We start from the raw sequence: 56,119 nt of genomic DNA on the forward strand, positions 1-56,119 counted from the left end.
CACGTCGACCGTTTCGGCCCCGGGCACCTGCACGATACGCCCGCGGCGACCACACACGGTCACCAACAGGCTGGATCTCCCGGAGAACTGGCGACAGTTGATTAGGCGAGCCCACCAGTATGGGACCCCGTCATGCGGCATCACGTCCATCCCGAAGTACTTCCGCGGGACGCCATCGCGGGCGTGCCGACCGACTACACGCCTGCGATGATCCGCAACACGCTCGCGCTGGTGGCCACCATCACCGCGACCGACGAGGTGCTGGCCTGCTGGAAGCGGCCGCGCCGGAGGCGCTGACGGCGGACGCCTCCACCGTCGCCCGCGGCCTGGTCGTAGGGCCCGGCCGCCCAGTCGGGCCGGGCCGCCCAGTCGGGCCGGGCCGCCCAGTCGGGCCGGGCCGTGCCGACCCGCTCCTCAGCCCATCATGATGGAGTCGCCCTGCACGGTGACCTTCGCGTCGGGCAGCGCCTGCGTCGCGGGACCGGCCTTGACGCTCCCGTCCGCGATGCTGAACTTGCTGTTGTGACAGGGGCAGTTGATGGTGCCGCCGCTGACGTCCCCGACGCTGCAGCCCTGATGCGTGCACACGGCCGAGAAGGCCTTGAACTCCCCGGCCTTCGGTTGCGTCACCACGACTTTCTGGGCCTTGAACACCTTGCCGCCGCCCTGCGGAATGTCGGCGGTCTTGGCGAGTTCCTTGCCGCCCGCGGCGTCGCCGCCACCCTGCCCGGACTCAGCGGCGCCCCCGCCGGTGTCCCCGCCCGTGCTGCCGCCGGTGCTGCCTGCGGCCTGGTCCTGCCCGGAGGAACCGGTGTCCCCGCTGGAGTCGCTGCTGCACGCGGCGAGCGCAGCTGTGAGCCCGGCCGCCCCGGCCGCCGCTACCACGGCGCGGCGGCTCGCGGTCCGCCCGGTCCCCTGAGATGCCGTCATGGTGATATGTCCCTTTCGCTGGGGGCGTCTGGCGGGACCGGCTCTGGCGAGGACCGGTCCCGTCGCTGAGTACGGATCGCGGCCCACCGCAGTTCAGCTCCCAAGCGCCTTCTTCAAGAAATCGATCTGGAACAGCAGCAGATTCTCGGCCACGTGCTCCTGCGCCGCCAGGTGCGACACCCCTGGCAGTGGAAGCACGGTGTGCGGCCGTCCCGCCGCCAGCAGCGCCGCTGACAGCCGTAGCGTATGAGCCACGACCACGTTGTCATCGGCCAGGCCGTGGATCAGCAGCAATGGGCGCCTCAGCCGGTGCGCGTCACCGATGAGGGAGGACCGGTCGTAGGCTTCCGGTTCCTCCTCCGGATGCCCGAGGAAGCGTTCTTTCCAGTGGGTGTCGTACAGCCGCTGATCAGCGGGGGCCGCTCCGGCGACCGCCGCGTGGAAGACCTCCGGGCGGCGCAGCACCGCGCCTGCCGCGAGACAGCCGCCGTAGGACCAGCCGCGGATCGCCACCCGGTCCAGATCCAGATCCGGGCAGCGGGCCGCTGCCGCGCGCAGGGCGTCTACCTGGTCCTCCAGCGCGGGCCCGAGAGCGTCTCCATGGACCGCCTTCTCCCAGGCCGGGCCGCGGCCGGGGGTGCCCCGCCCGTCGGCGACCAGCACGGCGAAGCCTTGCTCCGCGAACCACTGCGACACGCACCCGGGCCAGCGGCGGGCACGTACGACGAGCTGCAGGGCCGGGCCGCCGTACGGGTCGAGCAGCACCGGCAGCTTGCCCGTACCCGGTTCGTACCAGGACGGCAGGTAGAGAGCGCTGCGCAGGTCGCGCGTGCCCAGGCGAAGATACTCGGGCCGCGGAGTCACCGTCGGCTCCTCGACCAGGGAGGCGATGCTCCCCTGGGTCGTGCCGGAGGGACCCGCAGCCGGCCCGCTGAGGCGCAGTACGGTCACCCGGTGGCCGCCGGGCGTGGCGCTGTCGAGGACGACCGTGCCGCCGCCGGACGCCCCGGTGTGCACGCCCGGTTCCTCACTCAGCCGTACGCAGCCGGCCCCCGGTTCGTACGACCACACATGGGTCTCGGTCGGCTCGTCGCTGGCGGTGAACAGGACCCGCTCGCCGTCGGTCGCCAGCACCTCGCGCACGTGCAGCCCGGGCGGGGTGCGCCCCTCGGCGCCGATCCGCAGGCCCCGGGTGCCGTTGTGCTCGTACGGGTGGACGAGCGCGCCCGAGGCCGTACGCGCCGGGGTCCCGGGCACGAGCTGCACCCAGGCGGCGTCGTGCTGCTCGTGCACCACCTCGGTGGCGCCCGTGGCGGGGTCGGCGGACAGTACGCGCAGGGTGCGCTGATCACGGCTCTGGACGGTGACCAGCGGGCCGGTGGCGTCCCAGCGGGCGTCGACGACGTATTCGAAGGCCGCTTGGTCCCAGTCCATCGGTGTGCGGCGCCCGTCGAGGCCGAGGATGTGCAGTGAGACCTCGGCGTTGGCGGTGCCCGCGGATGGATACGGGACGGCGCGCGGCGGCAGTTGCGGGTTGGCCGGATCGGTGTGGTACCAGCGCTGGACGGGGGAGGTGTCGACGCGCGCCGCGAGCACGGCGCGGCCGTCCGGGGCCCACCAGTGGCCGCGCAGCCGGCCCATCGACTCGGCCGAGACGTGGTCCGACAGCCCGTATGTCACCTCGGGCCCCTCGGGCGCCGCGAGCAGCCGGTCGTCCGATCCGCCCACGTCCACGACGCGCAGCGCGCCCGCGGTGACGTAGGCGATGCGCCGGCCGTCCGGGCCGGGGCGCGGGTCGACCACCGGGCCGGCCGCGGGGACGGGGAACGGATCGCCGCCATCCGTGCGTACGGCCCACAGCGCGCCGCCCAGCGCGAACGCGGCGATGTGCGCCGCCTGATCCGTCGCGTACGCCACCACCCCGTCGGAGCGCTCGCCCGCCCGTTCCCGGCGGATCCGCTCGGCCTCCGGCACGCCGGCCCCACCGCAACCGACCAGGGCGCGCGGATCGGCGAGGATGCGCTCCGTACCGTCCTGGTACAGCCACAGCAGGCTCACCGGATCGCTTCCCGAGTGCGTGCGCACGAAGAGCACCCGCTGTCCGTCGGGTGAGACCGTGAAGTGCCGGGGCGCTCCGAGGGAGAAGCGGCGGGTGCGGGCGAACTGGCGGGGGAACTCGCGGCAGACGACGGCGGGGGCCGGTGCGGTCAGGGCAGTGGTGTCCATGGGGCACTGTGGCAGCTCGGCGGACACTGCGTGAACAGGGCGGATTAATCTGGGCCAATGCTTCCCGAAGTCACCCCCACTCGCTATGTCACGCCCTTGCGTGAGGGCGGATCGCTCCCCGGGCTCGTCGAGGCCGACGATCTGGGCACGTACGTAGTTCACCGGGGCCGGCCAGGTCCGCAAGATGCTTGTCGCCGAGGTGATCTGCGGCCGTCTGGCCCAGCACTGGTGCGCTGAGCGATTCGCTGAACCAACCGGGTAGGAGGTGTGACATGCGGCGCCGTCGGGTTACGTGCGCCGTTGACACGCGGTGCCCTTGCTTCTAGCTTGTCGATCGACCTACTAAGCGGTTGCTCACTCCTTGGAGATGGCAGCCGCGGGGTCCGACCCTCTCTCCTCGTCAAGGGGCACCAGTGACAGCGCTGGGGCTTCGGCGAGGAGGGCCCACGAGCGCGAGGAGAACCCGCATGTCCACCACCGAGCAGCGCGTAGCCATCGTGACGGGCGCAGCCCGCGGCATCGGCGCGGCCACCGCCGTACGCCTGGCCGAGGAAGGCCGTGCCGTTGCCGTACTCGACCTCGACGAGGCGGCCTGCAAGGACACCGTGGAGAAGATCACGGCGGTGGGCGGCAAGGCCATCGCCGTCGGCTGCGATGTGTCGGACGAGGCACAGGTGGAGGCGGCCGTCGCGCGGGTCGCCGAGGAGCTCGGAGCACCGACGATTCTCGTCAACAACGCGGGCGTGCTCCGCGACAACCTTCTGTTCAAGATGTCGGCGTCCGACTGGGACACGGTGATGAACGTGCATCTGCGGGGCGCGTTCCTGATGGCCCGCGCCTGCCAGAAGCACATGGTGGACGCGAAGTTCGGCCGGATCGTGAACCTCTCCAGCAGCTCGGCGCTCGGCAACCGGGGCCAGGCCAACTACTCCACCGCCAAGGCCGGCCTGCAGGGCCTCACCAAGACCCTGGCGATCGAGCTGGGCAAGTTCGGCGTCACCGCCAACGCCGTCGCCCCCGGATTCATCGTCACCGACATGACCGCCGCCACCGCGTCCCGTGTGGGCATGGACTTCGAGGAGTTCCAGAAGGCTGCCGCCGGCCAGATTCCGGTGCAGCGCGTCGGACAGCCGGACGACATCGCGAACGCCATCGCCTTCTTCACGGGCGAGCAGGCCGGGTTTGTCTCCGGCCAGGTCCTGTACGTGGCCGGCGGCCCGCTCAACTGACCAAGGAGATTTCCCTCATGACCTCACAGGTTCAGGACAGCGGAAGAGTCGCGCTCATCACCGGTGCGAGCCGCGGCATCGGCTACGGCATCGCCGAGGCGCTCGTGGCGCGCGGCGACCGCGTGGCCATCACCGGCCGCACCGAGGACACGCTGAAGGAGGCCGTCGAGCGGCTCGGCGCCGACCGTGTGATCGGCATCTCCGGCAAGGCCCACGACGAGGCGCACCAGGCCGCCGCCGTCGAGGCCACCATGGAGGCCTTCGGCCGCATCGACTACCTGGTCAACAACGCGGGCACCAACCCCGTCTACGCGCCGATCGCCGAGGTGGATCTCGGCGTGGCCCGGAAGGTCTTCGAGACCAACGTCATCTCGGCGCTGGGCTTCGCTCAGCAGACCTGGAAGGCCTGGCAGAAGGAGAACGGCGGGGCGATCCTCAACATCGCCTCCATCGCCGGTCTCGCCCCCTCGCCCTTCATCGGTGCGTACGGCGTCAGCAAGGCCGCCATGATCAACCTCACGCTGCAGCTCGCCCACGAGTTGGCGCCCGGGGTCCGGGTGAACGCCATCGCCCCGGCCGTGGTCAAGACCAAGTTCGCCCAGGCGCTGTACGAGGGGCGCGAGGAAGAGGCCGCGGCCTCCTACCGGCTCGGCCGGCTCGGCACGCCCGAAGACATCGGCGGCGCGGCGGAGTTCCTGCTCTCCGACCGGGCCGGCTGGATCACCGGCCAGACGCTCCTGGCGGACGGCGGACTCTTCCTCAGCGCCGGAGAGTGACACCCTGCCCTCCAGGCAGAGGCGACAGCACCGCTTCGCAACGCCCCCCGCGCCGTGGGGGGCGTTGTCAGTGGCCGCCGGTAGGTTCTGGCGCGACAACGGATCACATACCGGAGGTTGTTGACGTGACCGACACCCTGCCCGAGTCCTGGCGCGCGGTCCTCGGCGAGGAGCTGGAGAAGCCCTACTTCAAGGAGCTCACCGAGTTCGTCGAGAAGGAGCGCGCGAACGGCCCGGTGTACCCGCCGCGTGCCGAGGTGTTCGCGGCGCTGGAGGCCACGCCGTACGACCGGGTGAAGGTGCTCGTCCTCGGCCAGGACCCGTACCACGGTGAGGGGCAGGGGCACGGTCTGTGCTTCTCGGTGCGCCCGGGGGTGAAGATCCCGCCGTCGCTGCGGAACATCTACAAGGAGATGCACGAGGAGCTGGGGCACCCGGTGCCGGACAACGGCTGTCTGATGCCGTGGGCCGAGCAGGGCGTCCTGCTGCTCAACGCTGTGCTGACGGTCCGCGCCGGCGAGGCGAACTCGCACAAGGGGAAGGGCTGGGAGAAGTTCACGGACGCGGTGATCCGCGCGGTCGCCGCCCGCCCCGACCCGGCCGTCTTCGTGCTGTGGGGCAACTACGCCAAGAAGAAGCTCCCGCTGATCGACACCGAGCGCCACACCGTGGTCCAGGGCGCCCACCCGTCGCCGCTGTCCGCGAAGAAGTTCTTCGGCAGCCGTCCGTTCACCCAGATCGACGCGGCGATCGCGGCCCAGGGACACACGCCGGTCGACTGGCGGATCCCGAACCTCGCTGGGGCGCTCGGGTAGCGTCGGCCGGTCGGGAGCGTACGGCGGACAGCGGGAGGCCACCGATGGCGGAGCCGCAGCGGGAGGCGTCCGAGGACGCCGTGATGACCAGGATCGCTCAGGCGGTCATGCTGCACCGTGGCGGCGACCGTGAGGAGGCACGCAATCGGTTCGCCCGGCTGTGGGAGGAGATCGGGGAGGGCGGCGCCCCTCCCTCCTCGCCCGCCTCCGGCAAGCAGGGCGAGCTGTCCGTCCTGCGCTGCATCCTCGCGCACTACATGGCCGACACCCAGGACCACCCGGCTGACGAGCTGGCCTGGGACCAGCGGGCGCTCGCGGCCGTGGGCGGGCTCTGTGACGAGCGGCTGCGGGACCACCAGGCAGCCGTCGCCGTGCGCGCCTTCTACCCGTCGCTGCATCTCAGCCTGGCCGCGGACCATGTGAAGCTGGGTCAGAGCCAGGCGGCGCGGGTGCATCTCGAGCGGGCGCGTGCCGCCTGCGCCGCGCTGGCCGACGACGAGTACGGCGCGGGTATCCGCGCCGCGATCGGCCGGCTGGAGCTGCGGCTCGCCGGCGGAGCCGATCAGCTTCCGTAGACCTGCCGGCAGATCGGGGCCTCGTTGCCGTCCGGCTTCCAGTTCCCGTACATCTCACCGAGGGCGCACATCCCTCCCGGGTGCGGCGCGGGGGCCGGTCGCTGCTGGGACGGCTCGACGCACCGTACGGGCGGCCGTACGGGCCGAGGCCTGCCTTCGGGGGCGGGGGTGCCGGGCCTGCGGCCGGGCGTGGTCGCGGGACGGCGCGGCAGGTGCGGGGGCGGCGGGACGCGGCGGAGCGGCGTGCCGACGATGGGCACTGTGCCGCGGGGTCGGGGCGGGTGCTCTCCAGCGCCCCGCGGGCGGGCGACTGGCCGATCTGCGGCTCCACTGCCTCCGAGGCGGTCGGCGGGGCGGGCGCTTCCTCGGGTACGGCGGGGTGCCCGGAGACCGCGCCGCAGCCCGCGAGGGCCGGGGACGCGAGAAGGATCACTGTTGCTGTCAGGAGGCGGGGCCGCTTGCTGCGACGGCGGGTGGGCGGGAAGATCGCGCCGCAGGTACATGAACCAGGGACGGAGGAGACCCGTGAAGGTCGGCTGCATCGGGCTCGGAAAGATCGCCCAGAAGGCGTACCTTCCGGTCCTCACCACCCAACCCGACGTGGAACTGCATCTCCAGACCCGCAACCGGGACACCCTCGGCCAGGTGGCGGCCGCCCACCATATTCCCGCCGACCGGTGCCACGCCGACCTCGACTCGCTCCTCGCGGCCGGCCCGGACGCCGCCTTCGTGCACGCCGCCACCGCCGCCCACGCCGAGCTCGTCTCGCGGCTCCTCGAATCCGGTGTAGCGACGTACGTCGACAAGCCGATCGCGTACGACTACGCCGACTCCGAGCGGCTGGTACGGGTCGCCGCCGAGCGGGGGGTCAGCCTGGCCGTCGGCTTCAATCGCCGTTACGCACCCGGCTACGCCCAGTGCCTGGAGCACCCGCGGGACCTGATCATGATGCAGAAGAACCGCATAGGCCTCGCAGAAGACCCGCGTACCGCCGTCCTCGACGACTTCATCCACGTTGTCGACACCCTGCGCTTCCTCGTGCCCGGCACGATCGAGCACGTCGACGTGCGCGCCAAGGTCCGGGAAGGGCTGCTGCACCATGTCGTCCTGCGGCTCTCCGGCGAGGACTTCACGGCCGTCGGTACGATGAACCGGATGAGCGGCTCCGCGGAGGAGATCCTCGAGGTCTCCGGCCAGGACACCAAGCGGCAGGTCCTGAACCTCGCCGAGGTCATCGACCACAAGGGTCAGCCGACCGTGCGCCGCCGCGGCGACTGGGTCCCCGTCGCCCGGCAGCGGGGCATCGAGCAGATCACCCTGGCCTTCCTGGACGCCGTCCGGGCGGGCACACCGCTCACCGCCGAGGACGCGTTGCGGACCCATGAGCTGTGCGAGCGGGTCGTGACCGCGGTGCTGAACCAGGCCGCCGCCTGACCCGCGAGCCGAGGACCCGAAGGCCTTCGGCGGCTCCGAAGGCGACGAGGACGCCGATGGACCCGAACACCACCCAGTCGCCGTAGCGGACATACGGGCTGGTGCCGCCGCCCAGCGGCACGTCGTACACCCGGGCCGCACTGGCCGACGTTCCGATCCGGCCGTCGACCGCCTGACCGCGCGGACCGTACACCGCACTGACCCCCGTAAGCGTCGCGTGCACCATCGGCCGCCAGGTCTCCGCGGCCCGGAGGGCGGCGAGCGAGGCATGCTGCTCCGGTGCCCAGCTGTGCTGGAAGGACGAGGTCGCCGACTGGGCGACGAGCACCTCGGCGCCCATGCGCGCGAGACGGCGGCTCATGTCGGGGAACGCCGTCTCGAAGCAGACCAGCGGACCGATCCGCAACCCGCCCGCGGCAGGCAGCGTCATCACCACCGGCGCCGTGCCCCGCCGGCGGTCCTCCGCCGCGGCCTTGCCGACCGACGTCGCCCAGCCCAGCACCGGCCGGGCCGGGATGTACTCGCCGAACGGCACCAGCCGGATCTTGTCGTAGCGCTGCCCTCGCAGCCCGTCCGGGCCGATCAGCACCGAACTCTTGTAGATTCCGGGCCGGTCCGAGCGCCGCGCGTCCACGTTCACCAGCAGATCGGTGTGGACGTCCCGGGAGATGGCCGCCAGCCGATTCTCCAGGTCCGTATGGCTGCGCAGATCCGCGCCGATGCTGCTCTCGCCCCAGACGACGAGATCCATGGGCCGGCCCGCCAGAGTACGGGTCAGCTCCGCCTCGCGGGCGAACCGGTGTCCGGTGCTGCCCACACCGTCGATCAGCCCTGGCTGGACGACCGCGATGGGGGCTGTGCCCGTACGCGGCGGCAGCGGGGCCCACGCCCAACTCCCGGCGGCCACGGCCACGCAGGCGAGCCCACCGGCTACCGCGACCCGGCGGACAGCGGGCACGGCGATCAGCATGGCGACGGCCGTGTTCACCGCGACGAGCAGGAAGCTCACCAGCCACACGCCGCCGAGCGAGGCCAGCCGCAGGGCGGGCGGCACCTGCCACTGGCTCGCGCCCAGCAGGCCCCAGGGCCCGCCCAGGTACTGCCAGGACCGGACCAGCTCCACCATCAGCCACCCGGACGGCACCACGACCAGGGCCGCCGCCGCCCGGCCCGGCCGCGGCTCGCCGCCCAGCAACCGCCGTACCAGCCAGCTCCACGGCGCCCACAGCAGGCCCAGCAGCATGGCCAGCACCACGATGAAGACATGCAAGTAGGGCAGCAGCCAGTGGTGGACGGCCAGCACGAAGCCCATGCCGCCGAGCCAGCCGTCGTACGCCGCGCGGCGGCCGGTCGGCGCGGAGCGTACGAGCAGCAGCCAGGGCACCAGGACCACGTAGGCCAGCCACCACAGCGACGGCGCCGGGAAGGTCAGCGCGGGCAGGGCTCCCGCGGCGGCGGCGATGGCCCCGCGCTGCCACGGTGAGGCGAGCACTCGCCGCCACCGGTTGAGCGCTACCCGCATGTCGCTCCTTCCTCGTGCCGGCCTCTGGTCTGGGAGTACCCCCAGGTGACCCTTGGGGTACCCCCGGCTGCAGCGGTAGTCCCCCTGGGCCTGACGGCTCGGGTGGTTTGCCGCCAGGGCGGCGTATTCGACCAGTCTGCGCGAGCGCGACGATCAGTGACAGGCCACGCGCCGCCTGCGGTGCACGCACCCGTACTCTGGCGCCTGCGGCGGGCTTGTTCCCCCGACCCGGCCTCCGCTTGCGGGCACTCCCGCGCCGCCGGCCAGGGTTTGCCCCGCTCGCCGCCCTGGCACGGCCATCTGCTGCCTTGCCCGATCGACCGAGTAAGCCCACTACGAGGCCGATCCGGCGCCTTGCAGCTGACCGCACCAGGTCACCTCGCTACCGGGCAAACCCTGGCTGACGCGGCACTAGCCGCGGCGGATCACCGTGGAGAGGACACCCGGCAGCGGGTACCAGTCGCTGGTGGTGAAGCTGGCGTGCTGGGCCGCGAGGGCGGCGACCCGGGACCGCGCCTGTTCCTCGGTCGGGTTCACCGCGTCGATGGCCGGGGGCACGCTGTGGGCGTCGGTCATGACGACCAGGTAGTGCCGTTCGTCGTACCACGCCTTGTCGATCGCGCCGTCGGCAACATACGTGGAGGCGTCACCGTCGAAGACGACGAACCAGGCCCGGATGGCCGGATCGGTGTAGCGCGTACGGGGATCCCCCGCGCCGGCCTTGTGGACCGCGGGGAACGCGGTGGCGCTGCCGGGCTTTCCGGCCGCCGCCAGGTTCTTCAGATGGGTGGCGTACTCGCGGTCGGTCCACAAGTGGTCGAAGGGGTTTTTCTCCTCAACCGTGCCGGGGATCAGCTCGACGAGGAACTTGCCCGCGAGCACGGATCGCGCGGGCCAGCCGTCCGCCTGTACGGCCTCATCCAGCGTGGCGTGGCTGCCGAGGAGGTCGGCGGGCCGGAAGAGCGCGTCGCCGAGCTTGCCGCCGACGAGCGCGTCGAACTCGTCCGGGCCGAGCCCCTTGCGGTCGTTGAAGCCGTCCTTCATCTCGACCTTGAGCAGGATCGGACGGTGACCGGGGTGTGCGTCATGCCAGGCCCGGATGTCGGACAGACAGCCGTCGAGGGTCTGGTTGCGCGCCTTGGTCCGCAGCTCTGCCGCCGAGGCCGCGTTCTCGCAGTTGTTGTCGTTGGCCACGGGATTGTTGTGTGAGACGCGCCAGGTCTTGCTCAAGCCGTTGGTCCACACATCGAGTTCGAGCAGCGCCGCTCCGGAGTCCAGGGCGTCGGCGAAGTAGGGGTACTTGGCCTTCTCGTAGGCGTTGTGGACGCCGACGGAGGTGCTGGAGGAGTAGGACAGACCGGTGTCGTCCGCGGCTCCGGCGTCCGCCGGCAGGGCGGTGGTCGCGAGCGCCGTGGTCAGCAGGACCGCGGCCGCGCCGACGGTGCGATTGCTGTGCATGCATGCCACCTATCACTGTGGGGGGCGGTGAAAGTGGCAGCAGAGTACGGGAGTTGAGAACCGCGGACCCACATCGGGGTGGCGATTCGTCGCGGAGTCACCGCCTCCTGTTCGGTGGTTCACGCGGGCGTGGCTGACTGGCCATCAGCGATCTGGGTGATGCTCAGGACTCCAGCCTCCGCAGTCGCTCCGCGTCGCACGTCCGGGGGCAGGTGAGGCAGGCTTCGGCCGGACGGATCGTGTAGTACAGGCAGCAGCCGAGCTTGGTGCGGGTCGGGTACGACCGGCCGTCGCCACCCGCCAGCCGCCGGAAGCCGGCGCCGCCGGGGAACGGGGGGATGGCCGCGGGAAGCAATTCGGTGGCGGCCCGAACGGCGTACTCCTCCTGGCCGAGCACGCGGCCGAGATACCAGATGCCGGAGATCAGGTCGTCGGCCACCATGCCCCACGAGGCGCGCGGCCCACGCCGCAGTCGCGGGCCGATCGCGGTCAGGAGCGGGCGCAGATGATCGGCGACCGCGGCCCGTAGTTCGGCGCGCAGAGCCTCCTGGTGGGCGAGCACCCGCGCGCCGGGGAGCCTCGCCGCGCGGTCGTCCGGGAGACACGCCAACCACGAGCCGGGGACGACCTCGAGCGCACCCGTCGTCAGGTCCAGTCGTACGTCCTGCGGTCGGATCCACGGCACGCGCCGCTCCAGGTACCAGGGTCCGCTCATCAGCAGGCTGACGGACCATGCGTAGTCGTGGAGCGCGCGGGACGCGGCGACGTCGCGGCGGGCGATGTGACCGTGCCGGTCGTGGATACGGGCGGCCTCGGCATCGACGAATGTGTCGAGCGCCTCCGGGTTGTGGGCCAACTCCCATCCATCGAGCCACCCTTGACGGGCGGCCGAGTCCGGGTCCGCGACCCGTACGGTCAGTGCCTCGCAGAGGCCGGTGAGCCGCCGGTAGGTGCCGGCGAGGAGACCGCTGGCGCTCGCGGGGGAGCCGGTCACCGGGATCCCCGGGGCCACAGGCATGGGCACTCCTGCACACATCAATCGAACGGGCAATCAGAAAAGGTAAGGCTCACCTTACCTATGCTCGTGTTTCGGCGGTCAAGGGGGGGCCGATTGAGACACGGTGTAGATCGCGAGTGGAGTCAGGCATGCAGCCGGCGGTGGCCGGCGCGATCGTGAACTGGGCCGTGGACCTGGCCGAGCGGCACGGCGTACACCTGGGCGAGATGAACGTCGGCGGCGGTATGACTGTTGACTACGCCGACGCGGAGAGCCGTTTCGACTGGACGGCGTACGGCGCGGGACGTTCTGGCCCGCGACGTTGCGGCGCGGGTCCTGCGGGCGGGCGACCGGGTGGCCTTCGGTCTCGCCGGTGCGTATGCGTGGAACATCTCCCACCATGACTTCCTGGTGCGCCCCCGGCCCGGCTTCCACTACCTGAACGGCTGACCCTCCATAGGGGTGGGGCGCGAGTTCCGCCTGCGAGAGCGGGGATATGTGCAGCGTGGCCGTAACGGAATCGGTGGTCGGGCTGGTCAGGCGGAGCAAGGAGCCCGTCTTCGTACAGACCGTTCGCAGCACCCTGGGCGCGGTGCTCGCGTACATCGTCGCGCAGTGGCTGATCGGCGGCGCGCCGCTGCTCGCGCCGCTCACCGCTCTCCTCGTCATCCAGGTCAGCCTCTACGCCACGCTGACCACCGGCATCCGCCGGATCATCAGTGTGGTGGCGGGCGTCCTGATCGCGGCAGGCTTCAGCGCGCTCGTCGGGCTGAGCTGGTGGAGCCTTGGGCTGCTCATCCTCGCCTCGCTGGTCATCGGCCACATGATCCACGTCGATGAGTTCGTCCCGGAGGTGGCGATCAGCGCCATGCTCGTGCTGGGCGTCACCCATGTGGCCGCTACGGCCTGGGGACGGGTGGCCGAGACGCTGATCGGCGCCATCACCGGTGTTCTGCTGAACGCGGTGCTGGCCCCTCCGGTGTGGGTGGAGCCCGCCGGCGAGGAGATCCAGGCCCTGGCCGGCCGGATGCGGACGCTGCTGCTGCGTATCAGCCAGGGCCTGGGCAGCGGTGCGTCGGTCGAGCAAGCCGAGGCATGGCTGGAAGAGGCCCGCGCCATCGACAACGAGATCGCAAAAGTCGACGTCGCGCTGTCCCGCGCCGAGGAGAGCCTGCGGTTCAACCCCCGCGTACGGGAGGGACTGCTGCAGCGCCTGGTGCTGCGCAGCGGGCTCGACACGCTGGAGATCTGCTCCGTGGTGCTGCGGACCCTCTGCCGGTCGCTGGCGGACCTCTCCCAGCGGCGAGGGCCGCAGCAGTTCGTGTACTCGGGGGAGGTGGCCGCAGCCCTGGAGGAGATGCTCCGGCACGTGGGCGACGCGGTGGAGAGCTTCGGCCGTCTGATCACCGCTCAGGTCAGCGCGAACGCCGAGCGGGCGGAGGCGCAGCTGGGCGAGGCGCTCGCCGCCGGCCGGGAGTCCCGGCAGCGGATCGCCGAGCTGCTGAAGGGGGAGACCGAGCGGGAACCGGAGCGGTGGGAGCTGCACGGGGCCCTGCTCGCCAACGTCGACCGGCTGCTGAGCGAACTCGACGTCGAAAAGCGGTCGCAGTGGCTTGCGGAGGAACTGGACCGTCACCGCCAGCGGCCGCCGGGCCGACGCACGGCACTGGAGCGGCTGCGCCGGCAGGCGCGCCGCTACCAGAGCCGGCTGCGGCGCAGGAGGCGGGTGAGCAGCGGGAAACGGTGAGTGAAAGGTGGCCCGCCCCAACACGGAATCGCAGCCGAACGGTTGTTTTCAGCCCCTCCACAGGAGGTGTACCGGCAGGTAATGTCCCTGCATCCGCTCCCGCAGCGTCTTGCCCGCACAGCGCCAAGGGGACCGTTATGGCCACCGAGACGAATTCCGCGTACCCGGGTCCGGAAGGACCGGACACAGACCCGGACAAACGATGGCACCGTATGTGGAGCCACCGAGAGCAGTTGTTGAAGGTGGCGCGCCGAAGGTCGATGTGCGATGAGGACGCCGAGGACGCCGTGCACGAGGCGATGCTGCGCGCGGCCGAGGCGCCGCACCTTGATGACGAGCGGCTGGGCGCGTGGCTGACGACCGTGACCATGCGGCTGTGCGTCGACCGCTACCGGCAGGTCAACCGCGATGCCGAGGTGCGAAACCGGCGCACCATCGTGGCCCCTGGCCCGCTCCCCGTGGAGGAGGTCGTGTGCGACCGCGCGGAGGCCAAGTGGCTGGCATGCCGCAGCGGTGAACTGCCCGCCCGCCAGGCCGAGGCGCTCCGGCTCAAGTCGGAGGACCGCGATGTCGAGCAGGTGGCCCGGGAGATGGGTCTGAGCTACGAGGCGGTGGAGTCGCTGCTGGCCAGGGCCCGGCGGACGCTGCGCAAGTCACTCGCCGGAACACTGGGGGTCGCACTGTGTCTGTGCGGGCGCGGCAAGTCCGGTGCGGGCGGCGGCGCGCAGGCGGTGGCCATGGCGTCAACTGCCGCGACGCTCGCCGTCCTGGGTTTCTCCCTGCCTCATATAGATGACGAGGGAGACGGGTCCCGGCCGCCGCGGACCTCCACCTCCCGCGAGGCCGATTCTCCGTCCGAGCCTGGTGACGCGGCGACCGGTCCGATCCCGACGGATGACGCGGAACAGCGTTCCAAGGGCCCCGTGCTGCCCAGCCCGGTGGACCCGCCGCCCACCTCGCCGCGGGTGCCGATCCCGGAGCTGTCCACGATCTCCGAGGTGTCCGAGGTGCCGGAGGCACCGGACGCTCCGGGGGTTCCATCGCTGCCGACGCTGCTCAGCACCTCCTCTGTTCCCGGGGTCCCGGACGCTCCGGATACGCAGAAGGCCCCGGATGCCCCGGATGTTTCAAAGGCTCCGGACATCCCGTCTTCGGTCGAGTCAAAAGCCCCTCATTCGACGCCTACCGACCTGTCCAGCGGTCTGACGTCCGGCGACATTCAACCGTCCGGACACTGATCAGACACGTGGCCGAAAAAATCTGTCCTTTCCGCGACGGACGCGCCGCCCTGCGCCGTAGAGCAGACAACAGACCTGCTCCACGGGCGGGAGCAGCAGTTCAGCAGCCCGGTGTGCGGCCCTCCCATCACCCCGCGTAGTCCGCACACCGGGTGCCGGTCTCCCCGCCCGCTCGTCGCTGAAGGGTGTACCGGATGGGTGTCGAGATCGGTGTGGAAGGGTTGACCAAATCCTTCGGCCACCAGGTCATCTGGCAGGACGTATCGCTGACGCTGCCCACCGGGGAGATCTCGGTCATGCTCGGCCCCTCGGGCACGGGCAAGTCGGTGTTCCTGAAGACGCTGGTGGGCCTGCTGAAGCCGGACCGTGGCTCGGTGGTGATCGCGGGCCAGGACGTCACCAAGCTTCGCGAGCACGACCTGTACGAGGTACGCAAGCTGTTCGGAGTCCTCTTCCAGGACGGCGCACTGTTCGGCTCGATGAACCTCTACGACAACATCGCCTTCCCGCTGCGGGAGCACACCCGTAAGCCGGAGAGCGAGATCAGGCGGATCGTCCTCGAGAAGATGGAGATGGTCGGCCTCCTCGGGGCGGAGGAGAAGCTGCCCGGCGAGATCTCCGGCGGTATGCGCAAGCGTGCGGGCCTTGCGCGGGCGCTGGTCCTCGACCCGGAGATCATCCTGTTCGACGAGCCCGATTCCGGCCTGGACCCGGTGCGTGTCGCCTATCTGAACCAGCTGATCGTCGATCTGAACGCGCAGATCGACGCCACCTTCCTCATCGTCACCCACGACATCGCCTCGGCTCGCCTGGTGCCGGACAACATCGGGCTGCTGTTCCGCCGCGAGCTGGTGATGTTCGGCCCCCGCGAAGAGCTGCTGAACAGTGACGAGCCGGTCGTAGGCCAGTTCCTCAACGGCCGGATGCAGGGCCCGATCGGTATGGCGGAGGAGAAGGACGCGGCTCAGGTGGAGCAGGAGCTCGCCGAACTCCACGCCGGCAACCACCGTGGCCCGCAGGGCGGCAAGGGCGCATCGGGTGTGGGCGTGACTCCCCGTCTGCTGCCCACCCCCGGCATCCCCCGCCCGCCCCGGTGGCAGGCCATCGCCGAGCGGGAGGCGCGGCTGCACGGGCGTCTGGGGGTGGACGCGTGAGCCTGTCACCGACCGCGGGACTGCGGCACTCGGGCCGCCTGTTCTCGCTCGCCCTGGACACGCTGCGTACCCTGCCGCGCCGCCCCTTCCAGGTGCGGGAGTTCATCCAGCAGGCGTGGTTCATCGCGAGCGTCACCATCCTGCCGACGGCCCTGGTCTCCATCCCCTTCGGGGCCGTGATCGCGCTGCAGATCGGCAGCCTGACGCGGCAGCTCGGTGCTCAGTCGTTCTCCGGGGCCGCCTCGGTGCTGGCCGTGCTGCGGGAAGCGTCTCCGATCGTGACCGCGCTGCTGATCGCCGGGGCGGGCGGCTCCGCGATCTGCGCCGACCTCGGGGCGCGCAAGATCCGTGAGGAGATCGACGCCATGGAGGTGCTGGGCATCGACCCGATCCACCGGCTGGTCGTGCCCCGAGTGCTGGCGTCCATGGTCGTCGCGGTGCTGCTCAACGGCCTGGTCTCGGTGGTGGGTGTGGCCGGCGGCTACTTCTTCAATGTGATCCTGCAGAACGGCACCCCAGGCGCGTATCTGGCCTCCTTCACCACCCTCGCCCAGCTGCCGGACCTCTGGGCGGCCGAACTCAAGGCACTTGTCTTCGGAGCCATCGCCGCGATCGTCGCCGCGTACAAGGGCCTGACCGCCAAGGGCGGGCCGAAGGGCGTCGGCGACGCGGTGAACCAGGCAGTTGTCATCACGTTCATGCTGCTGTTCGTCACGAACTTCGTGATGACGGCGGTCTACTTCCAAATCGTTCCGCAGAGGGGTTGACCTGTGGCGCTCATGGATCGATTCGTGGGGCCCCCGCTCCGCTCCCTGGAGGAGCTGGGCGGCCAGCTCTCCTTCTACGGTCGCTCGCTGGCCTGGACCGGCCGCACGCTGCGCCGCTACAAGAAGGAAGTCCTGCGCCTGCTCGCCGAGGTGAGCTTCGGGCGTGGCGCCTTGGCCGTCGTCGGCGGCACCGTCGGCGTCATCGCCTTCATGTCCTTCTTCACCGGCACCGAGGTGGGGCTGCAGGGCTACTCGGCCCTCAACCAGCTCGGCACCTCCAACTTCGTGGCCTTCCTCTCGGCCTACTTCAACACCCGGGAGATCGCCCCGCTGGTGTCCGGGCTCGCGCTGTCCGCGACCGTCGGAGCGGGCTTTACGGCCCAGCTCGGCGCCATGCGGATCAGCGAGGAGGTCGACGCCCTGGAAGTGATGGGCGTGCCCTCGCTCCCGTTCCTGGTCACCGCCCGGATGATCGCCGGGTTCATCGCGGTGATCCCGCTGTACGTCATCGGGCTGCTGTCCTCGTACGTGGCCGCCCGCACCATCACCACCGTGTACCACGGCCAGTCGACCGGCACGTACGACCACTATTTCCAGCAATATCTGCCACCGGTCGACGTGCTCTGGTCCTTCGGCAAGGTGATCGTCTTCGCCGTGCTGATCATCCTGGTGCACTGCTACTACGGCTACTACGCCAAGGGCGGCCCGGCGGGCGTCGGCGTCGCGGTCGGCCGGGCGGTGCGGACCTCCATCGTCGCCATCAACATCCTCGACTTCTTCCTCAGCCTGGCGATCTGGGGAGCCAACACGACGGTACGGATCGCGGGGTAGTAGCCGATGAGCATATCGTCCACTTCTCCGCTGAAACTGCGCGTGTACGGCGTGGTCTTCCTCGCTGTGCTGGCACTGCTGCTGTCGCTGGCGGTCGCCGTCTACCAGCAGACGTTCACCTCCGCCGTCCGCATCCAGCTGCAGGCCGACACCCTCGGCAACCAGCTGGAGCCGCCCGCCGACGTCAAGCTGCGCGGCCTGATCGTGGGTCAGGTCCGCGAGGTACGGGCCGATGGCGAGAAGGCCACCCTCGACATCGCCCTCGACCCGCGGCATGTCCCCCTCATCCCGTCCGACGTCTCCGCCCGGCTGCTGCCGAAAACCCTGTTCGGTGAGAAGTACGTCGATCTCGTCGCGTCGGAGCATTCGTCCACCCGGCCCATCCGCGCCGGAGACGTCATCACCCAGGACCGTACGAAGGTCGGGATCGAGATGCAGCAGCTGAACAACGATCTGCTGCCGCTGCTGCGCACCGTCCAGCCCGGCAAGCTGAACGCCACGCTGTCCGCGTTCGCCGCAGCCCTGGACGGACGCGGCGACCGCATCGGCGACAACCTTGCCCGGCTGGACCAGTACATGGCGAAACTCAATCCCCATATGCCGGCCATGCGGCGCGACATCTCCCGCTTCGCCGACGTTGTCGAGGTCTACGGGGACGCCGCCCCCGACCTGGTGCGCACCCTGCGCAACAGCATCACCAACAGCCGGACCCTGGTCGAGAAGAAGGACCAGTTCGCCGCCCTGCTCACCGGGACCACCACTGCCGCGAACACCGCGCAAGCGGTGGTCGACGAGAATGCCGAACGCTTCATCACCCTGGGCCGCGTTTCCCGGCCCACCCTGGCCCTGCTCGCGCGCTACTCACCCGAATACCCCTGTCTGCTGCGCGGCCTGGTGGACCAGGAGCGACGTTCTGAGCAGGCGTTCCAGAACGGAGAGATGCACATCACCTTGGAGGCCGTCCTGTCACGCCCCGGTTACCGGCCCGGTGAGGAGCCGCGCTACGCGGAGCACCGCGGACCCAACTGCGCGGATCTGCCGCATCCGCCCGTCCCCGCACCGGACGTCCACCTCAACGACGGGACGTCAGGACCGAGTTCAGCGGGCGGCGGCGGAGCCAAGGTCGCCGGTACGGCGTCCGAGCAGAAGGTCGTGGGCGCGCTCGTCGCCCCGGTCCTGGGCGTCTCCGCCGATGAGGTACCGCCGGTCACCACCCTGCTCTTCGGCCCGCTCGCCCGCGGAACGGCGGTGAGCGTCGCATGAAAGCCATGGACACGGCGGCACCGCTGATCAAGCTCTCCGTCTTCGCGGGCGTGACGGTGGCGGCGACCACGCTGCTCGCGGCCACCATCGTCAACATCAACTTCAGCCCGTCCGACACCTACAAGGCGGTCTTCAGCGACGTCACCAGCCTGGAGACCGGCGATGACATCCGGGTGGCGGGAGTACGGGTCGGCCAGGTCGCGGACATCCAGATCAAGGACCGGCGATTCGCCGAAGTCACCTTCACCGTCTCCCACGACCTGCCGCTGCAGTCGGGAACCGGCGCTGTCATCCGCTACCGCAGCCTGGTCGGTCAGCGCTACATCGCACTGACCGAAGGCCCGAGCGACGGCACCCCGCTGAAGCCGGGCAGCACCATCCCGCTCTCCCGCACCCAGCCGGCCCTCGATCTCAACGCCCTGCTGGGCGGCTTCAAGCCGCTGTTCGCGGCGCTGAGTCCCAATGACGTCAACCAGCTCGCCTTCGAGATCATCAGGACCTTCCAGGGCGAGGGCGGCACGGTGGAGAGCCTGCTCGCGCACACCGCCTCGCTGACCACGACACTCGCCAACCGCGACCAACTCATCGGCTCCGTGATCGAAAACCTCAACCACGTACTGGCAACCCTCGACAAGCGCGGCGCCCGCTTCTCCGCGCTGCTCACCCAGCTTCAGCGGGTGGTCTCGGGCCTGTCGGCCGACCGCAAGGCGATCGGCGACTCCCTGGGCGGCATCAACGACCTGGCCGGGGCCACCTCGGGCCTGCTCGGCGACACCCGCCCCTCGCTGCGCAAGGACATCGCCGAGCTCTCGAAGGTGTCCGGGACGCTGCAGAAGAACGACAAGACCGTGGAGGGCGTCCTGCAGCGACTGCCGCGCAAGCTCAACAAGCTGACGGGCACGGCCTCCTACGGCTCCTGGTTCAACTTCTACCTGTGCGATTTCGACGGCCGGATCGTGCTGCCGAAGACCGCCAAGGCGATCACACCGGAGCTCCACGTCGCCCAGGGGAGGTGCAACCGATGATCCCCTTCCGCGAGCGCAACCCCGTCGTCGTCGGGGCAGCCGGCCTCACCACCATCGCCGTACTGGTCGCCGCTGCCTTCAACGCCCAGGACCTGCCGCTGATCGGCAGTGGCGACACCTACACCGCGGCCTTCTCCGAAGCCGGCGGACTGAAGTCCGGTGACGAGGTCCGCATCGCCGGGGTCAAGGTCGGCAAGGTCGACGACGTCGAACTCGACGGCGACCACGTCAAGGTCACCTTCCGGATCAAGGGCGAGCCGCACTTCGGTACGCAGACGGGCGCCGCGATCCGGATCAAGACGATCCTCGGTGCCAAGTACCTGGCACTGCAGCCCAAGGGCGGCGGACAGCTCCAGCCCGGCAGCCAGATCCCGCTGGGGCGCACCACCTCCCCGTACGACGTGGTGACGGCGTTCAGCGACCTCACCCGGACCACCGAGAAGGTCGACACCCAGCAGCTGGCGAAGGCCATGGACACCATCTCCGCCACCTTCCAGGACTCTCCGGAGGAGGTGAAGGCGTCCATCAGGGGGCTGTCCAAGATCTCCCGGACCGTGGCCTCCCGCGACCAGGCGCTGCGCGAACTGCTCGACCACGCCAACGGCGTGACCAAGGTGCTCGCCGACCGGTCGGAGGAGTTCAAGAAGCTGGTCAAGGACGGCGATGCCCTCTTCAAGGAGATCGACAGCCGCCGCAGGGTCATCCACGCGCTGCTGAAGAACGCCGCGGCACTCGGCGTCGAGCTCTCGGGCCTGGTCGCCGACAACAAGCAGCAGATCGGCCCGGCGCTGCACCGCCTCAACGCGGTGGTCAAGCTGCTCGAGCGCAACGAGAGCAGCCTCCAGCGCAGTGTCGAACTGATGGCGCCCTACGCCCGCCTGTTCACCAACACCCTCGGCAACGGCCGCTGGTTCGACTCCTACGTCCAGAACCTGGTCGCCGCGCCCGTGTCTCCCCGCGGTGCGACGCCCCCACAGATATCCCCGGGAGGAGACCGATGAGCCGCCGCATGGTCCGCATCCTGGCGCTTGTGACGGCGGGCGTGGTCGCCGGCGGGGTGGCCTTCACCTACTGGCCAGGGCCGGAGAAGGTCCAGGTCACCGCCTACTTCCCGCGTACGGTGGGCATCTTCCCGGGCTCCGATGTGCGGATCTTGGGCATCCCGGTGGGCGAGGTCAAGCGGATCACGCCGCAGGGCGACCGGGTACGTGTGGAGCTGGAGTACAAGGCCGAGCACAAGGTGCCCGCGAACGCCAAAGCCGCCATCGTCAACTCCTCGGTGGTCAGCGATCGTTACCTCCAGCTGTTCCCGGTGTACCGCCAAGGGCCGGTGATGAAGGACGGCGCTGTCATCCCCGAGCAGCGGACCGCCACCCCGGTGGAGCTGGACCGGATCTTCGACAGCCTCAGCACCACCGCGGAGGCGCTGGGTCCGCGCGGCGCCAACAAGGACGGTTCCCTCGCGCGTCTCCTGGGCGTCAGCGCCGACAACCTGCAGGGCCAGGGTAAGCAGATGCACCAGACGGTCGAGGATCTCTCGCAGGCGGTCACCACCCTCTCCAACGGCCGGCAGGACACCTTCGGCACGGTGCGGAACCTGCAGGTGTTCACCGCCGCCCTGGCCAGCGACGACAAGGCCGTACGGTCCTTCAACGACAGTCTGGCCAAGGTGGCGAAACTGCTCGCGGGGGAGCGCAAGGACCTGGCGGCGGCGATTCAGCAGCTGGCGATCGCGCTCGGCGACGTCGCCGAGTTCGTCCACGACAACAAGAAGTCGATCGGCTCGAACGTGCAGGGGCTGAAGAAGGTGACGCGCGTGCTGGTCCAACAGCGCGCCGCGCTCGAGGAATTCATGGACGTGGCGCCCGCTGGGCTGTCGAACCTCCAGAACGCCTACAACCCCTCGTCCGGCACGCTCGACACCCGCAACAACGCCGAGCAGTTGCACGATCCGGGCAGCTATCTCTGCTCGCTGCTGAAGACGGCCGGAGAGCACCCGGACTGCGCGAACCTGCAGAAGCTGTTCGACTCCCTGCCCAAGCTGCCTTCGGGGCTGGGGGCACCTCCCGGCAGTAGCCGGGGGACCTCGATGGACAAGACCCTCGGCGGAATCCTGGAGGCCCGGTCATGAGCGCGGGCGCACGTACCGTCCTGTGGGTGGCCGCCGGGTCGCTGGTGCTGACCGGCTGCGAGTTCAACGGGCTGCAGGACATGCAGCTGCCCGGCGGAGCGGCCGACGACGGCAACGCTTACCACGTCTCCGTGGACTTCCGGGACATCCTCGACCTGGTGCCCCAGTCCGCGGTGAAGGTCAACAACGTCACCGTCGGCGCCGTCGAGGGCGTGGAGCTGCGCGGCTGGCACGCGCGCGTACGGCTGCGGATCGACGACTCGGTGAAGCTGCCGGCCAACGCGATCGCCGAGATCCGCCAGACCAGCATGCTCGGGGAGAAGTACGTGTCGCTGTCGCCCCCGACGAACGCCGTGCCCACCGGCCGGCTGGTCGACGGCGCGAGGATCCCGCTGTCCCGCAGCGGCCGCAACGCCGAGATCGAGGAGGTGCTCTCCGCCCTGTCCGCGCTGCTCAACGGCGGCGGTGTGGCCCAACTCAAGACGATCAGCGTGGAGTTGAACAAGGCGCTGAAGGGCCGCGAGGACCGGGTGAAGGACCTGCTGAAGCAGCTCGACACCTTCATCGGCGGGCTCGACAAGCAGCGCGGCGACATCGTCCGCGCGCTGGAGGGCGTCGACCGGCTGTCCAAGGCGCTGGAGAAGGAGAAGAGCTCGATCGGTCAGGCCGTCGACACCATTCCGCCGGCCCTGAAGATCCTCGCCGACCAGCGCCGCAACCTCACCACGATGCTGACGTCCCTGGACAAACTCGGCACCGTCAGCACGCATGTGATCAACGCTTCCCGCGACGACACGATCGCCAACCTCAGGAACCTGCAGCCGATCCTCACCCGGCTCGCCGAGGCGGGCGACGACCTGCCCAATGCGCTGGAGATCCTGACCACCTACCCCTTCCCCCGCAACGTCACCGGGGCGATCCAGGGCGACTACACCAATCTGAAGATCACCGCAGATCTGGATCTGAAGAGCCTGTACGGCAATCTGAGCGGCGGCCACGGAAAGCCCAAGGGCCCCGGCAAGCCGGACCCGGAGCTGCCCGACCTCCCCAAGGTGCCCGACGTGCCGGACACCCCGAAGCTGCCGGACACCCCGAAGGTGCCGAAGCTGCCGGACGGCTCCGGGGGTTCCTCGGGCGGTGGCGGATCCGACGGGGGCGGAGGAGCACTGTGTCCGCCGGTGTGTACCAGTAGTTACACCGCCTACCGCAGCGGCGGCACCGACGCGAACCCGTACCGCAGCGGAATCGACTTGGCACTGCTGGAGCTCCTGACGAAGGGGATGCGCCCGTGATCACCCGAACCGTCAAGACCCAGCTGATCGCCTTCGCCACCATCACCGCCGTGGGCGTGTCCTACGTCGGAGCCGAGTACACCGGACTGGCCGACCGCATCCTCGATCGCGGATACACCGTGCGGGCCGATTTCGGCGACTCCGGCGGCATCTTCACCGGCGCCGAGGTCACCTACCGCGGTGTACCCGTGGGCCGCGTGGGCGAGCTGCGCCTGTCCGACTCCGGCGGCGTCTCGGTGGATCTGAACCTCAAGGACGGTCCGCGTATCCCCGCCGACACCCTCGCCGTCGTGGCGAACCGCTCGGCGGTCGGCGAGCAGTACGTCGATCTGCAGCCCCGTTCCCTGAGCCACCCGTTCCTGAACAACGGCAGCACCATCCCCCGCCGCGACACCCGTACGCCCCTGCCCACGACGAAGCTCATCCTCGGCCTCGACCGGCTGGTCCGCTCCGTCGGCAAGCGGGACCTGCGGATCACGGTCGACGAGCTGGGCAAGGCCTTCGCCGGCACCGGTCCGAACCTGTCCCGGATGGTCGACTCGGGCAACTCGCTGGTCGAGTCGGCCGATCAGGCGCTGCCCGAGACCGTCTCGCTGATCGAGGACTCCCAAACGGTCCTGAAGACTCAGGTGGACAAGGGTTCGGCGATCAAGTCCTTCTCCCGCGACCTGGCGGCCCTCAGCCAGCAGCTCAAGGACAGCGATGGCGACATGCGCAAGCTCATGGACAGCGGCACATCGTCCGCCAAGGAGCTGGACTCGCTGCTGAGAGCCAACCGGTCCGCGCTGCCGGTCCTGCTCGGCAACCTGATCAGCGGCGGTCAGATCACGGTGGCGCGGCTGCCCGGCGTGGAGCAGGCCCTGGTCACCCTCCCACTGACCGTCGCCGGCAGCTACACGGTGATTCCGGGGGACGGCACCATCCACTTCGGGATGGTGGCGGGCCACGACGAAACACCGGTGTGCAGGCAGGGCTACGGCAGCACACAGCGGCGCGACCCGTCCGACACCAGCGAGAGCCAGGCCAACACCTCCGCCCACTGCACCGCCCCCCGCGGCAGCAGCACCTCCGTCCGCGGTGCGCAGAACGCCCCCCGGGGTGCGGGATCGGGAGGGGGATCAGGCGCCCAAGGCGCGTCGTACGTCGCCCCGTACGACCCCGAGACCGGCGCCGCGAGCGGCCCCGACGGCAGCGCCGTCCAGATCGGGTCGACCGGTGGAGAACAGAGCACATTCGGAAAGGATTCATGGCAATGGCTGCTCGTGGGACCGATGGCATGACCGGCCGGCTCCTGGCCGCCAACGCGACGCGGCCGCTGCGCCGCCTGGGGGCCGCCACCGTGCGCGCGGCCCGCCGCGGCAGAGCGCTCCCGGCAGGGCTCGCCGTCATCACCGTGCTGCTCGTGGCCCTCTGCGGCTACTTCGGTGTGCGGCTGTACCAGCAGCACAGCGAGGAGCAGCGCCGCCAGGACATCCTGGCCGCGGCCCGGCAGTCGGCGCTGAACTTCACCTCGCTGGACTACCGGCACTACGACCGGGACAGCAAGAACGTCCTGAGCGGCGCCACGGGCGAGTTCAAGAAGCAGTTCGCTGCCCAGACCAAGGAACTGACGAAACTGGTCGCCACCAACAAGTCCGTCTCCGAAGGGCAGGTCCTGGAGGCCGGCATCGTCCGGGCCGCCGAGAACTCCGCCCGGGTGCTGGTCGTCGCCGACAGCAAGGTGACCAACACCGCTGCTCCCAAGGGGCAGGCCCGTAACTACCGGCTGCAGCTCGACCTCGTACGCGAGGGCGGTCGATGGCTGACCTCCAACGTCGAATTCGTCGGCTGACCCCCCACCCGCACCGCCTGTGAGGAGAAACCCGTGGCCAACACGCCCCTTCAACGACGTTCCGGCACTGGCAGCGGCACCGGCACGAACCGGCAGCGCTCGGTGGCCGCGGCTGCGCGCGCCGCGGCCAAGCGTGCCCAGAAGGCGCACGAGGTGGACAGCCCGGATGTGCCGGGCCAGCGTGCCTCCCGGCTGCGGCGCCCCGCCGGCCTGCTTGCGCAGCGGGCCGGGGGGAAGGACGAGGCAGCGGCGGCGGATGAGAAGCCGCAGGGGCGTCGGCCCGGCCTGCTCAGCGCCGTCCTCGCTCTCGCCGTGGTGGCCGGCCTGGTGGCCGCCGTCCTGCTCGGGCTGCAGTACCAGGACGCCGAGCGCACCAGCGAGGCCCGTACGTCCGCACTGACCGAGGCGCGCACGGCGGCACCCGTGATCCTGAGCTACGACTACCGGCATCTGGACCGGGACTTCGCCGCGGGGCGCGAGCACCTCACCGGCTCCTTCCGCGACCGGTACCGCAAGACGACGAGCACCGTCGTCGCGCCGACCGCCCGGAAGTACCAGGGTGTGGTCAAGGCGACGGTGGCCAAGCCCCCGGCCGGCGGCACCCCGGCGGTGTCGGTGGTCTCCGCCTCGCCGGACAAGGTCGTCGCGCTGCTGTTCATGAACCAGGTCACGAACAGCACCCAGGTCTCCGGGCCGCGCGTCGACCTCAACCGGGTACGCATGACGCTGGTGCGCACCGACGGGGGCTGGAAGGTGAGCGGCGTCGACGCCCTCTAGCCGGAGGTTCAGGCCAGCTCCGGGTGGCCGAACAGCCGGGCGTAGGAGGAGGGGAGCTGGCTGACGAGCTTGTTCAGCTCCCCGCCGCTGACCTGCTCACCCAGGGTGGACAGGACCGTCCGGGCGTGGTGTTCGGCGGCCTCCTCGTCGTCACCGGTCGCCTGCGCCACGTGGTGGACGAACTCCCGCGCGCCCCAGGTGTGCGGGGCCGCCTGCGCATCGTTGATGATCTCGGCCAGTTCCAGGGGCAGCTGGTCGGCGAGGTGCTCCGCCGGCGCGGGGGCGAGGCGGTCGCCCAGGGTGGCGACCACCGCCATCGTCACCCGCTCCGCCTCGTCGTCGGCGTAGTCGCCGCGCTCACGCACGGTCGCCAGAAATGTTGCGTAGTCCATGGTGATTGCCTGTCTTCCGCATGGCGGTGGATGGGGGAGGGCGGCGTGCCCTCGGACGGAGGAATGAGCCGCGTGCCGGGCGGGGCGAGGTTGACTCTCCTCCGGCTGGCGCTGGGTGGGCATACCCCCGGCGGTAGATCCCCTGGCCTAGTCGGCCCGGGTGGGGGTACTGGAGTACGACCGTGACCGTGCGTGCGACCGTGCCCGCGGCGCCGGGCCGGGGAAGCCGAGGAGATGAGCGCATGAGCGAGCAGACACCGTCCCAGGCCGAAGGCGATCGCGACGACGAGAACGGGCTGCGGCAACGCCGGGGCCGTGAGAGCGCGCGCCATGCGGAGCCTCCGGAGACGCCGCGCACCACACCGTCCCAGGCCGAGGGCGAGCGCGAGGAGAACCGGGAGTAGGCGGACCGCGCGCCGGCCGAGGCGGGGTCTGGCTGTCCGTGAAGAGGACCTCGGCAAGGCCGTCCGGCAGGGACGCGCGGATCTTCGAGGTGTCGTGTCACATGCCTGATCTCACCTCCCGCCGTTCCGTTCGAGCTACCCGCGACCAAACGGTCAAAACGGTTCATGCTGGGACGAGGAGGTGGTCGCGCGATGACCGTCACCCTGGCCCTGGCCGGGGACACCATGCTCGGCCGGCTCGTCGCGGAGGAGCTGCTGCTGTCCGGGCCGCGTACGCTGTTCGCGCCCGAGGTGCACGACCTCGTGGAAGAGGCGGACGCCTGCATCGTAAACCTCGAGTGCTGCGTTTCCGCCCGTGGCCGGCCCATCGACATTCCGGGTAAGCCGTTCTTCTTCCGCGCTCCGCCCGTGGCGGTTCAGACGCTGACCGGACTGGGCGTCGACGCCGTCTCCCTGGCCAACAACCACGCTCTCGACTACGGCCCCGAGGCGCTGGTGGACACCCGGGTACTGCTGAGCGCCGCCGGCATCCAGGCGGTGGGCGCCGGTGCCGACATCGAGGAGGCCAGGGCTCCCGCGGTCCTCACGGCCGGGGGCCTGAGGATCGGGCTGCTGGGCGTCACCGACCACCCCGCCGAATTCGCCGCGGGCCCCGGCCGGCCCGGAGTCGCGTACGCCGACCTGCACCGGGGTGTGCCCGGCTGGCTCGCCGACCAGGTGCGTGAGTTGCGGCAGCAGACGGACATCACGCTGGTGTGCGTGCACTGGGGCCCCAACATGGTCGAGGAACCCGTACCGCATGTGCGGCGCGCTGCCCCCGCCCTTCTCGAGGCGGGTGCCACCCTCGTGGTCGGCCACTCCGCGCACGTCTTCCAGGGCTTCACCCAGCAGGTGCTGTTCGACCTCGGCGACTTCGTCGACGACTACGCGGTCGACCCGGTGCTCCGCAACGACCTGGGGCTGCTGTTCCTGGTCACCCTGGACGGCGATGGAGCCCGGCAGGTCGACGCGGTCCCGCTCGCGCTGAACTACTGCTGGACGCAGCCGGCGGACGGGGACGAGTACGCCTGGATCGCCAGGAGGCTCATCGCCGCCTGCGCCCGGATGGGCACCGAGGTCAAGGACCGCGGCGACCGGCTCACCGCCACCTGGCCGTGATGCGAGCACGCCGGCGCGTTAGAGACCGCTCTGACAGGGAACCGCTGGAGGTCGGCAGCGCCGACACGGCGGTGCCCGAGGAGCCAAGGTGAGGATCGAATCCATGGCACACGGTGGAGATGTCATCGAAGAGCTGACGACCGACCACCGCGAGGTGGAAGCGCTGTTCGAGCAGATTCAGTCGATGCCCAGCGGTATCCCGGACCGCAAGCGCTCGGTGGACGAGCTGACCATCGAGCTGGTGCGGCATGCGGTGGCGGAGGAGGAGTATCTGTACCCCGCTGTCCGTAAGCACCTGGAGGGCGGTGAGAGGCTGGCGGACAAGGCGATCGCCGACCACAAGAGGGCCGAGGAGATCCTCAAGGACCTCGAGAGCCGCCAGTTCGACGACCCCGCCTTCGACCAGCTGATCATCACGCTGCACACCGAGGTGAGCGCGCACGTGCGCGACGAGGAGAGCCGCCTGTTCACGATGCTGCGCCAGGCCTGCTCGGAGGAGATGCTCATGGACCTCGGCGACAAGATCCGCCGGGCCAAGAAGATGGCACCCACCCGCCCGCACCCCGGCGCCCCGACCACCCCGCCCGCGATCAGGCTGCTGGCCCCCGGGGTCGGCCTCGTCGACCGGGCCCGCGACTTCGTCACCGGTCGCGGGAAGCCGGCCTGACCCGACCTGTCCGCCAGTCCTCAGCGGATCCGGATCCCACTCACACCGGAGGTGCCGGTGTCTTCCGAGACGGTCCACATCGTTGCCGACGGGGTCACCCTCACCGGCGATCTCGTTCTGCCGGAGCACGCCCGGGGCGTGGTGGCCTTCGCGCACGGCAGCGGCAGCTCCCGGCACAGCCCGCGCAACCGGGCGGTGGCCGGGGTGCTGCAGCACGCGCAGCTCGGCACGCTACTGCTCGATCTGCTCACCGAGGACGAGGAGCAGGTGGACTTGGTCACCGCCGAGTACCGCTTCAACATCCCGCTGCTCGGGCGGCGCATGGTGGCGGCCGTGGACTGGCTGGCCGCCAACCCCGCCACCAGCAGGCTGCCGATCGGCCTGTTCGGGGCCAGCACCGGCGCGGCCGCGGCCCTGGTGGCCGCCGCCGAGCGGCCGGACAAGGTGCAGGCCGTGGTCTCCCGCGGCGGGCGGCCGGACCTGGCGGCCGGTGCGCTGGAGCGGGTGAGGGCGCCGGTGCTGCTGATCGTCGGCGGCAAGGACCATCAGGTCCTGCAGCTGAACGAGGAGGCGGCGCAGCGGCTGACCGCGCCGTGCACGGTGTACGTCGTCCCGGGTGCGAGCCACCTGTTCGAGGAGCCCGGAACCCTCGACCAGGCCGCCGCCGCGGCTCGGGACTGGTTCGTACGCATGGCCGAGGACGCGGCGCTGTCGTGACCGCGGTGCCCGCGGCCGGCTGAGGCCCTCTCGGCTTCGGACCTATCCGACCGGCTTACGAGGCTCCGGCACGAGGCGCTCAAGCAGCCGGACGCGGTGCAGGTCGGCCACCGGAGCCAGCAGATCGGGGTGGCGCAGCAGCGGCGCCGCGCCACGGTCCCGCTGGTCGGGGGTCGCCAGCCGGCGGAACTCCACCTCCGATGTGGCCACGTGCTCGCTCCCGCCGAGGGCTGCGATCGCCTCGGCTGCCAGCGCCGGATCCGTCAGCAGGCAGGCCGCCCAGCTCGCCATCACCTCGTCCACCCAGGTGCGCCAGGCGTACTCGGCCTCGTCGGACTCGGAGGCCGCGGAGACATCGGCGCCGACCAGCCAGTCCAGGCGCGCGGAGCCGCCCGGGCCCGCGATGGAGACCAGCGCGGCATCCACCGAGGTCGGATAGCGCAGCCATGCGGCGACCGTGACCGCCTGGCGCGCCTGTGCCTCCGCGAGCGCGGCATTGATCGTGCCGCTCGCGGGCGGATAGGCCCGGAGCAGCCACTGCGTGGTCGCGGCGATGACGGGGGAGAGGTCGACAGACATCGCGGCGTCACCTTACCGTGACGCCCCCATGCCCGAAAAATGACCCATTTCACTGCTGGGTGCGGCGCTGCTCGAGGGCGCTCACGCCTCGCCGGGGTGCCACGGCGGCCACTCCCCGGGACGGTCCTCCCAGTGCACCTGTCGCGGGTTGTTCAGATCGATGCCGGGGAAGGCCTGATGCACCCGCGGCTCGAACTCCTCGCGTTCGAGCTGCTGCCAGCCCAGACCCCGCAGATGGACACGGCGGTACCGCTTGTCCGCGTCGAACGGAGCCACGACGACGGGGTAGTCCGGCTCCGCCTCCTTGGTGGAGTTCTCCATGCCTCCAGGGTGCGCCCAGTGGGACTTCCCGCGCGCGTCGGCGGCGCCGGGCCCGCTGCGCGCCCTTCACTGGAGTCGTGGACTGCACATTCTGCGCGATCGTGGCCGGCGATGTGGCCAGCCACCGGGTCTTCGAGGACGCGACCGTGGTGGCGTTCCTGGACAGCCGGCCGCTGTTCCCCGGCCATGTGCTGGTCGTGCCCCGCCGGCACATCGAGACGCTCACGGATCTCCCCGCCGACGAGGTGGGGCCGTTCTTCCGCCGGGTGCAGCGTCTCACCAGCGCCGTGGAGCGCGCGATGGACGCCGTCGGGTCGTTCGTGGCGGCGAACAACCGGGTCAGCCAGTCCGTACCGCACTTCCATGTGCACGTGGTGCCGCGCAACCCCAAGGACGGCCTGCGCGGCTTCTTCTGGCCGCGCTCCCGCTACGCCGACGAGGCCCAGGCAACCGAGGTCGCCGCCCGGCTGCGGGCTGCCCTGGACGTCTGAGGAGTCTCCCGGACCGCTGCCGGGGCGGGCGGACGCACCTAAAATGGACTGCGTGGCGCGACCGAACAAAGAGGTCGAGGCCCTGCTTCAGGAGTACGCCGACCTCATCCTGATCACCGGCGGAGACGCGTTCAAGGCGCGCGCCTACGAGAAGGCGGCCCGTGCGATCGGCGGCTACCACGCCGACGTCTCCCGCCTGGACCCCAAGGGTCTGCGCGAGATCCCCAATGTCGGCAAGTCGATCGCCGACAAGGTCGTGGAGTACCTGCAGACCGGCAAGGTGTCCGCCGTCGAGGAAGTGCGCTGCAACATCCCCGCCGGCGTACGGCAGCTCATGGCCATCCCCACCCTGGGCCCCAAGAAGGCCATGACGCTGTACGAGGAGCTGCGGATCTCCTCGGTCGACCAGCTGGTCGACGCCATTCACGAGGAACGCCTGCGCGACATGAAGGGCTTCGGCCCCAAGACCGAGGAGAACATCCTCCACGGCATCGCGATGATGCAGGCCGCCGGCTCGCGCGTACCGCTCAACGTGGCCATGGAACTCGCCGAGGAGATCGTCGCCGAGCTGTCCCGGGTCACCGGCTGCACGCGGTGCTCGTACGCCGGATCGCTGCGCCGTATGCGCGAGACCATCGGGGACGTCGACATCCTGGTCGCCGCCGAGCGCTCCGCGCCCTTCATGGCGGCCTGCACCGAGCTGCCGTACACCGCCGATGTGATCGCGCACGGCGAGAAGAAGACCTCGATCCGTACGACCAAGGGCCTGCAGGTCGATCTGCGGGTGGTGCCGCCGGACTCCTGGGGCGCCGCGCTCCAGTACTTCACCGGCTCCAAGGCCCACAACATCCGCACCCGCGAGATCGCGGTCCACCACAAGCTGAAGCTCTCCGAGTACGGCATCTTCGACGCGAAGAGCGGAAAGAAGATCGTCTCGGAGACCGAGGAGGAGGTGTACGCCCGGCTCGGCCTGCCGTGGATCCCGCCGACGCTGCGTGAGGACCGGGGGGAGGTCGCCGCCGGGCTGCGGGGTGAGCTGCCCGACCTGGTGACGGAGGACGACCTCCGGGGCGATCTGCACACCCACACCAACCTCACCGACGGCCTCGCCCCGCTGGAGGAGATGGTCCGCGCCGCGGCCAAGCGCGGCTTCGCCTACTACGCGATCACCGACCACGCCCCCAATCTCTATATGCAGCGGATGACCGACGAGAAGGTGCTGGAACAGCGGGAGCGCGTACGTGAACTCGACGGCACGCACCGCAGGATGCGCCTACTGCACGGCAGCGAGCTCAACATCGATCCGGACGGGAACGTCGACTGGCCCGACGACTTCCTGGCGGGTTTCGACCTGTGCGTCGCCTCCGTGCACTCGCACTTCAACCAGACCCGGGACGAGCTGACCCGGCGGCTGATCACGGCCTGCGAGAACCCGTGGATCAACATCATCGGCCATCCGACCACCCGCATCATCGGCAAGCGCCCCGGCCTGGACATCGATCTTGACGCGGTGTTCGCCGCCTGCGCCCGCACCGGCACGGCACTGGAGATCAACGCCCACCCCGACCGGCTCGACCTCTCCGACGAGCACATCCTGCTGGCCAGGCGGCACGGCGTGAAGTTCGCTGTCAACAGCGACGCGCACTCCCCGCTGCACCTGGCCTATCTGCGGTACGGGGTGGGCACGGCGCAGCGCGGCTGGCTCACCAAGGACGATGTGATCAACACCTGGCCGCTGACGCGGTTGCGCCGCTTCCTGCACAAAAGCCGCGAGGTTGCGGCGGGGTCGCGCTGATGGCGGGACCGCGTTCGTCCGACATCCTCGTCTCCTCGATGCATCCTTACCGCGGTACGGGGTACGACAATCCGTACCATTCTTGGGTCATCTGTCCCCGAGCCTGGGGGAGATCATGGAACTCGGTTTTCTCAAGCCGCTCTTCGACCGTCCGGGCCCTTGGGCCTCTGTGTACATCGAGACCACCCGCGCCACCGAGGACGCATCCAAGCTGCAGAAGCTGCGGGAACGTGCCGTGCTGGACAGCCTGACCGATCAGGGTGCGGACGCCCGCACCGTCCGGGCCGTCCGCGCCACGCTCGCCCGCGAGCCGGTCGAGGGCTCCCCGCCGGGCCGTGCGCTCTTCGCCGCCGGCGGTGAGGTGGTGCTGGACCTTCCGCTCACCACGCCTCCACCGCTGGAGGAGACGTCCTGGTCGATGCTTCCGCATATCGGCCCCTTGCTGCACCTCGGGGGTGAGCTGCCGCGCTGTGTGGTGGCGTACATCGACTCCACCGGCGCTGACTTCGAGATACGGGATTCCACCGGACGCTGGCCGGCGGGCCGTGCGGAGGGCCACGAATGGCGGGACCGGGGACATCGCTCCATCCCCGCCGACCGGTACGAGTGGCGCTACCGCAACCGGATCGAGGACACCTGGCACGAGAACGCGGAGATCATCACGAAGGAGCTCATCCGGCGATGGCCGGAGTGGAACGCGGAGCTGCTGATCCTGGTCGGTGAGCCGCGCAACCGCAACGCCGTGGACGACCTTCTCCCCTGGCCGCTCAAGAAGGTCACGGTCGAGGCGGAGAAGGGCAGCCGCGCCGCCGGTGCCTTCGCCGAGCAGCTCGAGCGGGAGCTGGGGCGGATTCGCGAGGAGTACCACCGCAAGCGCCTTGAAGCGGCCCTCGACCTCTTCCGGGCAGGGCGGGGCCGCCCCGGCGAGCACGGCGCGCGAGGCGTGGACACCAGCCCCGGCGAGGCTGCGGAAGGAATCCCGGCGGTCGTCGAGGCACTGCGCAGCCACCAGGTGGCGACGCTGCTCGTGTCGCAGGGCGGCGCCGACTCGCGCCGCGACGTGTGGGTCGGGCAGGGCTGCGACCAGGTCGCCGTACAGCGCTCGCAGGCGCAGGCGCTCGGCGTCTCCAAGCCCGAACGGGCCCGGGCGGACGACGCGTTGATGCGCTCCGCCGCCGCGGCGAACGCCGAAGTGCTGGTGATTCCCGAGGGTATGCAGGGGCCGGCGGGGGGTCTGGGCGCCGTGCTGCGCTGGAGCCCATGAGCTTCTGAGCGGGACGTATGAAGTGAAGCTGAGGTTGGGTCAGTTACCCACGAGCAGTACCCAGACCGGCCCGCGGGCGAAGTTCAACCGGCCGCCGGACGGGGTGGTGAACGTGGTGCCCTCGGACGCAGCACCGCGCGTCCACCGCGCGTCGTACTCCTTGCCGTCGCGCAGCACCTTGGCGGTGCCCTTGCCCACCGTCTCGGTGTACGGCGTGACAGCGCCCAAGCGGTCGTGGAAGCGTGACTGGCGGATGGTGACGTGCTGGACGACGACGGTCGCGGCGCTCAGCCGACCGCCGTCCGTGGTGCTCGCCGGCCTCCCGTCCATGGACACCAGCCATCGATGCCGGTGGGCGGACCAGGTGAAGCGGTAGGCCGCGAACGGGTACCGGACCGTGCGTGCGCGAACCGTCTCCCCGTCCGGGGGCGCCGTGCCGAACCGGAATCCGATGTCGCCTGCGGTGTCGGTGTCCGGGGCGTCGTCCAGGGCCTTTTGCGGCCGGAAGAAGAGGTTGTGTGGCGACTCGCGGTGGTGGTTGCGGAAGTACGCGCCGGGCGCCTGCTCCGGAGACACATGATTGACGGGTGCGGCCATCAGGATCGGCAGCAGCTCCGACTGGGCTCCGGAGTATGCGAGCGCCGGCCGCCCGAACTGCCGCAGCAGTTCGATGTCCGACTCGCGGGCGCTGCGCACCGGCCCCAGTTCCGGCGGCAGGTGAGAGGAGAAGACGGCAAGGATCCGGCTCATGCCGCCCTCGACCCGCTCCACGTACACCAGATCGGCAGCGCCGAGTCCGGTGTGCGGCCGGGCCCCCCGAACGTTGTCGATCTTCACCGCGAGCACGGGGTTGATACGGGCCCTGAGGCCGGTGAACGGCGATCTCTCCACCTGTGCCGACCGCTCGGCCCCGGGATTCGGCCGTCCGTCCTCAGGTTCGGACGCGGAGCACCCGAACAGACCGAAGGCCATGGCGGCGGCTGTCGCCGCGGCGAACCATCCGGCGGTCGGTCTTGCTCTTCGCCTGGAACCCATGGCGTGCTCCTTCCGGCAAGCCGCGCAAGCACGACAATGCATTGATAGTTCCTTTTGGTGTGTTATTACCGCACCAGCCAGGGTCCCTTCTAGTACCTGAGTCAGGCATGTCTCCCGGCCTGACCCCCGGGTCCTCGAGCCATTCGGCACGCATCACGCCCGGTCTCAGGCGTAGTTGACATCAGGTCAGAGAGCGGCTGGGCGAATCGGCCAGGGAGACGGATGGCCACCGACGGCGCAGCCGCGGCGTTCAGGATTGCTCCGGTGGGTCGCCGCACTCCTGGGCCTCGGCGATCAGCAGAGCCACGTCATCGTGTCCGTCCGGATCGCGCAGCGAATCCAGCAGCAGATCGCAGCTCTCCTCGAGCGAGCCCTGAGGACCGGTCAGCAGACCCAGCAAAGCGGAGAGCCGGTCGTCCAGCGGCTCATGCCGCTTCTCCACCAGGCCGTCGGTATACAGGACGAGCCGGTGGCCGGGCAGCAGCTCGAGCTCCGCCGTGCCGAACGGAACGCCGCCCACCCCGAGGGGCGCGCCGGTCGGAACCTCGATGAACTCCGCCGTCCCGTCCGGGCGGGCCAGTACGGGCGGCAGATGGCCCGCCGTGGAGATCCGGCACTGGCCGCGGTGCGGGTCGTAGATCGCGTACAGGCAGGTCGCGAAGGTCTGCTCAAGGCCGGCGATGATCTCGTCGAGGTGGCGGAGCACGGCGGCCGGATCCAGGTCGAGGGCGGTCAGCGTACGGCTCGCGGTCCGCAGCTGCCCCATGGTCGCGGCGGCGCTGATCCCGCTGCCCATGACATCGCCGACGATGAGCGCCGTCTTGCCGCCGGCCAGCGGAAGGACATCGAACCAGTCCCCGCCGACCTCATAGGTGGAGCCGGCCGGCTGGTAACGGTAGGCGATCTCCAGCCCGGGCTGGCGTGGCGGCTGCTGGGGCAGCAGGCTGCGCTGCAGCGCGAGCGTGGTGCGGCGCTCGTTCCGGTACAGGCGCGCGTTGTCGATGCTGATGGCGGCGCGGGCGGCGAGCTCGGAGGCCAGCATCTGGTCGTCCTGGTCGAAGGGCGCCGGGTTACGGGCCCTCATCAGGCTGAGGGTGCCGATCACGTTGCCGCGGGCGATCAGCGGCACTCCGAGATAGGAATGGGCCCCGGCACTCTTGAGCACGGCCGCGGACTCCTCGTCGCGAGCAACGCGCCGCAGCGACTCCTCGTCCATCCGGGGCACCAGGACCGGTAGGCCGGTGTTCACACACTGCGTGATCAGACGGTCCGGGTCATAGCGGGCGACACCGCCGGCGGGATCCGGGGCCGATATGGCCTCGGTCGGATAGGCGGCCTTCACGGCGAGCGCCCGGAACACCGCGGACCCGCCGCCGGTGGCCGGGACGGCCGTCGTCTGCCGGCCGTCCAGGATGCTGTCGAGGACGTCCACCGCGGCCAGGTCGGCCAGATCGGGCACGACCACGTCCGCCAGTTCCTCGGCGGTCCGCGGGAGGTCGAGCGTGGTGCCGATACGGACCGCGGCGTCCGCTATGAGTGCCAGCCGCCGGCGCGCCCGGGTCATTTCGATGGTGGCGCCGTGCCGCTCGGTCACATCGACGACCGAGACGGCCACCCCCAGCACCTGCCCGTTCGTGTCCTCCAGCCGGTAGTACGACACCGACCAGGCGTGATCGTGTTCGGGGTCCGAGGGGGTGCGGCCCACGGCGAACTGGTCCAGCAGCGGGGTGCCGGTGCTGAGCACCTGACGGATCGCGGACTCGATGGGGGCCACATTCAGGAACGGCAGCGCCTCGCGGACATGCCGGCCCAGGTGCTCGGACGCGGGAAGGCCGTTGATCCGCTCCAGGGCCGGGTTGACCAGGACGTAGCGCTGGTCGGTGTCGAGGACCGCCAAGCCGATGGGGGACTGGCTGATCAGCCGGGTGGACAGGGCGAGGTCCGTCTCCACTTTGCGAAGGACCGCTTGATCGGTCGCGATGCCCAGGGCGTAGGCATCTCCCTTCTCGTCCAGCAGCCGCATGTTGCGGAACTCCACCCGCCGGACGCTTCCGTCCTTGTGGCGGACGGGAAACCCGCCGGCCCAGGTGCCGCCCGCGATCACCTGCCGGAACAGCTGCCGCACCAGCTTCTTGGACTCCTCTTCGACCAGCAGCTCCTGGCCGTACTGCCCGAGCGCCTCATTCGCGGTGTAGCCGAACAGCTCCTCGGCCGACGGGCTCCACAGCGAGATCCGCCCTTGTGAGTCCAGCACGGCCGCCGCGACCCCCAGGGCGTCCAGCAGGCCGCCCGGTGCGGAGATCACCGCGTCGGCCCTTTGGGAAATCTCCGCGTCGGCGCGCCGGGACAGCTCCGCGTCCGCACGCCGACCGGCCCCGGCGCCGTGGGCATCGGTCTCACGCATCCCGGGCACCTCTCTCGGTTGCCCTCTCTCCTCGCCGCATCGCCTCCATGGTCCCCGAGATGGCTGGAATGCGCAGGTGTCTTGCACCTTCGACCTGCGGCGACTGAGCGCTTCCGCGCCCGGCTTCCGGTGAGTGGCCCGAATTGCGTCATGGGGAGACGATCGGGTAGGCGAGCGGCCACAGGCGGAAGGAGGGTCAGCCATGGACGTCAGCGCCCCGCAGGCCGCCCCGGACACCCGCGCCGGTGGCACCGTGGCCCATCAGCTCATCTCCGCTCACCTGGTGTCCGGCCGGATGGTGCCGGGTGAGGAAATCGGCCTGCGCATCGATCAGACGCTGACCCAGGACGCAACCGGCACGCTGGTGATGCAGGAGCTGGAGGCGCTGGACCTGGACCGGGTCCGTACCGAGGTCAGCGTGCAGTACGTCGACCACAACCTGCTGCAGGCCGACGAGCGCAATGCCGAGGACCACGCGTTCCTGCGGTCGGCCTGCCGCCGCTTCGGGCTGTGGTATTCCAAGCCGGGCAACGGGGTCTCGCACCCCACCCACATGCAGCGGTTCGGCATCCCCGGCAAGACCCTCGCCGGGTCGGACTCCCACACCTGCGCCGCCGGCTCACTCGGCATGCTGGCGATCGGCGTCGGCGGCCTGGAGGTCGCGCTGGCCATGGCGGGCCAGCCGCTGTACGTGCGGATGCCGCGGATCTGGGGCGTCCGGCTGACCGGCAGCCTGCCGCCGTGGGTCAGTGCCAAGGACGTGATCCTGGAGATGCTGCGGCGGCACGGTGTGAAGGGCGCCGTCGACCGGATCCTGGAGTACCACGGCCCCGGGCTGGCGACCCTCACCGCGATGGACCGGCACGTCATCGCCAACATGGGCGCGGAACTGGGCGCCACCGCCAGTGTGTTCCCGGCCGACGACGCCGTACGGGACTTCCTGCGGGCCGAGGACCGCGAGAGCGACTTCACCGGGATCACCGCCGAGGCCGGGGCCCGGTACGACCTGGAGGAGGAGATCGACCTGTCGCGGATCGAGCCGCTGATCGCCAGGCCCAGCTCACCGGACAACGTCGTACCCGTACGGGAGGTGGCGGGCGAACCCCTCTCACAGGCCGTCGTCGGCTCCTCAGCCAACCCCGGACTGCGGGACTTCGCCGTCGCCGCGGCCATGGTCAAGGGGCGGCAGACCGCCGGGGGCGTCAGCCTCGACATCAACCCGACCTCACGGGAGATCCTGCAGGACCTCACCAGGATGGGAGCGACCTTCGACCTCATCGCCGCCGGGGCCCGGCTGCACCAGTCCGGCTGCCTGGGGTGCATCGGCATGGGTCAGGCGCCCGCAGCGGGCCGTAACTCACTGCGTACCTTCCCGCGCAACTTCCCCGGCCGCTCGGGCACCGAGGAGGACGCTGTGTGGCTGTGCTCCCCGGAGACCGCCGCGGCCTCGGCTCTGACCGGGGTGATCACCGACCCCAGGGACTGGGCCGCCGAGACCGGCATGCCCAGGCCCGACCTGGGCCTGCCCACGCGCGCCAGCGTCAACACCACGTCCCTGGAGCCACCCCTGCCGCCGGAAGAGGCCCTCGGCGTGCAGCTGGAACGCGGACCCAACATCTCCGCGCTCCCCGATCTCGATCCCCTTCCCGACACGCTGCAGGGCCCCGTTCTGCTGAAGGCCGGCGACAACGTCAGCACCGACGAGATCTCCCCGGCCGGGGCCAAGGCCCTGCCCTTCCGTTCCAACGTCCCGCGGCTGGCGGAGTTCACCTTCACCCGCCTCGACCCGGACTACCCCCGGCGGGCCACGCAGCAGCAGGCTCCGCACTTCGTCGTCGGCGGTGAGAACTACGGGCAGGGCTCGTCCCGTGAACACGCCGCGATCACCCCTCGCCACCTGGGCCTGCGGGCCGTGCTCGCCAAGTCCTTCGCCCGCATCCACTGGCAGAACCTCGCCAACTTCGGCGTGCTGGCCCTGGAATTCGACAGTCCCGACGACTGGCAGCGCATCGAGGCCGGGGACGAGCTGCGGCTGGCGGGCCTGCACACCGCCCTCGCACCGGACGCCGGCCCCGGCCTGCGTGTCCGCAACATCAGCAAGGACGAGGAGTACGCCGTACATCACCGGCTCTCCCCGCGCCAGCGCGAGGCCGTCCTCGCGGGCGGCGTGATCCCCGCGCTCGCGGCGAGAGGCACCTGACCGGACCGCGGCGGACCGCATCGGACCGAGGAGAGAGATTCCCATGGCCATCGCCACCGTCAACCCGGCCACCGGGCAGACCCTCAAGACCTTCGAACCGCTCACCCAGAAGGAGATCGAAGACCGGCTGGCGCGTGCGCACGACACCTTCCGCGAGTACCGGACCACCGGCTTCGAGGGCAGGGCGCAGCTCATGCGGAGGGCCGCCGACCTGCTCGAGAGCGACCAGGAGGACATCGCTCGCACGATGACCCTCGAGATGGGCAAGACTCTGGCCGCCGCCCGCGCCGAGGCGGCCAAGTGCGTCAAGGCCATGCGCTGGTTCGCGACCCACGCCGAGGAACTGCTGGCGGACGAGCATCCGTCGGAGCTGGACGTCAAGGACTCCGGCGGGTCCCGCGTCTACGTCCGCTACCGCCCGCTGGGTCCCGTCCTGGCCGTCATGCCGTGGAACTTCCCGCTCTGGCAGGTGATCCGCTTCGCCGCACCCGCCCTGATGGCGGGCAACGTGGGCCTGCTCAAGCACGCCTCGAACGTCCCGCAGACGGCCCTGTACCTGGAGAGCCTGTTCCGCCGGGCAGGCTTCCCCGAGGGCGTCTTCCAGACCCTGCTGATCGGCTCGCGCGCCGTCGAGGGCGTGCTGCGTGACCGGCGCGTGGTCGCCGCGACGCTGACCGGCAGCGAGGGTGCCGGCCGGTCGGTCGCCTCGATCGCCGGAGACGAGGTGAAGAAGACCGTACTGGAGCTCGGCGGCAGCGACCCGTACCTGGTCATGCCCTCGGCCGACATCGCCACGGCGGCGAAGACCGGGGTGGTCGCCCGGGTGCAGAACAACGGCCAGTCCTGCATCGCGGCCAAGCGGTTCATCGTGCACGCGGATGTGTACGACGAGTTCGCCGAGCGCTTCGTCGAGGGCATGGAGGCCCTGAAGCTCGGCGACCCCCTGGCCGACACCACCGATGTCGGGCCGCTCTCCAGCGAGCAGGGGCGCAGCGACCTGGAGGCGCTGGTCGACGACGCGCGGCAGCGGGGTGCGACCGTCCTGTGCGGCGGCAGGCGGCCCGAAGCGCTGCCGGCGGGCTGGTTCTACCAGCCGACCGTACTGGCGGACGTGACGGCGGACATGCGCATCTACCGCGAGGAGGCGTTCGGCCCGGTGGCCGCCCTGTACCGGGTGGCCGACGCGGACGAGGCGGTGGAACTGGCCAACGACACCACCTTTGGACTCAGTTCCAATGTGTGGACCCGCGATGCGGTGGAGCAGGAACGCTTCGTGCGGGACCTGGAGGCCGGAGGGGTGTACTTCAACGGCATGACGGCCTCGCACCCGGCCTTCCCCTTCGGCGGAGTCAAGCGGTCCGGCTACGGGCGCGAGCTGAACGCTCACGGCATCCGCGAGTTCTGCAATGTCACAACGGTGTGGCACGGCGCATAGCCCCGTCCTGACGCCTCGCCGCGTCATCCTCCCCCAGCTACCTCCCCTGGGGGCACCCTGAGGGATCCCCTGGGTGCCCCCAGGAGGTACCCCCACCCTGGCCGCCGGGCCCAGGGGGACTACCTCCCCCAGCTACCTCCCCCAGCTACCCCTGGGGACCCCCAGGGTGCCCCCAGGAGGTGCCCCCAGAACGGCCCAGCGCCGAAGCCACGATCGCCTCCAGCCGCCCGCTGTGGGCGCCACGCCAGTACACGCGGCCGCAGTGCGGACAACGCATGAACGTCTCGTACGTGCGCCGGGTGCCGGGCTGCAGCAGATGCTCGACCTCGCGCTTGGTGACCGGTGCGAGGGCTTCGTTGCAGGCCATACAGCGGGTCCAGGGCGCCGGCCGTGGCGCGAACCGCTCCACGACGTCGGCGAGCTGGTCGTCCGGGCGTGCCCCGCGCACATACGCGCCCAGCCACAGCACCCGGCGGCGCAGCAGCCCGCGGTCCTGCGTGAGGAGCACTCGCCGCTCGGCGTTGGCCTGCGCCACCAGGGCGTTGTCGTCCATGTCGTTGCGATAGGCGGCGTCCACCCCGAGCAGGCGCAGCCGCCGCGCCAGCGCCCCGAGATGGACGTCGAGCACGAACCGCACCAGCGGGCCCTCGGGGGTCTCCTGCGGCCGCCGCACCCCCGCGACCTCCACGACATCGCCAGGCTGTGGCCGGTACGACGGGGCCACCGGCCGCCCGGCGACGAGAAGGCCCCCGACCTCCGGCAGTGGTACGCCGAGCGACTCCACCACATGACCCAGGGACGACGTCCCGTCGTGCGCCACCCGCACCTCGCCGGACCGCAGCCGGGCCGGCAGGAACAGCCGCAGTTCGGCCGCGAAGCGCAGGCGCAGCGTCGGACCGGGCACGGTCTACAGACGCTCCGGTGTCGGCAGGACCTCGAATCCGGTGAGCCCTTGCGGCTCCTCCTCGACCACGGAGACCTGGTCGACGACCGCCAGCGGCGGTCCGCGGTGCGCCCAGCGGACCATCTCCTCGACGCGTTCGGGATCGCCCTCGAAGACGGCCTCGACCTTCCGGTCGGGGAGGTTCCGCACCCACCCGGCCACTCCGCGCTCGCGGGCCTTGCGGCGGCAGGTGTCGCGGAAGAAGACCCCGTGCACATCGCCGGAGACCACCACCCGTCGTCTGACGGTCATGCCTGTTCACCTCACTTCGCCGCGGCCCGGACCCGGGCCAGGTCGGGGACCCGGCTCACCGCCCGGCCCGCCGCGCGGGCCGTGCCGGCGAAGGTGACGGCGTCCAGGACCGCCGCCCCGCCGGGGTCGTTGTTGAAGTACACATACACATCCGCCTGGTCCGGCCAGGTGTCGGCCAGCCGCCGTACCCAGGAGGCGAGCGACTGGCGTCCGTAGCGCGGCCACGGCTGGGCCCGACCGGCGTGCAGCCGCAGATACCCCCAGTCGGCCGTCCGCCACAGGGGTGTCGCGGGCCGGGACCCCCGGTCGGCCCAGCACAGTGCGGCGCCCTGGCGCTCGAGCAGCGCCCGGATCTCGTCAGTCCACCACGACTCGTGGCGCGGCTCGACCGCGACCCGGGTTCCGGCGGGGAAGCAGCGCAGGCAGGCCTGCAGCAGACCGGCGTCCGCGCGCAGCGTGGGCGGCAGTTGCAGCAGCACGGGGCCCAGCCGGTCGCCCAGCCCCGCGGCGCGCGTCATCAGCCGCTCCACGGGCTCCTCCGGGTCGCGCAGCCGCTTGATGTGCGTGAGGTAGCGGCTGGCCTTGACCGCCATCACAAACCCCGGCGGGGTGCGATCGCGCCAGGACTCGAACGTCTCGCGCGGCGGCAGCCGGTAGAAGGCGTTGTTGTTCTCGACCGTGGCGAAGCCGGCGGCGTATTCCTCCAGCCACAGCCGCTGCGGCCGGTCGGGCGGATAGAGCACGCCGCGCCAGTCCTTGTACTGCCACCCCGAGGTTCCGACGAGCAGGGGCATGTTCCGATCCTTGCCCGGCTGGGCGGCGAAATACCAGTTGGGGGCTCCGGCACGAGTAAACCCCTTTTTAGTGTTATGCCCCATTTGATTCCCGGAAGGCGGCATGAGGGCCCTGACCTGGCACGGGAATCGACACGGTCGGCATGGAGGCCCACGGCGCCCCGGTGGCCAAGGCCGCCCAGCAGCTCACCGGCCTGCTGCCCGGAACCATCGCCGAGAAGCTGACGGAACACCTCGGCGTGGACCGTATGCACGCCCTGCTCACCGCCATCGACGTCGTCCGCCGCGGCGGCACCATCTCCGTGATCGGCATGTACGGCGGCATGGTCGACCCCCTGCCGATGCTCACCTTTTCGACAAGCAGAGCCAGCTGCGGATGGGACAGACGAACATCAGGCGCTGGGTGGACGGCATCACGCCGCTGCTCACCGACGGCGATCCGCTGGGCGTGCGTGGACGGCGTCATGCCGCTGCTCACCGATGGCGATCCGCTGGGCGTGCGTGGACGGCGTCATGCCGCTGGTCACCGATGGCGATCCGCTGGGCGTGGAGGGCTTCGCCACGCGCCGGCCGCCCCTCAAGGAGGCGCCGCAGGCCTACAGGTCCTTCCAGGCGAAGGACCAGGGCACGGTCAAGTGCCTTCTCAAGCCGTAGTCCCGCAGCCCGAGTGAGTCAGAGGTCGCCGCACGCTATGTGGAACAAGCCGCCCGCCGGGTCCCGCAAACCCGCGACGGGGCCGAAGTGCGAGTCGTGGGGCGGCGTGACCACCGTGCCCCCCGCGGCCGCGGCCTTCTCCGCGGTGCCGGACACGTCATCCACGCAGAAGTACACATGCCACTGCGGACGGATGTGCGGGTCCGGCGCGGCCTCGACCGCCCCGCCGGCCAAGTCGGCGACATGGTGCCCTTCGATCCGCAGGACCACGCGGTCTGCCTCGAACCGTACGTCCACCGGGCTCTGGGCGTCCCACTCGAACACCTCTCCGTAGAAGAGAGCCGCCTCGAACGGGTCTCCGGTGCGCAGCTCCAGCCACGCGGGTGCGCCGGCCTTCCGCCCCACACGCCACTCGGGGTCGACCTCTCCCTCCCAGATGCCGAACACCGCATCCCCACGGTCGGCGGCCAGCGCCATCCGTCCCTTGCCGAACTCGATGGGCCCGACGGCGACCGTGGCCCCGCGTTCACGGATGCGCTCGGCCACCCGGTCGGCGCTGTCGGCACAGAAGTACGAGGTCCAGGTGGTGGGGAAGAACCTGGTCGTCGCCGTCATGCCCATCCCGGCGACGGGCCTGCCCTGTGCCAGCGCGACGGAGTAGTGGCCCTGCTTCTGGAACCCGGGCTTGTACTCCCAGCCCAGCACCTTGCCGTAGAAGTCCTGGGCGGCTTCCAGGTCGTGCGTCAGCAGACTCACCCAGCACGGCGCACCCTGCACCGCCCGCGTCGTGGCAGTCAAGGCCGGTCACCTCGCTCCCGCGGTTACGGCTCTGTCGTCTATCCACCCTCCGCCCGGAACCGCTGTCCCGCCACCCCAGGAGGGCCCGCTGAGCTCATTCTCCGCCGGACAGACCGTTGGTCTCGCGGCGCTCCAGGGGCCGGGTCGCGGGCCCGTGCAGGACCGAGCCGTCGGTGCCGAAACGGGAACCGTGGCAGGGGCACTCCCAGGCTCGCTCGGCGTCATTGAAGTGCACCAGGCAGCCCAGGTGTGTGCACCGGGCGGACACCGCGGTGGTGGCGCCGGACGCGTCGCGGTACACGGCGCAGCGCTGGCCGCCGACACGTACGACGGCACCGCCGCCCGGCGGAATGTCCGCGACGGTACCGACATGGGAGGTCTGCAGCCGGTCGCCGATGAAGTGCTTGGCCACGGACGCCTGGAAGCTCAGCAGGGCCGGGGTCTCCCGCAGCGGAGGCAGCCGCCGGGGGTCGTACAGCTGCGTCCACGCCGGGCGCGGCCCGCCCGCGATGTGCGTGGCCAGCAGCCGGCCGGAGAGCACACCCCCGCTCAGCCCCCAGCCGCCGAAGCCGGTGGCGACGTAGACATGCTGCGTGCCCGGGTGGAAGTACCCGATGTACGGGAGCCGGTCGGTGGAGTAGTTGTCCTGGGCCGCCCAGCGGTAGGCGATGTCGTAGCCGGGGAAGCGCTCCCGCAGCCAGCCGCTCAGCCGCGCGAACCGCTCCTCCACCTCGCCCGTGCCCGGCTCGAACTTCTCCCCGGTGACGATCAGCAGCCGCTCGTGGTCGCTGAGATACGCCGTGCGCACCGACCGGGTGTTCTGCTCCGGCGTGATGTACATGCCCTCCGGAGCGCCGGCCGCCGGGATCACCGCGGCGACCACCAGCTCCCGGCGGGGCTTCAGCCGGGTGAACAGCAGGGCCCGGTCGAAGACCGGATAGTGCGTCGCCACCACGCAGTCACTCGCCACGACCGTTGCCCCGCCCTCGGCGGTCAGCCGGCACCGGGAGCCGTCGTGCAGGCCCGTCACCCGGCTGCGCTCGTGGATCCGGCCGCCCCGGCGCACCAGGTCGGCGGCGACGGCGAGCAGGAACTTCCGCGGGTGGAACTGCATCTGGTCCTCCACCCGCACCGCGCCGGCCACCGGATACGGCAGGCGCGTCTCGGTCACGAACGACGCGGGCAGCCCCGCCTCCCGGGCCGCCTCGGCCTCGGCTCGTACCTCGTCGAGCCGGTCCTCGGACTCGGCGTAGGTGTAGGCCGCGGCGCGCTCCAGCTCGGCGTCGGCGCCCAGCTCGGCACAGATCTCGCCCACATGCTCGACGGCGTCCTGCTGCGACGCGGCGTACAGCCGGGCGGCGTCAGCGCCGTGCGTCCGCCGCAGCGGCGCGTATGCGAGCGTGTGCAGCGCCGACAGCTTCGCCGTGGTGTAGCCGGATACGCCCGAGGCGATCCGGTCGGCCTCCAGGACGGCGACGCGCTTGCCGGCGCGCTCCAGCTCCCAGGCCGTGCACAGCCCGGCGATACCCCCGCCGACGACGGCGACGTCCACCTCCAGGTCGTCCTCGAGCCGGGGATAGTCGGTGCTCTCGGTCGAGTCCATCCAGTACGACTCGCGCTGGGGGCTGTAAGCGGGCATGCCACGCGAGTTCCCCGCACCGGGGCCGGGTAACGCGGCCACACACCTCGTAGCCGGGCACCAGCCCGGAGCAGACGTCCCGGATCCGGCCACAAGCCGCTCGCGCGCCGATAGGGGCGCGGCGGTTCCGGACAGCGGCGCGGATCCGGAGGAGAGCCATGGGGTGCCTCCCGGGACTGAGGACATGGTGGGACGAACGAGGCGGTTTGCCCACGAAACCGCCTCGGTAAACGTCGGCCGGTACTCCCGCGCAACCTGCCGTACGCGGCGTCATAATGTGACGTTTTATTGACGCGCGCGACGTCGCTCGTCTCGCTAACCTGGTGAGGACGGACTGCTTCCTCGGGAAGCACCGACACACTCGGCCCGTCCCGGGAGACGCCAGCCACCATGGCAGGCTCCCGGCCGCGCATCCGGCGCCACCGCGTCCGAACTGCCCTTGTCTCAGCCCCATCGGGCGGTCGGCGCCCGGTCGAAGGCGCACCGGCACGTCCGGTTTCACCCGACGCGAAGGAGTTCGCGGTGACACCAGAAAAGTCGGAGCGGAAGCAGTACCCGCCCCAGCGGACCCAACGGCCCTCCCCCGCAACGAAAGTGCGCAATCTGGACGTCTGGGCCAGATCCGCGCCCATTCGTCTGGCCGGTTACGAGGACGACCCCACGGAGCCACACATCCTGCGGGGTATCGACTGATCCACCGCGCCCTTTCGGTCCGACGGCCGGGTCCGACCCGACCGTCGGGCCATACGACCCGTACGACCATCACGGCGTTTCGTCCGGCTTGCGCCGTAGGAGTGGACCTGCGCCTCTCCCGACGGCGTGGCTCGTTCACCAGGACGCCGGTGTGTCCGTGGTGTCTGAAAGGGACGGAAGCAAATGAAAATCCCCTCGCATGGAGGTTTCGCCGCGTTCGCCTTGTGTGCGGCGGCCGCAGTGACGGCGTCGCCCGCCGTGGCCGCGGAGCAGCACAGCGCGGTTCCTGACGTGGGCGCGGATCACCACCAGCAGGCCGCTGACCTCGCCGGTACCACAGCCGATCCCCGGGTACCGGTGATCGTGCCGCTCAAGGAGACGATGGGAAGGTCCCTGCCGGTGGACTCGCCCAGGATCGGCGGTTCCCTGCCGGCAACTCCCGTCATGCCGTCATCCCCCCAGAAGGTGGCGCCGATGGCGCCCGGGCAGGCGGTGCCCAAGGCCGCGATCCCCTCCGTGGAGACCCATGGCAAGAGCCCGGCGGCGTTCCTGGAGGCTCCGGTGCCGACGCTGGGGCAGGCTGGTCACCGCAGTGCGGCGCGGCTTCGGACGCCGAGCGTACCGCTGCACGCCACCGGACCCGAGGCCGCCCTCGGGGTGCCCGTGAAGCTGCGGGACGCCGCTCACTCCGCGGTGCCGAGGCTGACGCGGCCGGAGGCGACGGTGGCCTCGCCCGCTGTGCACGGGCAGCCACAGGCGGGGCTTGAAGTGCTGCCGAAGCACGAGGAGTCGCGGCTGCCGCTGCACCGCCTGGTGGGGGGCGTGTCCGGCCTGCTCCCCTCGGGCCACCGCGCCTTGGGCGGCTGACCGCTCCCTGTACGGCCTCAACCCCGCGCATACGGCGCGGGGTTGAGCGTCAGACGCGGGCGTGGGCGGTGAAAGCCAGTTCACGGTTACCGCCCCTCGTCCTTGCGCTTGTTGCGGAGAGGCTAGCGCCGCGTCAGCCAGGGTTTGCCCCGCTCGCCGCCCTGGCACGGCCATCTGCTGCGTTGCCCGATCGACCGAGTAGGCCCACTACGAGGCCGATCCGGCGCCTTGCAGCTGACCGCACCAGGCCACCTCGCTACCGGGCAAACCCTGGCTGACGCGGCACTAGGGATGGATGTGAGCCGGGTCTCGTGCCGAATTGCACAAGCCGGTACGGGCATTCGTGCGGACTGTAGGTGGCATACGCGGGAAACGGAAGCTCTCCTACCGCCCCACGCTGCTTATGGCTTGATTCGTACTGGCGATCGGGCGTAGAGCAGGAAATGGCGTCACGGGGTGCTCGCACTTCGCCTCAGGCGCGCTCAGCGGCGAACAGAGGGCGCGCAAACGCCGATACGCGCCCCCATTGCGCAACCGTGCGCCTTGCGGCTGCGGCTGAAACGTGGAGGTGGCGCTCAACCTCCCTTGATCACCCGGAAGTTGCGGGCGCCCGCGTGCGCCCCCGGACCCCTGCCGCGTGCCTGCCCGCCCGGCAAATGCCTGGTGGGCAGGCGGTTGTCACGCTCCGGATATCCTCGTCCGGCCCCCCGTAACCGGGTGGCGGAAGCATGTCGCGCGGCGGGCAACTGTGAGGGCTCATCGCACACTTGGGCCCAAAATGCAACACAGAAGCTTTCAGCCAAAGCCGGAAAACGATCTTGGCTCGGGCGGTCGACTTGTAGACGATATTGCCGTCGGCCAGCCTGGGGACGGGGAACCACTGCCCGACGAACGACCCCCGTGCCCCCCACGGCGCGGGGGAAGCGCGGAGGAGGGCTCGTCGTGGAACGCTATTTCACCAACCAACACCACGAGGATCTGCGGCAACGTGTACGTATATTTGCCGAACGGGAGATACGTCCCCGTATACCCGATATGGAGGCGTCGCGCACCGTTTCCCATGAACTGTCACGGCTCATCGCCCGGCAGGGCTGGATCGGCGCGACGATTGACGAGTCGTACGGCGGCTTGGGCGCCGGACACCTCGCCAAGACCATCATCATCGAGGAACTGGCCCGGGTCAGCGGCGCGATGGGCGCCATGGTGCAGGCCTCTCAGCTCGGCGTGGCAAAGATCGTCCACTTCGGCAGCGATGTCCAGAAGAAGACCTGGCTCCCCAAGATCGCGGGCGGCGAGTGCCTGCCGACGATCGCCGTCACCGAACCCCAGTCCGGCGGGCACGTTCTGGGGATGGAGAGCACAGCCGTCCGGGACGGCGACGACTACATCCTCAACGGGCGCAAGGTGTTCGTCGGCAACAGCCACGTCGGCGATCTGCACGGCGTCGTCGTACGCACCGGGCCCGGGTCCAAGGGGCTGTCGGCTTTCCTCGTCGAAGTCGACCGCCCCGGCTTCTCGCTGGGCGAGCAGGTGCCCGCCATGGGCCTGCACGGCTTCAGCTTCGGGGAGCTCATCTTCGACAACTGCCGGGTGCCGGCCGCGAACCTGCTGGGAGAGGAGGGCCAGGGCCTGTCCGTCGCCTACTCCTCCAGCGTGCTCTACGGCCGGCCCAACCTCGCCGCGGTCTCCCTCGGCATCCACCAGGCGATCCTTGAGGAGACGACAGCCTTCTGCCGCGAGCGGGAGCGCTACGGCAAGCCGCTTGGCGAGCTGAACTCCATCAAACTGAAGCTCGGTCAGATGCAGTCACGGCTGATGACCGCCCGGCTGGCCGCGTACCACGCCGTGCACCTGCTGGACCGCGGACTGCCGTGCGATGCGGAGCTGATGAACGCCAAGCTCCTCAATGTCGAGAGCACTCTCGACTCGGCCCGGAACGCGATGGAGATCCACGCCGCGTGCGGGCTGTTCACCGACCGTCCGATGGAGCGCTATCTGCGGGACGCCTTCCACATCTTCGCCCCGGCCGGCACCTCGGACATCCAGCTGCTGCGGCTTGGCGAGCTGGCGCTGGGAACGGCCAAGGCCTCATGGTCGGAGCGGCTCTCCGACCTGGTGCAGATGGAGACGGCCGGACAGCCGGTGTGAGCGATTGAAGGGAGCCCGGACACGGTTCCGTGCCCGGGCTCCACCCCCCACACTCAAAGCCCGTCCAGCGCCCTGGCGGGGCCGGACGGCCGGACTGTCCGGCCCGTGGTCTTGGTTGGCGCCTTCAGCCCTCCGGCGCCGTAACTCGGTGCTCCAAGGCCCAGCTCAGCGGTCGTGGGCTGCCGCCTCGTGCTGGTGGATCTGCTCGACCAGCTGTGCCGCCATCGACTTGATGGTCTCCAGGCCCTGACGCCCCCACGGCCGCGGCTCCTGGTCGACGACGCACACCGTGCCGATCGCCATCCCCGTACGGTCGATCAGCGGCGCGCCGAGGTAGGAGCGGATGCCGATCTCGTCCACGACCGGATTGCCGGCGAACCGGGGATAGTCACAGACATCCTCCAGCACAAGCGCCTTGCGACGCACGATGACGTGCGGGCAGTAGCCGTGGTCGCGGGCCATCACCCGGCCCGGCTGCGCCTGTTGCGGCACCGCGCTCAGATCCACGGCCGACTGGTCCTCGGCCGGGGTGTACAGGCCTGCGAAGTACTGACGGTTTTCGTCGATGAAGTTGACCATCGCATACGGCGCCCCGGTGATACGGGCCAGCTCACGCGCGAAAGCGTCGAACTCCGGGACGGGCGCGTCCCCGATTCCGAGTTCGCGCAGCCGCGTCACGCGGGCGGGGGCCTCGCTGTCCTCGGGTGTGAGTAGCAGATGGCTCGTCGGGTCGTACTGCGAGTGAGGAGACAGGGCGGACATGGGGACTCCGTTCGGCTGCGGATTCGGCTGCGCTGCCGGGCGATCAGCGCAGCGGGTCGGGCTCCGCCACCGGGCGCGTGGCGGTGGAGTTGAGCAGGTGCTGGACCAGCGTGACAAGGACAGAGGTGGCGGAACTGCACTGCCGGGCGTCGCACATCACCACGGGCACGTCGGGTTTGAGGTCTATGGCCGTACGGACCTCATCCGCGTCATAGCGGTACGCCCCGTCGAACTCGTTGACTGCGACGATGAAGCCGATGCCGCGCCGCTCGAAGAAATCCACCGCCGCGAAGCAGTGGTCGAGCCGACGCGTATCGGCGAGTACGACCGCACCGAGGGCACCCTGCGACAGCTCGTCCCACATGAACCAGAACCGCTCCTGGCCCGGAGTACCGAACAGATAGAGCACGTTGTTCTGGTCCAGGCTGATCCGGCCGAAGTCCATGGCCACGGTGGTGGTCGTCTTGTCCTCGATGCCCTCCAGGCTGTCGGTGCGGGCACTGACCTGGGTGAGCAACTCCTCGGTGCTGAGCGGTTCTATCTCGCTCACCGCGCCGACAAAGGTCGTCTTGCCCACCCCGAAGCCACCCGCGATGAGAATCTTCAGAGCGGTAGGGAAGGGGTCGGCGGTGGAACGGGGGTCAAAGTCGTTTGCGTAGACCATGCAGCACCGCCTCCAGGAGGTCTCGGTCGGTCGGGGAGGAGGCCGCCACGGTGCGGGGCGCTCGGGTGGTGAGCGCCCCGCAGTCGACCAGGTCCGACAGCAGGACCTTGGTCACGACCGCGGGCAGCCGTATGTGAGCGGCCACTTCGGCCACGGACATCGGATCTTCGCAGAGCCCGAGGACCTGGACGTGGTCCGGCCCCAGATAGTTCTGCGGCTGGGAGCCGGTGGCCATCACCAGGGTGAGCAGATCGAAATGCGCCGACGGACGGGTGCGCCCATTGCTCACGGTGTACGGCCGGACTAACCGTCCGGCCGCGTCGTCCAGCCACATCCCGTCCCGCGCATCCGGCATGTTCAAAGCCCCGCGTCGTGCGGAGCGGCACCGGCAGGCGGTACCCCGACACCCTGCCGGGCGGGTGTGGCCAGATACGGGCGAACGCTCTTGACCAGCATGGCCATCTCATAGCCGAGGACGGCCGGATCGGCGTCCCGTCCCGCCATGACGGCCAGGCAGGCGCCGGAACCGGCGGTCGACACGAACAGCAGGGCGGTGTTGAGTTCCACCACGACCTGCCGTACCTCACCGCCGTCGCCGAACCGCAGTCCGGCGCTGCGGGCGAGGGAGTACAAACCCGAGGCCAGCGCGGCCATGTGGTCCGCGGCATCGGTGTCCAGCCCGTGGACGGCCTTGACCAGCCCGTCCGATGACAGCAGTAGCGCACTCTGGGTGTGGGGTACGCGCTGGACGAGGCCGGTCAGCAGCCAGGACAGGTCCGTGGTCTGGCCGGTGCGCATATCGCTCACCATGGGGCGTTCTTCTCCTTGGGTAGGGGGATGCCTGGGGGCACCTCCCAGCGACAGCTGGGGGAGGTTCAGCGGGTGTTGTCCGTGGGATTGTTCGGTGCGTCAGGCGTCTCCGCGAGGCTGAAGCCCCGCTGGAAGGCCGCCATCAGTCCCGGATCGTGCTCGGCTTCCCGCTCATCTCCCGTGGTGTGAGCGACTGGTGCATCCCGGAGCTCCGGAACGATGTGCTCCTGCCGGCGCCGTCGCGGCAGCTGCGGCCGCTCCCCCCTGGGCGCCTCGACGGGATGGGAATCGGCGGGATAGGAAGAGGCCATGCCGGCCGGTGCGGGCGGCTGCATACCTCGTACGGCCGTCTGCGCGGGCTCGGCGGCGCGGGCGTGCTGGGTCTGCGGCGCGGCGTGCGCCGGTGCGGGCCCGGGTGCCACCGGCGCGGACGGCGCCAGGCTTGAGGTGGGTGGTACGGGTGCGGCAGCCGGCGCACCGATGCCCTTCGGTGCCGGTGCGACGGCAGGCCGGGACTGTGCCGTCTCCGCGGCCGGCTGTGCCGGCGCTTCGGGCTCGTCACCCAGCAGCCCCTGCGGCACCACCAGGACGGCCTGGATTCCGCCGTAGATGTTGCTCTGCAGCTGGACGACGATGCCATGCCGGCGGGCGAGTGCGGAGACCACGAACAGCCCGATGCGGCCGTCCCGCAGCAGCTCGCCGACGTCGATGTGCTCGGGGTCGGCGAGCAGGGCGTTCATCCGCACCTGCTCCTCGCGCGGCATCCCGAGTCCACGGTCCTCGACCTCCACGGCGAGCCCGGAGGTCACCTTCTGGGCGCGCATCAGGACTTGGGTCTGCGGGGCGGAGAACACCGTGGCGTTCTCGACGAGTTCGGCGAGCAGGTGGATCACGTCCGCGACGGCGTGGCCGCGCAGCGTGCCCTCGATCGGCGGTACGAGCTTGACCCGGGAGTACTGCTCGACCTCGGCGATCGCGGAGCGCAGCACCTCGGTCATGGTGACCGGACGGGTCCACTGGCGGCGGGAGATGGCGCCACCGAGGACCGCCAGGTTCTCCGCGTGCCGTCGGATGCGGGTGGCCAGATGGTCGACCTGGAACAGGCCCTTGAGCAGGTCCGGGTCCTCCACCTCGTTCTCCAGCTCGTCCAGGAGCTCGATCTCCCGGTGGACCAGAGACTGGAGCCGCCGGGCGAGGTTCACGAAGACCTCGACCTTGTCCTCGCTGCCGGAGACATTGCCCCGCACCAGCTGGGCCGCCTGGATCACGGCCGCCTCGGCCTGCCGCTGGGCCTGGGTGAACTCGTGCGCCAGCAGGTCGAGGGTGTCCCCGGCGGGGCGCGGGAGCGGGGCGGCGGGGCGGGGCTGCAGGCGCTCGCCCTGGCCCAGCCGCCGCAGCAGTTCCTGCAGCTCCAACTGGCCGCGGGCACCGGCCCGGCGCAGTGCCGCATAGCGCCGCGCCGCGTTGCGGGCCTCGGTGTCGCCGGCGGCCGCACCGCCGAGCAGGATCCCGCAGCCCAGGATCGTGCCGCCGATCAGCACACCCCAGGTCGCTCCGTCCGCGGTGCCCTCCTGGGCGCGCAGCACGTAGAACATCGCGGCGGCGGACAGGACGGCGACGAGGGCGGCCGGCAACACGGCCAGCCGTATCAGCCGGGCCCGTATGGCGGAGTCCGCCACGTTCTCATGCGACGGCGGTCTGCCGTGTCTCTTCCCCGTGGACGCCGCGGCGGTGGACCTGCCGGGCTCCAGGTGCACGGCAGGGTTCGGGGGTTCAGGCATGGGGTCCTCTCCATCAGCCAGTACGGACACGGCGGCGCACCGCAGGCTACCGACCAACGAGCATATGCATGTGGCCAGTTGGTGGCTTCGCTACCCTACGCCACCCTCAGGTTGCAGATGTAATCGCCCGAAGGGTCGGGGGATCCCGAAAACCGGTTCGTCGAAAGTGGTCAGGGTGCAGATACGGACCTCCGGGCATGAACCCTCTCGAGCAGGGGTACTCGCGACGCCTCCATACGAGGGGGCGAGATGGATCGCGAACAGTTGTGTGAACTCGGGCAACAGCTGCGTGTCGACTCGGTACGCGTCGCCGACGCCGCGGGATCGGGGCATCCCACGTCCTCGATGTCGGCGGCCGACCTCATGGCCGTGCTGCTGGCGCACCATCTGCATTACGCCGTTGACCAGCCTTCCCACCCTGGCAACGACCACCTGATCTTCTCCAAGGGCCATGCGTCACCCCTGCTCTACGCCCTCCTCAAGGCCGCCGGCGCGATCTCGGACGACGAGCTGCTCACCTTCCGCAGGCTCGGCAGCAGGCTCGAGGGACACCCCACGCCCGTACTGCCCTGGGTCGACGTGGCGACCGGCTCCCTGGGCCAGGGCCTGCCGGTCGGCGTCGGCCTCGCCCTGGCCGGCAAGCGGCTCGACCGGCTTCCGTACCGCACCTGGGTGCTGTGCGGCGACAGCGAGCTGGCCGAGGGGTCGGTCTGGGAGGCGTTCGAGTACGCCGGGCACGAGCGGCTCGACAACCTCACCGCGGTGATCGACGTCAACCGGCTGGGCCAGCGCGGCCCGACCCGGCACGAGTGGGACCTGGAGGCTTACGCCCGCCGCATCCGGGCCTTCGGCTGGCACACCGTCGAGATCGACGGTCACGACGTGGCCGCCATCGACGACGCGTACGCCGAGGCGCGCACGACGGCGCTGCGCCCCACCGCGATCATCGCCCGTACGCACAAGGGCCGGGGGGTCGCCGCCGTGGAGAACCGCGAGGGCTTCCATGGCAGGCCGCTGCAGAACGCCGAGGAGGCGATCGCGGAGCTGGGCGGCGTACGGCAGCTGCGCGTGGACGTCCATGCCCCGCCCAACGTCCGGGAACCCCAGCGGCCCGTCACCGAAGTGGAGCTGCCGCGCTTCGGCCTGGGTGACAAGGAGGCGACCCGTACGGCGTACGGGCAGGCGCTCGCCGCGCTCGGCACGGCGCGCTCCGATGTGGTCGTGCTCGATGGCGAGGTCAGCGACTCCACCCGCAGCGAGTACTTCGCCAAGGAGCACCACGACCGGTTCTTCGAGTTCTACATCGCCGAACAGCAGATGGTCGCGGCGGCCGTGGGCATGCAGGTGCGCGGCTGGATTCCGTACGTCTCCACCTTCGCCGCCTTCCTCACCCGTGCCCATGACTTCCTGCGCATGGCAGCGGTCAGCCGTGCCGACCTCACAGCGGTCGGGTCGCATGCCGGGGTCAGCATCGGCGAGGACGGCCCTTCCCAGATGGGACTGGAGGACCTGGCGCTCTTCCGCGCCCTGCACGGCAGCACCGTGCTCTACCCGTGCGACGCCAACCAGACGGCCCGCCTCGTCGCCGCCCTCGCCGAGCGGCCGGGCATCGGCTATCTGCGCACCACCCGTGGGAAGACCCCCGTGATCTACGGGCCGGACGAGGAATTCCCCATCGGGGGCAGCAATGTGCTGCGCGCCACGGACGGCGACCAGGTCACCCTCGTCGCCGCCGGGATCACCGTCCACGAGGCCCTGACCGCCGCCGACCGGCTCGCCGCGGAGAACATCCAGGCCCGGGTGATCGACCTTTACTCCGTCAAACCGGCGGACACGCAGACCCTGCGCGCCGCGGCGGAGACGACCGGCTGCCTGGTCACCGTCGAGGACCACCGTGCCGAGGGAGGCCTGGGCGACGCGGTGGCCGAAGCCTTCGCCGACGGCCGGCCGGGTCCCCGTATTGCCCGGCTCGCCGTCCGTTCGATGCCGGCTTCCGCGACGCCCGACGAGCAACTGCACGCCGCCGGCATCGACGCGGACGCCATCACCGCCACTGCCCGTCGGCTCCTGGCGAGCACGGCATGAGGAGCTGAGCGTGAGGAGGAACAGCCATGAGCACTGAGACCGGCAACGGCCTGCGCGTCGTGGTCGTCGGAGCCACCGGCAACGTCGGCACCAGCGTGGTGCGGGCGCTCGGCGAGGACGAGAAGGTCACCTCCGTGCTCGGCCTCGCACGGCGGGTCCCGGAGTGGACGCCGCCGAAGACCACGTGGGCGAGCGCCGACGTCGGGCGGGGGGACGCCGATCTCCTCCAGCACGTCAGGGGCGCAGACGCCGTCATCCATCTCGCCTGGCTGTTCCAGCCGACGCACGATCCGGCCACCACCTGGCGCACCAATGTGCTCGGCAGCCTGCGGGTGTTCGACGCCGTCGC

52 protein-coding genes and 4 pseudogenes (1 of these 56 cut by a window edge) are annotated in these 56,119 nt (G+C 70.5%); 36 read left to right on the forward strand and 20 right to left on the reverse strand.

Annotated features, from left to right (window positions below):
* Window positions 1-156 precede the first annotated feature (156 nt).
* Window positions 157-297: pseudogene (locus ACY34J_RS20830) on the forward strand (cysteine hydrolase); the annotation flags it as partial.
* A 117-nt stretch (window positions 298-414) separates the two neighbouring features.
* Here ACY34J_RS20830 and ACY34J_RS20835 read toward each other — a convergent pair.
* Complete coding sequence (locus ACY34J_RS20835) at window positions 415-930, reverse strand: Rieske (2Fe-2S) protein (protein ID WP_462728016.1); 516 nt, start codon at window positions 928-930, stop codon at window positions 415-417.
* A 93-nt stretch (window positions 931-1,023) separates the two neighbouring features.
* Window positions 1,024-3,156 (reverse strand): S9 family peptidase, encoded by a 2,133-nt coding sequence (locus ACY34J_RS20840; RefSeq protein WP_462728017.1) that lies wholly within the window; start codon window positions 3,154-3,156, stop codon window positions 1,024-1,026.
* Window positions 3,157-3,213: 57 nt separating this feature from the next.
* Here ACY34J_RS20840 and ACY34J_RS20845 point away from each other — a divergent pair.
* The 6 genes and pseudogenes from ACY34J_RS20845 to ACY34J_RS20870 form a co-directional block, all read left to right on the forward strand.
* Window positions 3,214-3,379 (forward strand): annotated as a pseudogene (locus ACY34J_RS20845) (HipA family kinase); the annotation flags it as partial.
* A 244-nt stretch (window positions 3,380-3,623) separates the two neighbouring features.
* Window positions 3,624-4,385 (forward strand): 3-oxoacyl-ACP reductase FabG, encoded by a 762-nt coding sequence (gene fabG, locus ACY34J_RS20850; protein WP_462728018.1) that lies wholly within the window; start codon window positions 3,624-3,626, stop codon window positions 4,383-4,385.
* Window positions 4,386-4,402: 17 nt separating this feature from the next.
* Window positions 4,403-5,161, forward strand: a complete 759-nt coding sequence (locus tag ACY34J_RS20855) for an SDR family oxidoreductase (protein ID WP_462728019.1) — start codon at window positions 4,403-4,405, stop codon at window positions 5,159-5,161.
* Between the two features lie 125 nt (window positions 5,162-5,286).
* Entirely contained in the window at window positions 5,287-5,976 is a 690-nt protein-coding gene (gene ung / locus ACY34J_RS20860; protein WP_462728020.1) for a uracil-DNA glycosylase, read from the forward strand.
* Window positions 5,977-6,020: 44 nt separating this feature from the next.
* The gene (locus ACY34J_RS20865) at window positions 6,021-6,551 is read left to right on the forward strand and encodes a hypothetical protein (protein ID WP_462728021.1); all 531 of its coding nucleotides are present in this window, start codon (window positions 6,021-6,023) and stop codon (window positions 6,549-6,551) included.
* A 525-nt stretch (window positions 6,552-7,076) separates the two neighbouring features.
* Window positions 7,077-7,985, forward strand: coding sequence for a Gfo/Idh/MocA family protein (locus tag ACY34J_RS20870; RefSeq protein WP_462728022.1), 909 nt, complete (start codon window positions 7,077-7,079; stop codon window positions 7,983-7,985).
* Here the strand turns inward: ACY34J_RS20870 and lnt are convergent.
* The 3 genes from lnt to ACY34J_RS20885 all read right to left on the reverse strand — a co-directional run bounded on the left by lnt (window position 7,906) and on the right by ACY34J_RS20885 (window position 11,983).
* Entirely contained in the window at window positions 7,906-9,507 is a 1,602-nt protein-coding gene (gene lnt / locus ACY34J_RS20875) for an apolipoprotein N-acyltransferase (RefSeq protein ID WP_462728023.1), read from the reverse strand. The genes ACY34J_RS20870 and lnt overlap by 80 nt on opposite strands.
* A 411-nt stretch (window positions 9,508-9,918) precedes the next feature.
* Entirely contained in the window at window positions 9,919-10,965 is a 1,047-nt protein-coding gene (locus ACY34J_RS20880) for a phosphatidylinositol-specific phospholipase C domain-containing protein (protein ID WP_462728024.1), read from the reverse strand.
* A 163-nt stretch (window positions 10,966-11,128) separates the two neighbouring features.
* Window positions 11,129-11,983: a (2Fe-2S)-binding protein gene (locus tag ACY34J_RS20885; RefSeq protein WP_462728025.1), complete on the reverse strand. Its 855-nt coding sequence runs from the start codon at window positions 11,981-11,983 to the stop codon at window positions 11,129-11,131.
* Window positions 11,984-12,075: 92 nt separating this feature from the next.
* Here ACY34J_RS20885 and ACY34J_RS20890 point away from each other — a divergent pair.
* From ACY34J_RS20890 to ACY34J_RS20955, 14 genes and pseudogenes are all read left to right on the forward strand, one after another.
* Window positions 12,076-12,412: pseudogene (locus ACY34J_RS20890) on the forward strand (hypothetical protein); the annotation flags it as partial.
* 55 nt (window positions 12,413-12,467) lie between these two features.
* Window positions 12,468-13,709, forward strand: a complete 1,242-nt coding sequence (locus tag ACY34J_RS20895) for an FUSC family protein (protein ID WP_462728026.1) — start codon at window positions 12,468-12,470, stop codon at window positions 13,707-13,709.
* Between the two features lie 212 nt (window positions 13,710-13,921).
* Window positions 13,922-14,947 (forward strand): sigma-70 family RNA polymerase sigma factor, encoded by a 1,026-nt coding sequence (locus ACY34J_RS20900; RefSeq protein WP_462728027.1) that lies wholly within the window; start codon window positions 13,922-13,924, stop codon window positions 14,945-14,947.
* A 194-nt stretch (window positions 14,948-15,141) separates the two neighbouring features.
* Window positions 15,142-16,101, forward strand: a complete 960-nt coding sequence (locus ACY34J_RS20905; RefSeq protein ID WP_462728028.1) for an ABC transporter ATP-binding protein — start codon at window positions 15,142-15,144, stop codon at window positions 16,099-16,101.
* Window positions 16,098-16,868, forward strand: a complete 771-nt coding sequence (locus ACY34J_RS20910) for an MlaE family ABC transporter permease (RefSeq protein WP_462728029.1) — start codon at window positions 16,098-16,100, stop codon at window positions 16,866-16,868. The genes ACY34J_RS20905 and ACY34J_RS20910 overlap by 4 nt, the downstream gene beginning before the upstream one ends.
* Window positions 16,869-16,880: 12 nt before the next feature.
* Window positions 16,881-17,699 carry an MlaE family ABC transporter permease gene (locus tag ACY34J_RS20915; RefSeq protein WP_462728030.1) on the forward strand — a complete coding sequence of 273 codons (819 nt, stop codon included), beginning with the start codon at window positions 16,881-16,883 and terminating at the stop codon, window positions 17,697-17,699.
* A gap of 6 nt (window positions 17,700-17,705) precedes the next feature.
* Window positions 17,706-18,962, forward strand: coding sequence for an MCE family protein (locus ACY34J_RS20920; RefSeq protein WP_462728031.1), 1,257 nt, complete (start codon window positions 17,706-17,708; stop codon window positions 18,960-18,962).
* A complete protein-coding gene (locus ACY34J_RS20925) occupies window positions 18,959-19,987 on the forward strand; it encodes an MCE family protein (protein WP_462728032.1) in 1,029 nt (342 codons plus the stop codon). The genes ACY34J_RS20920 and ACY34J_RS20925 overlap by 4 nt, the downstream gene beginning before the upstream one ends.
* Window positions 19,984-20,988 carry an MCE family protein gene (locus tag ACY34J_RS20930; RefSeq protein WP_462728033.1) on the forward strand — a complete coding sequence of 335 codons (1,005 nt, stop codon included), beginning with the start codon at window positions 19,984-19,986 and terminating at the stop codon, window positions 20,986-20,988. The genes ACY34J_RS20925 and ACY34J_RS20930 overlap by 4 nt, the downstream gene beginning before the upstream one ends.
* Complete coding sequence (locus tag ACY34J_RS20935) at window positions 20,985-22,118, forward strand: MCE family protein (protein WP_462728034.1); 1,134 nt, start codon at window positions 20,985-20,987, stop codon at window positions 22,116-22,118. Before ACY34J_RS20930 ends, ACY34J_RS20935 begins: the two co-directional genes overlap by 4 nt.
* The gene (locus ACY34J_RS20940) at window positions 22,115-23,410 is read left to right on the forward strand and encodes an MCE family protein (RefSeq protein WP_462728035.1); all 1,296 of its coding nucleotides are present in this window, start codon (window positions 22,115-22,117) and stop codon (window positions 23,408-23,410) included. The genes ACY34J_RS20935 and ACY34J_RS20940 overlap by 4 nt, the downstream gene beginning before the upstream one ends.
* A complete protein-coding gene (locus ACY34J_RS20945; protein WP_462728036.1) occupies window positions 23,407-24,690 on the forward strand; it encodes an MCE family protein in 1,284 nt (427 codons plus the stop codon). Before ACY34J_RS20940 ends, ACY34J_RS20945 begins: the two co-directional genes overlap by 4 nt.
* A complete protein-coding gene (locus ACY34J_RS20950; RefSeq protein WP_462728037.1) occupies window positions 24,663-25,241 on the forward strand; it encodes a hypothetical protein in 579 nt (192 codons plus the stop codon). The genes ACY34J_RS20945 and ACY34J_RS20950 overlap by 28 nt, the downstream gene beginning before the upstream one ends.
* Window positions 25,242-25,274: 33 nt before the next feature.
* Window positions 25,275-26,018, forward strand: a complete 744-nt coding sequence (locus ACY34J_RS20955) for a hypothetical protein (RefSeq protein WP_462728038.1) — start codon at window positions 25,275-25,277, stop codon at window positions 26,016-26,018.
* An 8-nt stretch (window positions 26,019-26,026) separates the two neighbouring features.
* On the opposite strand, the gene ACY34J_RS20960 is transcribed toward ACY34J_RS20955, so the two are convergent.
* Window positions 26,027-26,410, reverse strand: coding sequence for a DUF2267 domain-containing protein (locus ACY34J_RS20960; protein ID WP_462728039.1), 384 nt, complete (start codon window positions 26,408-26,410; stop codon window positions 26,027-26,029).
* 242 nt (window positions 26,411-26,652) lie between these two features.
* Between ACY34J_RS20960 and ACY34J_RS20965 the strand changes: the two genes are divergently transcribed.
* The 4 genes from ACY34J_RS20965 (at window position 26,653) to ACY34J_RS20980 (ending at window position 29,356) form a co-directional block, all read left to right on the forward strand.
* The gene (locus ACY34J_RS20965) at window positions 26,653-26,814 is read left to right on the forward strand and encodes a hypothetical protein (RefSeq protein WP_462728040.1); all 162 of its coding nucleotides are present in this window, start codon (window positions 26,653-26,655) and stop codon (window positions 26,812-26,814) included.
* 192 nt (window positions 26,815-27,006) lie between these two features.
* Window positions 27,007-27,972: a CapA family protein gene (locus ACY34J_RS20970; protein ID WP_462728041.1), complete on the forward strand. Its 966-nt coding sequence runs from the start codon at window positions 27,007-27,009 to the stop codon at window positions 27,970-27,972.
* Between the two features lie 103 nt (window positions 27,973-28,075).
* On the forward strand, window positions 28,076-28,639 hold the full coding sequence (locus tag ACY34J_RS20975) for a hemerythrin domain-containing protein (protein WP_462728042.1): 564 nt from the start codon (window positions 28,076-28,078) through the stop codon (window positions 28,637-28,639).
* Window positions 28,640-28,696: 57 nt separating this feature from the next.
* Window positions 28,697-29,356, forward strand: a complete 660-nt coding sequence (locus ACY34J_RS20980; RefSeq protein ID WP_462728043.1) for a dienelactone hydrolase family protein — start codon at window positions 28,697-28,699, stop codon at window positions 29,354-29,356.
* A 42-nt stretch (window positions 29,357-29,398) separates the two neighbouring features.
* On the opposite strand, the gene ACY34J_RS20985 is transcribed toward ACY34J_RS20980, so the two are convergent.
* The gene (locus ACY34J_RS20985) at window positions 29,399-29,935 is read right to left on the reverse strand and encodes a hypothetical protein (protein WP_462728044.1); all 537 of its coding nucleotides are present in this window, start codon (window positions 29,933-29,935) and stop codon (window positions 29,399-29,401) included.
* An 81-nt stretch (window positions 29,936-30,016) separates the two neighbouring features.
* Window positions 30,017-30,256, reverse strand: a complete 240-nt coding sequence (locus ACY34J_RS20990; protein ID WP_462728045.1) for a hypothetical protein — start codon at window positions 30,254-30,256, stop codon at window positions 30,017-30,019.
* A 77-nt stretch (window positions 30,257-30,333) separates the two neighbouring features.
* Here ACY34J_RS20990 and ACY34J_RS20995 point away from each other — a divergent pair, with 77 nt between their 5' ends.
* The 3 genes from ACY34J_RS20995 (at window position 30,334) to ACY34J_RS21005 (ending at window position 33,806) form a co-directional block, all read left to right on the forward strand.
* Window positions 30,334-30,747 carry an HIT family protein gene (locus tag ACY34J_RS20995; protein WP_462728046.1) on the forward strand — a complete coding sequence of 138 codons (414 nt, stop codon included), beginning with the start codon at window positions 30,334-30,336 and terminating at the stop codon, window positions 30,745-30,747.
* Between the two features lie 52 nt (window positions 30,748-30,799).
* Window positions 30,800-32,542, forward strand: coding sequence for a DNA polymerase/3'-5' exonuclease PolX (gene polX / locus ACY34J_RS21000; RefSeq protein ID WP_462728047.1), 1,743 nt, complete (start codon window positions 30,800-30,802; stop codon window positions 32,540-32,542).
* A gap of 115 nt (window positions 32,543-32,657) precedes the next feature.
* Window positions 32,658-33,806, forward strand: coding sequence for a baeRF2 domain-containing protein (locus ACY34J_RS21005; protein ID WP_462728048.1), 1,149 nt, complete (start codon window positions 32,658-32,660; stop codon window positions 33,804-33,806).
* A 39-nt stretch (window positions 33,807-33,845) separates the two neighbouring features.
* Here ACY34J_RS21005 and ACY34J_RS21010 read toward each other — a convergent pair whose 3' ends face one another.
* Together ACY34J_RS21010 and ACY34J_RS21015 are read right to left on the reverse strand one after the other, a co-directional pair.
* Window positions 33,846-34,841: a DUF3048 domain-containing protein gene (locus ACY34J_RS21010; RefSeq protein ID WP_462728049.1), complete on the reverse strand. Its 996-nt coding sequence runs from the start codon at window positions 34,839-34,841 to the stop codon at window positions 33,846-33,848.
* Window positions 34,842-35,091: 250 nt separating this feature from the next.
* A complete protein-coding gene (locus ACY34J_RS21015) occupies window positions 35,092-37,245 on the reverse strand; it encodes a SpoIIE family protein phosphatase (protein WP_462728050.1) in 2,154 nt (717 codons plus the stop codon).
* A gap of 202 nt (window positions 37,246-37,447) precedes the next feature.
* Between ACY34J_RS21015 and ACY34J_RS21020 the strand changes: the two genes are divergently transcribed.
* Window positions 37,448-39,445, forward strand: a complete 1,998-nt coding sequence (locus ACY34J_RS21020; RefSeq protein WP_462728051.1) for an aconitate hydratase — start codon at window positions 37,448-37,450, stop codon at window positions 39,443-39,445.
* A gap of 43 nt (window positions 39,446-39,488) precedes the next feature.
* Complete coding sequence (locus ACY34J_RS21025; RefSeq protein WP_462728052.1) at window positions 39,489-40,880, forward strand: NADP-dependent succinic semialdehyde dehydrogenase; 1,392 nt, start codon at window positions 39,489-39,491, stop codon at window positions 40,878-40,880.
* 145 nt (window positions 40,881-41,025) lie between these two features.
* Here the strand turns inward: ACY34J_RS21025 and ACY34J_RS21030 are convergent, their stop codons facing one another.
* The 3 genes from ACY34J_RS21030 to ACY34J_RS21040 are packed head-to-tail and all read right to left on the reverse strand — an operon-like array spanning window position 41,026 to window position 42,869.
* Window positions 41,026-41,784: a Mut7-C RNAse domain-containing protein gene (locus ACY34J_RS21030; protein WP_462728053.1), complete on the reverse strand. Its 759-nt coding sequence runs from the start codon at window positions 41,782-41,784 to the stop codon at window positions 41,026-41,028.
* Between the two features lie 3 nt (window positions 41,785-41,787).
* Window positions 41,788-42,075, reverse strand: coding sequence for an acylphosphatase (locus ACY34J_RS21035; RefSeq protein ID WP_462728054.1), 288 nt, complete (start codon window positions 42,073-42,075; stop codon window positions 41,788-41,790).
* A gap of 11 nt (window positions 42,076-42,086) precedes the next feature.
* Window positions 42,087-42,869, reverse strand: coding sequence for a DUF72 domain-containing protein (locus ACY34J_RS21040; RefSeq protein WP_462728055.1), 783 nt, complete (start codon window positions 42,867-42,869; stop codon window positions 42,087-42,089).
* Between the two features lie 128 nt (window positions 42,870-42,997).
* Between ACY34J_RS21040 and ACY34J_RS21045 the strand changes: the two are divergent.
* Window positions 42,998-43,523 (forward strand): annotated as a pseudogene (locus tag ACY34J_RS21045) (hypothetical protein); the annotation flags it as partial.
* An 18-nt stretch (window positions 43,524-43,541) separates the two neighbouring features.
* Here ACY34J_RS21045 and ACY34J_RS21050 read toward each other — a convergent pair.
* Window positions 43,542-44,321, reverse strand: coding sequence for a VOC family protein (locus tag ACY34J_RS21050; protein WP_462728056.1), 780 nt, complete (start codon window positions 44,319-44,321; stop codon window positions 43,542-43,544).
* Between the two features lie 94 nt (window positions 44,322-44,415).
* A complete protein-coding gene (locus ACY34J_RS21055; protein ID WP_462728057.1) occupies window positions 44,416-45,960 on the reverse strand; it encodes an FAD-dependent oxidoreductase in 1,545 nt (514 codons plus the stop codon).
* A 522-nt stretch (window positions 45,961-46,482) separates the two neighbouring features.
* Between ACY34J_RS21055 and ACY34J_RS21060 the strand changes: the two genes are divergently transcribed.
* The 3 genes from ACY34J_RS21060 to ACY34J_RS21070 all read left to right on the forward strand — a co-directional run bounded on the left by ACY34J_RS21060 (window position 46,483) and on the right by ACY34J_RS21070 (window position 49,668).
* Entirely contained in the window at window positions 46,483-46,653 is a 171-nt protein-coding gene (locus ACY34J_RS21060; protein ID WP_462728058.1) for a hypothetical protein, read from the forward strand.
* Between the two features lie 183 nt (window positions 46,654-46,836).
* Complete coding sequence (locus ACY34J_RS21065; protein WP_462728059.1) at window positions 46,837-47,520, forward strand: hypothetical protein; 684 nt, start codon at window positions 46,837-46,839, stop codon at window positions 47,518-47,520.
* A gap of 942 nt (window positions 47,521-48,462) precedes the next feature.
* Window positions 48,463-49,668 (forward strand): acyl-CoA dehydrogenase family protein, encoded by a 1,206-nt coding sequence (locus ACY34J_RS21070; RefSeq protein ID WP_462728060.1) that lies wholly within the window; start codon window positions 48,463-48,465, stop codon window positions 49,666-49,668.
* Window positions 49,669-49,833: 165 nt separating this feature from the next.
* Here the strand turns inward: ACY34J_RS21070 and ACY34J_RS21075 are convergent, their stop codons facing one another.
* From ACY34J_RS21075 to ACY34J_RS21095, 5 genes are all read right to left on the reverse strand, one after another.
* Window positions 49,834-50,430 (reverse strand): GAF domain-containing protein, encoded by a 597-nt coding sequence (locus tag ACY34J_RS21075; protein WP_462728061.1) that lies wholly within the window; start codon window positions 50,428-50,430, stop codon window positions 49,834-49,836.
* 43 nt (window positions 50,431-50,473) lie between these two features.
* On the reverse strand, window positions 50,474-51,094 hold the full coding sequence (locus ACY34J_RS21080; RefSeq protein ID WP_462728062.1) for a GTP-binding protein: 621 nt from the start codon (window positions 51,092-51,094) through the stop codon (window positions 50,474-50,476).
* On the reverse strand, window positions 51,072-51,449 hold the full coding sequence (locus ACY34J_RS21085; RefSeq protein ID WP_462728063.1) for a DUF742 domain-containing protein: 378 nt from the start codon (window positions 51,447-51,449) through the stop codon (window positions 51,072-51,074). Before ACY34J_RS21085 ends, ACY34J_RS21080 begins: the two co-directional genes overlap by 23 nt.
* 2 nt (window positions 51,450-51,451) lie before the next feature.
* The gene (locus ACY34J_RS21090) at window positions 51,452-51,904 is read right to left on the reverse strand and encodes a roadblock/LC7 domain-containing protein (protein WP_462728064.1); all 453 of its coding nucleotides are present in this window, start codon (window positions 51,902-51,904) and stop codon (window positions 51,452-51,454) included.
* Between the two features lie 65 nt (window positions 51,905-51,969).
* Entirely contained in the window at window positions 51,970-53,685 is a 1,716-nt protein-coding gene (locus ACY34J_RS21095; RefSeq protein ID WP_462728065.1) for a sensor histidine kinase, read from the reverse strand.
* Between the two features lie 249 nt (window positions 53,686-53,934).
* Between ACY34J_RS21095 and ACY34J_RS21100 the strand changes: the two genes are divergently transcribed.
* Window positions 53,935-55,770 carry a transketolase gene (locus ACY34J_RS21100; RefSeq protein ID WP_462728066.1) on the forward strand — a complete coding sequence of 612 codons (1,836 nt, stop codon included), beginning with the start codon at window positions 53,935-53,937 and terminating at the stop codon, window positions 55,768-55,770.
* 26 nt (window positions 55,771-55,796) lie between these two features.
* Window positions 55,797-56,119: the 5' portion of an SDR family oxidoreductase gene (locus tag ACY34J_RS21105; RefSeq protein ID WP_462728067.1), read on the forward strand. Its footprint extends 754 nt past the window's final position; 323 of the gene's 1,077 nt are visible here — the first part of the coding sequence; it begins with the start codon at window positions 55,797-55,799; its stop codon lies beyond the right edge, outside the window.

It is taken from the genome of Streptomyces sp. HSS9-12 (assembly GCF_054963655.1).

What these genes read in the sequence shown, in the direction of transcription:
- ACY34J_RS21100 (WP_462728066.1), top strand. Translation starts at nt 53,935, where the DNA reads ATGGATCGCGAACAGTTGTGTGAACTCGGGCAACAGCTGCGTGTCGAC.
- ACY34J_RS21095 (WP_462728065.1), bottom strand. Translation starts at nt 53,685, where the DNA reads ATGCCTGAACCCCCGAACCCTGCCGTGCACCTGGAGCCCGGCAGGTCC.
- ACY34J_RS20935 (WP_462728034.1), top strand. Translation starts at nt 20,985, where the DNA reads ATGAGCCGCCGCATGGTCCGCATCCTGGCGCTTGTGACGGCGGGCGTG.
- ACY34J_RS21035 (WP_462728054.1), bottom strand. Translation starts at nt 42,075, where the DNA reads ATGACCGTCAGACGACGGGTGGTGGTCTCCGGCGATGTGCACGGGGTC.
- ACY34J_RS21010 (WP_462728049.1), bottom strand. Translation starts at nt 34,841, where the DNA reads ATGGGTTCCAGGCGAAGAGCAAGACCGACCGCCGGATGGTTCGCCGCG.
- ACY34J_RS20920 (WP_462728031.1), top strand. Translation starts at nt 17,706, where the DNA reads ATGAGCATATCGTCCACTTCTCCGCTGAAACTGCGCGTGTACGGCGTG.
- ACY34J_RS21015 (WP_462728050.1), bottom strand. Translation starts at nt 37,245, where the DNA reads ATGCGTGAGACCGATGCCCACGGCGCCGGGGCCGGTCGGCGTGCGGAC.
- ACY34J_RS20950 (WP_462728037.1), top strand. Translation starts at nt 24,663, where the DNA reads ATGGCTGCTCGTGGGACCGATGGCATGACCGGCCGGCTCCTGGCCGCC.
- ACY34J_RS21020 (WP_462728051.1), top strand. Translation starts at nt 37,448, where the DNA reads ATGGACGTCAGCGCCCCGCAGGCCGCCCCGGACACCCGCGCCGGTGGC.
- ACY34J_RS20975 (WP_462728042.1), top strand. Translation starts at nt 28,076, where the DNA reads ATGGCACACGGTGGAGATGTCATCGAAGAGCTGACGACCGACCACCGC.
- ACY34J_RS21055 (WP_462728057.1), bottom strand. Translation starts at nt 45,960, where the DNA reads ATGCCCGCTTACAGCCCCCAGCGCGAGTCGTACTGGATGGACTCGACC.
- ACY34J_RS21090 (WP_462728064.1), bottom strand. Translation starts at nt 51,904, where the DNA reads ATGGTGAGCGATATGCGCACCGGCCAGACCACGGACCTGTCCTGGCTG.
- ACY34J_RS20905 (WP_462728028.1), top strand. Translation starts at nt 15,142, where the DNA reads ATGGGTGTCGAGATCGGTGTGGAAGGGTTGACCAAATCCTTCGGCCAC.
- ACY34J_RS20940 (WP_462728035.1), top strand. Translation starts at nt 22,115, where the DNA reads ATGAGCGCGGGCGCACGTACCGTCCTGTGGGTGGCCGCCGGGTCGCTG.
- ACY34J_RS21065 (WP_462728059.1), top strand. Translation starts at nt 46,837, where the DNA reads ATGAAAATCCCCTCGCATGGAGGTTTCGCCGCGTTCGCCTTGTGTGCG.
- ACY34J_RS21075 (WP_462728061.1), bottom strand. Translation starts at nt 50,430, where the DNA reads ATGTCCGCCCTGTCTCCTCACTCGCAGTACGACCCGACGAGCCATCTG.
- ACY34J_RS20900 (WP_462728027.1), top strand. Translation starts at nt 13,922, where the DNA reads ATGTGGAGCCACCGAGAGCAGTTGTTGAAGGTGGCGCGCCGAAGGTCG.
- ACY34J_RS20855 (WP_462728019.1), top strand. Translation starts at nt 4,403, where the DNA reads ATGACCTCACAGGTTCAGGACAGCGGAAGAGTCGCGCTCATCACCGGT.
- ACY34J_RS20990 (WP_462728045.1), bottom strand. Translation starts at nt 30,256, where the DNA reads ATGGAGAACTCCACCAAGGAGGCGGAGCCGGACTACCCCGTCGTCGTG.
- ACY34J_RS21040 (WP_462728055.1), bottom strand. Translation starts at nt 42,869, where the DNA reads ATGCCCCTGCTCGTCGGAACCTCGGGGTGGCAGTACAAGGACTGGCGC.
- ACY34J_RS20885 (WP_462728025.1), bottom strand. Translation starts at nt 11,983, where the DNA reads ATGCCTGTGGCCCCGGGGATCCCGGTGACCGGCTCCCCCGCGAGCGCC.
- ACY34J_RS20840 (WP_462728017.1), bottom strand. Translation starts at nt 3,156, where the DNA reads ATGGACACCACTGCCCTGACCGCACCGGCCCCCGCCGTCGTCTGCCGC.
- ACY34J_RS21025 (WP_462728052.1), top strand. Translation starts at nt 39,489, where the DNA reads ATGGCCATCGCCACCGTCAACCCGGCCACCGGGCAGACCCTCAAGACC.
- ACY34J_RS21085 (WP_462728063.1), bottom strand. Translation starts at nt 51,449, where the DNA reads ATGCCGGATGCGCGGGACGGGATGTGGCTGGACGACGCGGCCGGACGG.
- ACY34J_RS20925 (WP_462728032.1), top strand. Translation starts at nt 18,959, where the DNA reads ATGAAAGCCATGGACACGGCGGCACCGCTGATCAAGCTCTCCGTCTTC.
- lnt (WP_462728023.1), bottom strand. Translation starts at nt 9,507, where the DNA reads ATGCGGGTAGCGCTCAACCGGTGGCGGCGAGTGCTCGCCTCACCGTGG.
- ACY34J_RS20965 (WP_462728040.1), top strand. Translation starts at nt 26,653, where the DNA reads ATGAGCGAGCAGACACCGTCCCAGGCCGAAGGCGATCGCGACGACGAG.
- ACY34J_RS21005 (WP_462728048.1), top strand. Translation starts at nt 32,658, where the DNA reads ATGGAACTCGGTTTTCTCAAGCCGCTCTTCGACCGTCCGGGCCCTTGG.
- ACY34J_RS20865 (WP_462728021.1), top strand. Translation starts at nt 6,021, where the DNA reads ATGGCGGAGCCGCAGCGGGAGGCGTCCGAGGACGCCGTGATGACCAGG.
- ACY34J_RS20960 (WP_462728039.1), bottom strand. Translation starts at nt 26,410, where the DNA reads ATGGACTACGCAACATTTCTGGCGACCGTGCGTGAGCGCGGCGACTAC.
- ACY34J_RS20985 (WP_462728044.1), bottom strand. Translation starts at nt 29,935, where the DNA reads ATGTCTGTCGACCTCTCCCCCGTCATCGCCGCGACCACGCAGTGGCTG.
- ACY34J_RS20880 (WP_462728024.1), bottom strand. Translation starts at nt 10,965, where the DNA reads ATGCACAGCAATCGCACCGTCGGCGCGGCCGCGGTCCTGCTGACCACG.
- ACY34J_RS21080 (WP_462728062.1), bottom strand. Translation starts at nt 51,094, where the DNA reads ATGGTCTACGCAAACGACTTTGACCCCCGTTCCACCGCCGACCCCTTC.
- ACY34J_RS20930 (WP_462728033.1), top strand. Translation starts at nt 19,984, where the DNA reads ATGATCCCCTTCCGCGAGCGCAACCCCGTCGTCGTCGGGGCAGCCGGC.
- ACY34J_RS20915 (WP_462728030.1), top strand. Translation starts at nt 16,881, where the DNA reads ATGGATCGATTCGTGGGGCCCCCGCTCCGCTCCCTGGAGGAGCTGGGC.
- ACY34J_RS20970 (WP_462728041.1), top strand. Translation starts at nt 27,007, where the DNA reads ATGACCGTCACCCTGGCCCTGGCCGGGGACACCATGCTCGGCCGGCTC.
- fabG (WP_462728018.1), top strand. Translation starts at nt 3,624, where the DNA reads ATGTCCACCACCGAGCAGCGCGTAGCCATCGTGACGGGCGCAGCCCGC.
- ACY34J_RS20835 (WP_462728016.1), bottom strand. Translation starts at nt 930, where the DNA reads ATGACGGCATCTCAGGGGACCGGGCGGACCGCGAGCCGCCGCGCCGTG.